The organism is Dethiosulfatibacter aminovorans DSM 17477 (assembly GCF_900142005.1).
GTDB classification, from domain to species: domain Bacteria; phylum Bacillota; class Clostridia; order Tissierellales; family Dethiosulfatibacteraceae; genus Dethiosulfatibacter; species Dethiosulfatibacter aminovorans.
Genome location: NZ_FQZL01000019.1, coordinates 1 through 57,671, shown reverse-complemented (window position 1 = coordinate 57,671; position 57,671 = coordinate 1). Strand labels below are relative to the sequence as shown.

Here is a 57,671-nt window from a genome sequence, read left to right as displayed (position 1 = left end):
TTGCTACAACCATTTTACCTACTGATCTGTCAGGAAAAGCAGTGTCGTTTCCGATCAATGTCAAGTCTTTTACTCCGCTTTCCACTAGAGCATCTATTATTCCGTCGGGGGATCCGCATCCCAGGAATCCTCCGACCATTACCGTCATGCCGTCTTGTATCTTGGCGACAGCTTCTTTCATTGTTATGAGCTTCTTCAAAACATCTCCTCCTTATCTTTCGACAAGAACAGTTGTACCCATTCCGCCGCCTATGCACAGAGTTGCAAGACCTTTCTTGTTGTCTCTTTTTTCCATTTCGTAAAGAAGAGTTACAAGTATTCTTGCTCCTGAAGCTCCGATTGGGTGTCCAATTGATATTGCTCCGCCGTTTACGTTTACGATATCTGGGTTGAATCCAAGATCTTTTACTACTGCAAGTGACTGTGCGGCAAATGCCTCGTTTGCTTCCACAAGATCAATGTCGTCAACTGTCCAGCCTGCTTTTGCAATTGCTTTTTTACATGCAGGGATTGGTCCAACTCCCATGATGCTTGGATCAACTCCGCCGCTTCCGAATCCTTTGATTGTCGCAATTGGTTCAACCCCTAGTTCGTCAGCCTTATCCTTGCTCATGATTATGAACATTGCAGCTCCATCGTTTATTCCTGAAGCGTTTCCTGCAGTTACTGTACCGTCTTTTTTGAATGCAGGCTTAAGTTTTGCAAGTTTTTCGGCAGTTGTACCGTGTCTTGGGAATTCATCCGTATCAACTATTATTGGATCTCCCTTTCTTTGAGGTACTTCAACTGGAACTATTTCTTCCTTGAATCTGTCTGATTTCTGTGCAGCCTCCGCTCTTTGCTGGCTTGTTGCAGCAAACTTGTCCTGGTCTTCTCTAGTGAATCCCCATTGTTCCGCAACATTTTCTGCAGTGATTCCCATATGGTACTTGTTGTAGATGTCGAACAGTCCGTCATGTACCATTGAGTCTATTACTTTTCCGTCTCCCATTCTTTGTCCCCATCTGTTGTTTGGAAGAAGGTATGGTGCATTGCTCATGCTTTCTGTTCCACCGCAAAGAACGATGTCGCAGTCTCCGTTTTGTATGAACTGGTAAGCCATGCTTGCAGCTCTAAGTCCTGATCCGCAAACCTTGTTGATTGTGAATCCTGTAACTTCAACAGGTACTCCTGCTGCTATTGCCACCTGTCTGGCAACGTTTTGTCCAAGTCCTGCACCTAGAACATTACCTATTACGTATTCGTCTATAGTTGCAGGGTCGATATTTGCTCTTTTGATTGCTTCCTTTGCTGCAATTGCACCCAAATCTACTGCCGACATTTTAGCCAAACTTCCGCCATAAACTCCTACAGGAGTTCTAACTGCTGATGCTATAACTACTTCTCTACTCATTTTTGAATCCTCCATTGTTTTTAAATATGTCAATTATTTGTTATGGGATTGTATGATGCAATTAGCGTGCCAAAAAAATAACGGAGAGAAAAAAGATGATTTTCGTTGGAAAACAGGGAAAGCTGGGAGAATCGTATTTATGGATCCATAAAATTCATATGCAAATTTGCATATGAATACGCAATGGCACTTGCAATGTTGCATATGCACATATATAATTATACTTGGAGGTGCATATGGATACTAGAATAACACTACCAAACCTTGAACTTGCATATTTCAGTTATGTAATTACAGACGATAAATACAATATCCAGGAATACGACAAAAATTTCCATCATTTTGTCAATGATGAAGGCTGTTCAAAAAACAAGAAGCTGTCTATCCTTTTCAACAATCTAAGATATGAATATTTTGGAGAATTTTATATGGTGGAAAATGAAGAGGGAAGTCAGTACTATATAATGCAGAGGAAAATAAAGATCAACAACAGTGAAATGTATCTGTTTTTCCTTTCGGACTATTCCCTTTACGAGGAACTGGAATATCAGATTGAATATCTCAACAGGCAGAGGTATATAAACAACGAAATGCTCAACAAGCTCGAGGACGGCATATATATAACCGATGAAAAGGGGAAGACTCTCTTTGTCAATGATGCCTTTGTGAACCTTTCCGGCCTGAGAAGGGAGGAACTCATAGGAGAGACTGTCTACGGGTTGAGAAAGGACGAAATTCTTCCAAATTCATGCTGTGCACGGGTTATTGAGACACAGGGACCCGTATCAACAATAAACAACTATTATCAGGGACAGAAATGTCTTGTTTCAGGTTCTCCCATATACGACGAGAAGGGAGACCTGAAGAGAACGATAGCAGTGATAAGGGATGTATCGGAACTTGACATGCTTATGAAGAGCCTCACCAAGGAGGAAACACTGTCACTCACATTCAAGAAGAAGCTTGATTCTGTAGGGGACAAGTTTGACAATGAAGATGCCGTTTTCTCAAACAACAGAGCGGTGGCTTCCCTGTACAAGAAGGCAAAAAGGCTGGCAAAGGTTGACAGCACCATACTTATTCTTGGTGAGACAGGAGTGGGAAAGGATTTTCTTGCAACGTACATACATGGAATAAGCAACAGGAATAAAAAGGGTAATATAATAAAGATAAACTGCGGCGCAATTCCAGAGCACCTCATTGAGTCGGAGCTTTTCGGCTATGAGGAAGGAGCCTTTACGGGAGCCCAGCGCGGCGGAAAGAAAGGTCTTTTTGAAGAGGCTGGAGGAGGCACCATCTTTCTTGACGAAATTGGAGACATGCCGTACACTCTTCAGGTTAAGCTTCTAAATGCCTTGAACGACAGGAAGTTCTACAGAATAGGAGGAAGTAAGGCTATTGGGTTCAATGCAAGGATAATTGCTGCAACCAATGCGGACTTGAAGACACTTGTTGACGAGAAGAAATTCAGGGCTGATCTTTATTACAGGCTCAATGTTGTAACACTGAGGATACCGGCACTTAGGGAAAGACAGGAGGATTTGCTGCCTCTTGCCCAGACTTTCCTTGAATACTACAACAACAAGCACAGGAGAAACTGTTTCTTCTCTCCTGAATGCATGGAGAATTTCCTGGTGTATACATGGCCCGGAAACATAAGGGAGCTCAAGAACATTGTAGAGAGGTTGGTGCTCATATCAGATGATTCCTGTATAGAAGCCAAGCTCTTCAGGGACCAGCTGAGCCAGGACGGACAGGAGATAGATATCAGCAGCAAGATAATGTCAAACAATGAAAACCTTTCCCTGAAACAGCAGCTTGAACTTCATGAAAAGGCTATCATAGAAAGTGCACTTGAAACAAAAAAAACCCTTAAAGAAGCGGCTAAAAAATTGGGCATTGATATTTCAACATTGGTGAGGAAAAAACAAAAATACAATATTTGAAATATTCTTTGAATTATAATTAGTTTTATGATATAATCTTTTCATAGCTAAAAGCACTTTTATAATCTCCTTTTTCAGCCTTCACTCAAAGTAGTGGAGGTATTTTTTTGCAACAATCAACCTTTTGCATGGGAAAATAGTATTCCACATCAGCTCCCTACTCCGTCGGAACCTCGCTGATATGCAATACTATTTTTGATGGCAGATGAATAAGTGCGCTTATTATGCGGACCTCATAAATCAGAATGCCCTCCTCTGTAGTAATCCAGGTTATAAGCTATTATAGAATTCTTTTAAGAATTCCTCTGGTGTAAGTGCCTTGACTGAAGACTGGGTGAAGTCTTTTTTGTTCCGTGTAATGATGTAATCGACTCTTGCACGTTTTGCACAAACACAGATGAGTTCATCTTCGAAGTCGGTGACACCTGGATATAAGGCTTGTCTAACATCCAATGCCGTGACATCAATAATATCAAGCAATTTCAATAGGATTTCCATAATGGAATATAGCTTCTGTTTGTCCTTTAGATACTTGTTTAAGATGTAGTGGATATCAGTTACGGAATTAGCGGTAACAAAACCTTTCAGATGATTTGTTTCGACCAGGCGCAAAATCTCTGAAGAGTGTTGTACAAATGGTTGGCGATTTTGGAAAACGTCCAGGATAACATTATTATCAATTATTACTTTCATCTTCTAGTAATCGCTCCTTTCGGCTGTCTTCAATTGTATAGCCATCATCAGGTATTACACCTATAAGTTGACTTACCAAATTCATTTCATTTTCTGTTGGTATGGTAAGTTTGGCAACAGGAATACCATTACGGGTGATGATGATCTCTTCTTTATTTACGATGGTAAGATACTTGCCTAGATTTTGTTTTAATTCTGTAGATGTTATTTTTAGCATAAAAACACCTCCTTGAAAACTGTGTACGATCTTTATTATATTATACCATGTATTGTACAATTCGTAAATAAAACACAACCGACTGTACGAATGACGGATGACGAGAGAGGATAGGTCTTTTGTGCCAAATTGCAACTTGAGGTTGTATATACTATAATGTATTTAGAGGTGATGATAGTGACTAATCAATCCGAGCAAATGATTTTACCAAAAGAAGAAGAGATGGATACAATACTCTCAAATTTAGCAGCAGAGAGAGCCTCGGAATTAGACGCCGAGTATGTTACCCATGAAGAATTCTGGAAAGACATGGGTCTAGTAAATAAACTGGACAGGGAATTTTACAACAGGCCTACTCTTGATGTTGCAAGGGATCTTGTTGGCAAGGTCCTGGTACACAAGGGTTTGTCCTTGAGGATTACGGAGACGGAGGCTTATATAGGGGACATAGACAAGGCCTGCCATTGCTACAAGGGAAGGATTACGGAAAGGACCCGGGTCATGTTCGGACCTCCGGGATTTTCATACATATATCTGATTTACGGCATGTACAACTGTTTTAACATTGTTACGGAAAGGAAGGGGTGCGGTTGTGCAGTGCTCATAAGAGGAGGTATTCCACTGGACGGGCGTGATGAAATGTCCATGTACAGGTTCAAGAAACCATATGTTGAACTTTCGGGATATCAGAAAAGGAATTTCGCAAACGGTCCGGGAAAGCTTTGTATGGCATTGAACCTTACCAGGGATCAAAATTCCATTGATCTGTTAGGTGATGAATTATATCTATATGATGACGGCTACACTGAATTTGACATTGAAATCGGAAAAAGAATCAACATAGATTATGCAGAGGAGGCCAAGGATTTTATGTGGAGGTTTCGCATGAATCCTGCATGATATGTAGTATACGATGCATGAACTTAAAAGTTTACATTATGTTCGGTTGTAGCGGAACGATATGGGGTATATAATGAAATTGTAAGGTCATTAATCTATACTATTAATTCAAAAGGTGGTTATGAGTATGAAGAAGATTTTGTTACCCAAATATGGTTCCATGAAGATGGATGATTTGATTTCAGCTGCCGAGAATCTAGCGAAAAAGTTTAACAGTACGGTCACTGTGTTTCATGTTTTTAACTGCAGACAAATGCCCCACTATGGTACATCGGCAGTTGATTTGGATGATGATGACATTGTCGAATTTCAGAAGGAATTGGATGATACTGTCAAGCTGTTGAAGGATAAAGGGATAAGAGTCGATTCAAAGCTTTTCAAGGGTGATCCTGCCACTGATATCATCAATGAGGCTGAAAGTGGCAATTACGACATTGTTATCATGAGCACTCAAGGAATACCGTCAGGACAGAGGCTTTTGCCAGGAAGCGTTACAGGCATGGTAATGAATCATATCGATATTCCTGTTCTTGTTATAAGATAAAATCATACTGCAATGAAAATCAGGCGATTGCATGATACCATGTCAAACATTGAAATATAAAAACAGCATTGAAACACAGTTTCCAATGCTGTTTTGTTATGCCTAGTTTTTCCTTATCAGGAGGTATTCGGCTATCTCTCTTAATCTATCTGCCCTGTCTCCGAAAATTCCGAGGCTTGCAACTGCCTTTTCAGTATAATCTTCAAGGATTCTCTGTGATTCTTCAAGCCCCACCAGTGTTATATAGGTCAGCTTGGCGTTTTTCTCGTCGCTTCCTACAGGTTTCCCCAGCTCTTCCTCGTCTGCCGTGAAATCAAGTATGTCGTCCTTTACCTGGAAGGCAAGACCAAGATAGCGGGCATAATCTGAAAGCTTTGATATCTCTTCCTCGGTCGCTCCTCCTGCAGTAGCCCCGATTTCACAGGCTGCCCGTATGAGAGCTCCTGTCTTAAGCTTGTGCATGTATTCAAGGTACTCCATTGTCCTTTCCTCTACGAACATGTCCGTTACCTGTCCACCTATCATTCCTTCCGTACCTGAAGCTGTTGACAGTATTTCAAGGGACTTGAGGATCCTTTCAGCAGGTATTTTCATGCTGGTCATGTTTTGTGATACCGTTTCAAAGGCCTTGTTTAGGAGTCCGTCTCCTGCAAGTATTGCCATTGCATCACCGTACACCTTATGGTTTGTGGGTTTCCCCCTTCTGTAATCATCATCGTCCATAGCAGGCAGGTCGTCGTGTATCAGGGAATAGGTGTGAATCATCTCAAGGGCGCAGGCGAAGGGCATAATGGAGTCTTCGTCCTCATTGAACATGCTGAAGGTTTCCATCATGAGCACCGGCCTTATCCTCTTGCCACCTGCAAAGAGGCTGTATCTCATGCTTTCGTAAATTTTTTTTTGCCTGTTGTCCTTTTCAGGCAGATATATTTCAAGATATTTTTCCGTTTTCTTAATCTTGGTGTTTAGCCATGTTTTGAATTCCATTTTGTTTTCCTCGCAGTTTATTCTTTGCTATCTCTTAAGTTTCCAGTATTGACAGATTTTCAGTATATTATATCATCAAAAGAGTTAGTGAACAATTCAAATAAATCAAGAATTTGACTCCGTATTGTGCTATAATTACACCATTGAACAGAAAACAACCATTTAGAAAAACAAATGATTCAAATGATAAATAGCGACTTTTGGAGGATATAATGCAGAACGGAGCCTATTTAGTAAGCACTTTCATAACCCTGGTGATAGTATCCCTTATGGGAATAAATGCAAGTAAAAATGTAAAGAGTTCAGCTGATTTCGCCCTTGGTGGACGGAACTTTTCAACTTCGAAGGTGTCGGCTTCCATAATAGGAACACTGGTTGGAGGAGCTTCAACCATAGGTACGGCACAGGCTGCCTTTGTAAGCGGTATGAACGGAATGTGGTTCACCCTTGGAGCCAGCCTTGGATGCATCTTTCTGGGACTCTTTCTTGCCAGACCTCTTCGTGAAGCTGAAATCTTCACTGTGCCGGAATTCATGATAAAATTCTACGGCAACAGGGCAAGGATGACTTCAAGCATCATCTCTTCAATGGCCATATTTGTTCACATTACGGGACAGGTTCTTGCTTCTGTCGCCATATTCACCTCTCTTTTCAACATAAGTGAAAACATTGCAGTATTCATAACAATGCTGCTTATTATCTCGTACATTTTCTTCGGAGGCTTCCTGGGTTCAAGCATTGTTGGTTCCATAAAGACAGTCCTTCTCTATGTGACGCTTTCAATCAGTGCCTATGTGGTTTTGAAAGAATTTGGAGGCCTTGGAAATTTTGTTGCTTCCTATCCCAGGGAGCCATGGTTCGATCTTTTCAGCAGTGGAACCTTCAACGGACTAGCCCAGGGCTTTGCGTTGGTAGTGGGAGTGTGCTCTACACAGACGTATCTGCAGGCAATATTCTCTGGAAGGTCCTACAGGGAATCACAGAAAGGATCATTTTTGGCGGCGTTTCTGATACCTCCCATAGGTCTTATCTGCACAATGATAGGAATGTTCATGAGGAATGTCCATCCTGAAATCGTATCCAAGCAGGCTCTTCCCCTATTTGTAATAGACTATCTGAACCCTGCTATTGGAGGGATAGTAATAGGTACCCTTATAATTTCCGTCGTTGCTACGGGAGCGGGACTGACCCTCGGCATAAGCACCATGATAAGCAGGGACATATACAAGACGGTAATAAACATAAGGGCAGACGAGAAGAGGGAACTTCTGTCTCTAAGGATATCGGTGCTGGCAATTCTTCTTGCAACATCAATGATGGTTGTATTCAACCTTGACTCCCTTATCCTTAAGTGGGCCTTTCTTTCAATGACCTTGAGGGGTACCGTGGTATTCATGCCCCTTGTAATAGCAGTCATCTTCAAGGAAAGGACTCCCTACAGGGCGGGGCTTCTGTCCATGGTTGCAGCCCCTTTGGTGACCATTGCATTGAGTGTATTTGAGATTGTGGATATTGACCCCTTGTATATAGGAATGGGGACGAGCCTTGTTGTATTTGTTTTGTTTATAATGTATGGAAGAGTCAAGAAAACAATTTAGTATATAATGAAGGCCCATGTTTTAGAATCTTTCTTGAAGCAGGGGCTTTTAAATTTAGTCTTGAAATGCAAAGATGATGTGTATTTGAATATTCATCAAAAATGTTGTAATATCATAAAAGATAGACTGTTGGTTTAGATTTGAACTGACATATATGAATATAGAATTATAGGAGTACTTATGGAAGAATACAGATTTCTCTTGATGAATCTTGCAAATAAATTCGGCACGCTTTTCATGTTTGCCTTCATAGTGTCAAACCTCAAGCCTGCCAGGGAGTTCATATACAAGAAGCCTTCCGGCATTAAGGACAAGGTGTTGCTTACTGTCGTATTCGGGATTTTTGGCATAATTGGAACCTACTTCAGCGTTGAATTCGACGGAGCACTTATCAATACAAGAATCATAGGAGTTGCAACGGGAGGTCTTCTTGGAGGGCCTGTAGTGGGACTTGCTTCAGGGACAATCGCTGCAATCCATAGATATTTCATGCCTACGGGCAAGTTCACCCAGCTTGCATGTGCAGTGTCGGTGCCACTTGAGGGGCTGGTGGCCGGCTTGTTCGGTGTCGCCTTCAGAAACAGGAAAAAACTTTGGATCCATGCAGCTTTTGTCGGAGCCATATGTGAAAGCATGAGGAAGATTTCGGTGCTCATATTCTCAAGGCCATTCCCTGAAGCGCTGGAGTTGGTGAAGAATATCTGGATGCCCATGGTTATTATAAATTCCATAGGCCTTGCTCTCCTTTTCATGGTGATAGAAAACATCTTCAGGGACAGGGAGAGGATAGGAGCCGAACAGGTAAACCTGTCAATAAATATCATAGACAGGCTTCTTCCATATATAAAGGGGGGATTGAGCAGGGAGCATTCTGCAGTAGTTACCGACACCATACAGAACATGACAAGCTTTGATGCAGTCACCATAACCGACAGGGAAAAAGTCATATCACACTCGGGAATATCTCTGGACAATCATGAGCCGGGTAAACCTGTAAATTCTGAAAGATTCAAGAAAATGATCAACGATGGAGAAATGATTCAAATCGATTCAACGATAATATCACCTATTAGAGATGGTGATGAGATCATAGGTTCCATCAAGTTTTATAAGAAGACTGAAAACACAATGAACAAGGTGGACAGGGAAATAGCGTGGGGCCTTGCAAGACTCCTTTCCAGCCAGATAAAGATAGGAAGGCTTGAAGAAAATTCAAAGCTTCTCGTCGAGGCCGAACTTAAGGCCCTTCAGGCACAGATCAATCCACATTTTCTATTCAACTCGCTGACTGTCATTGCATCCCTCTGCAGGACCAATGCAATGAAGGCAAGAGACCTGATACTCCATCTCAGCAATCATTTCAGGAACAATCTTACAATAGACAGGGACCTAGTAAACCTGGATGTGGAAATCGGCCATGTGAAGTCGTATGTTGAAATAGAAAAGGCAAGGTTTGAGGACAAGCTTATGGTAGAATATGACATTGAAGAGGGAATGGATTGTCTCCTTCCACCCCTTACCCTCCAGCCCCTCGTTGAGAATGCCATTAAGCACGGAATACTTCCAAAGAAGGAAGGCGGATATGTTAGAATCAGCGCAGCTAGGGACGGTGACCTGGTCAAAATATCCGTATTCGACAATGGAGTGGGCATACCTGAAAAAACCATTGAGAAATTGAATGATGAAAATGTTAAGCATATAGATTCAATAGGACTAAACAATGTGAACCAGAGGCTAATAGGGAAGTTCGGACCTGAGTTCTCCCTGACAATCAAATCGGAGCCTGGTTCATATACGGAAATGATAATAAAGGCTCCGTGTACAGCAGGTGTGAGGGAAAACAAAAATGAGAGTGAGGTGTGATATGAGAGTATTGCTGGTTGATGATGAAAAATACATTAGGGATGAATTCAAGTATTTCATGGATAAATTTGAAGGTGTTGAAGTTTGCGGAGAGACGGGAGATCCGGAGGATGTTATTCCAATGGTCAGAGACCTAAAGCCGGATCTTGTTTTCCTTGACATAAATCTTCAGACACAAAGCGGCCTGGTTATTGCCCGGGAAATACTGGATTTGGAGAATCCTCCCCAGATAGTTCTTGCCACAGCTTTTGACCAGTATGCGGTTAAGGGATTCGATATAGGTGTCGTTGACTATATAGTGAAGCCCATCATGGAGGAAAGGCTGAAGAGGTGCATAGACAGGGCAAGGCAGAATATGGACATAAGAACCGGAGTTGTAAAGAAGGAGGCAACGGCATCAAAGCCTTCTGCGGGAAAGAAGATGACAAGTATTGCAGTTGCTAAGAACGACAAGCTGTTTTTGTTGAAGCTCAAGGAAATAGTGTATCTTGAATATTTTGAAGGAAAAATAAGGGTATTCACGGAGAAGGATGAATATTCAATTAACCAGACAATGAAGGCTTTTATGGAAGAAAATGGAGATGGGTTCATAAGGACCCACAAGAGCTTCATAGTGAATATCGACTATATAGAGGAAATAATACCCTGGTTCAATTATACATTGAAGCTTAGGATAAAGGACTTCGACGAGTTGGAAATACCCGTAAGCAGAAACTATATGAAGGATTTCAAGGAAAAACTGAAAATTTGATGGTTTTCTTGAAACCCAAATAATGCATCTTAAGGATGTTATAATGCAACATAATCCAATAGTGTTTCAAGAAACGTTTTCTTGTATTATACTGCAACCAAGATAAGAAGTTAAAAAACTTGGAGGTAGTAGATATGAGAAAACTTTCTTTTTTATTGGCACTAATAATGATTTTTGCCGTTGTAGGAACGGCCTGTTCCGGATCCGAGGCTGATGTTGCATCGGAAGACGGTGCAAAGAAATCAAATCAATTCGTAACAGTATTGACAGGAGGAAGCTCGGGAGCGTATTTTGCACTTGGAGGAACACTTTCCAACCTGCTTAATGAAAACCTTGACTATGTAAACTCTTCAGTTGAGTCCACAGGAGCATCTGCCGTAAACGCAACAAAGATTGGAAACGGAGAAGCTGAAATCGCTTTCGCTATGAACAATGTTGTAAGCTTTGCATACAACGGAGTTGAAAGCTTTGCTGAAAAAGGCAAGTTTGAGAGCATCAGAGGAATCACGGCTCTTTATCCGAACTTCTGTCAGGTTATAACCCTTGCGGATACAGGAATAACACAGATTGAAGATCTTGTAGGCAAAAGAGTCGGTGTCGGAGCACCTGGCAGCGGTGTTGAGGTTGATGCAAGAAACATCCTCAAGGCACATGACATAACTTACGATGACATAGAGGAAGACTATCTTTCATATGCAGAGTCTGTTGAGCAGATGAAGAACGGAACAATTGATGCTGCATTCCTTACTTCAGGACTTCCAAATGCTTCAATAATGGACCTTGCAACTACTCATGATGTAGTTATAGTAACAATAAGACCTGAAATGGTTGAGAAGCTTCAGGAAACAATTCCTTACTACAGCTCTGAAATCATTCCTGCAGGAACATATGACAACGAAGAAGATGTATATACTGCTGCAGTAAAGACCATACTTATCACAAGGGAAGACCTTGACGAAGATACAGTATATGACATCACAAAGACACTTTACGAGAATCTTGATGCCATGATAGATACTCACAATGCAGCAAAGCATATAGACATTGAGAAATTCAACGAAGGAGTGCCTGTACCACTTCACCCGGGAGCTGAGAAGTATTTCAGGGAAGTAGGAGTAATGGAATAACAGAATTGACATCAAGGATTTGTCCTGAATTATCAGGGCAAATCTATTATAATAGGAGGTAAAAATGAAAGAAAAACTTGAATTCCAGGAAGCCGAAATAGATCAAAGCGAACTTCTTGAGAAATACGATACGGAAGCCAGATTCAGGAAACTCGACAGGAATACAATTCCCGGACTTATAGTATTCATAGTATGCGTAGGACTGTCCCTTTTCCATCTTTATACAGCCTGGCAGGGTGCACTTGTAACCCTCATGCAAAGGGCTGTTCATACATCAATAATACTTGCACTTGTATTCATACTTTATCCATTCAGCAGTAAATCCAGAAAGGACAGGCCTACAGTGCTGGACTGGGGATTTTCAATCCTTTCACTGGCACTGGGAGCATATATAGTATTCGGATATAATTCCATAGTCCTTAGGGCGGGAATGCCCAACCAGACAGATGTCATACTTGGCCTTCTGGCAATCATAACAGTTCTGGAAGGTGCAAGAAGGATAGTGGGAAAGGAAATTGTAATACTGGCACTGATCTTCCTTGCCTATGCATACCTGGGACCGAAGCTTCCCGGCATGATGGCCCACAGAGGATACAATATAAAGCAGATAGCGGAATACATGTACCTTTCAACTGAAGGTATTTTCGGTATAGCAATAGGTGTTTCTTCTTCATACATATTCCTGTTCATACTGTTTGGATCATTTCTCCAGTCGTCGGGAATGGGACAGTTCTTCAATGACCTGTCTATGGCAATTGCAGGGTCCACAAAGGGTGGACCGGCAAAGGTTGCAGTTGTATCAAGCGGATTCCTTGGATCAATAAACGGTTCTGCAGTGGCAAATGTTGTTACCACAGGGGCGTTTACAATTCCATTGATGAAGAAAATAGGCTACGAGGATGAATTTGCCGGAGCGGTTGAAGCGGCAGCTTCATGTGGAGGGCAGATACTTCCTCCCGTAATGGGTGCTGCAGCATTCATAATGGCTGAATATCTTGGGATACCGTATATCAAGATAGCAATAAGCGCAATAATTCCAGCACTTCTCTACTATCTTGGAGTAATAGTGATGATTCACCTCAGGGCATCAAAGAACGGTCTTGAAGGATTGCCGAAGAGCCAGCTTCCAAAGGTATCCGAGGTTTTGAAGGAAAGAGGATTCCTTCTTGTACCCCTTATCGTATTGGTATACATGCTGGTAAGCGGAAAGACTCCGATATATGCAGCGTTTTTCTCAATACTTATGACAATAGGTCTTCAGGTTGTAGTACGAATTGCAAAGAAGGAGACAAAAGGCCTTTTCATGGACATAGTAAACTCCCTTGAAAGCGGAGCGAGAACCGCTCTGGGAGTGGCAATGTCATGTGCAGTGGTAGGTATAATAATCGGAGTGGCGACACTTACAGGATTCGGCCTCAAGCTTGCAGGAGCTATATTGTTCCTTGGAAACGGAGTGCTGATACTTACACTTTTCTTCACCATGATAGCTTGTATAGTTCTCGGTATGGGTCTTCCCTCAATACCTGCATATATAATCACGGCAACAATGGCAGCACCTGCCCTTGCTAAAATGGGTGTACCGCCGCTTGTATCGCACATGTTCGTATTCTACTTCGGAATGCTTGCGAACCTAACTCCTCCGGTTGCACTGGCGGCATTTGCAGGAGCGGGAATAGCAGGAGGAAATCCGGCAAAGACAGGTTTCCAGGCAGTAAAGCTGGCTCTTGCAGGATTCGTGGTACCTTATATATTCGCTTTCTCGCCTGCACTTCTTATGGTTGATGCATCACCTTTGATAATAGCGATAGCAGCTGTTACAGCCGTAATAGGAGTTGTTTCTCTGGGAGCAGCAGTGGAAGGCTATATGCTTGAAAAACTCAATGCAGTTTACAGGATAGGACTCTTTGCATCGTCAGTACTCCTCATGATACCCGGAGTGCCTACCGATATAATCGGGCTTCTGATATTCCTTGGAATAGTAACGGCACAGAAAGTTACAAAGGGAAAACTGGTAGAAGCATAATTACGTTCTCCTCCCCATATTTACATATCACAAATCCCGGAGAGCATCCAATCTCCGGGATTTAACCCTGTTGGGCAAGAGAGCAGGCATCCACGAAGAAAATTTTGTGGATGCCTGCTTTCTTGTATAATCATTTTCAAGAGTGATACAATTTGTGGGTGCTATCTTATGATCATGATTGGAATATCAATATGATGGACAACCTTGTTTGTTACACTGCCAAGGAGGAATCTTTTGCTAGTTGACATGCCATGGGTGCACATGACTACCAGGTCATATCCTTCGTTTTTGGCTTCGTCCAGTATTTCTGCTGCAGGGTCACCGATTACCACCTTTCCTTCGGCTTTTACACCCTTGCCTTTAAGGTGCTCTACTGTCTTAGCGACCATTTCTTCGTTTTCCACAATATTCTGAGGCTTGTCGGTTTGTGGAATGAAGCTGTCTGCATTTGGAGAAATCTCTTGAGTCTTATTCTCATCAGGAATAAAGTTGTCCGTATTCCTTGAGTGGGGATGATCATAAACGTTGAATACAGTCACCACACTGTCGTAGTTAGTGGCCAGTTTTTCAGCCGTATCCAGAACTTTTTGACAACCGATTGATCCATCAACAGGTAATAATACTTTTTTCATAGTCTGGTCCTCCTTTTTTTCATATATTTAGCATATATGATGTCTTGAAATCGTTTACAACTTAATTATAATGCAAATCTGAATCGTTTGTAAATTAGGCACTTCCATGTCCTTAGGTTACCTTTTGGTAACCATGTATACACTCGCACACTACGTGACTATTTGGTTACTATGTGAGAAAAAAGTGCGATATTGTCAAACATAAGTCAATCATGTATTATTAGTATAAGCAATTCAGAAATGAATTGTTCTCGTTTCCTGTTTATGGCCAAAAAGAGAAAACATTGACATTGCAAGGATTATGACGAACTTGGATTCTTAATACCGGGACTTTATATACCCCGTTGTTTTATTGGAGAATGGGTCAGTTGGCCCATTGAATGTTAAAAAATTAACAAAGATTTTGACGAAATAAATTCGTTGAAGAAATTAGTGGTGGATTTCTGCAAGAGGGTTTGATAATCACTTATATTTCAGGACGGGAAAACGTTGTTGGCGGCAAGTGTTGCCCCGTACTTGGGAAAATGTCAGAGTGATTATCTGCTGACAACACCGTTTCATGGATGACTTGATGAAACCGCTTTGTATAAAAAAATCTAGAGGTGATTTTATGAACTTTGCTTTAAAGGCAAAGAGAATCAAAAATGTATATTATTTTGTCCTTGCTGCTGCCATTGCCCAGCAGCTCTACATACCTGCCGACTATAAATACTTCCATTTGGCCCTTTTATTTTTGACGCTTATTACGGCAGACATGTACAAATTCGATTACAGGGATTATGCAAACGAATACAGGATACTATTCCTTATTGGATGCAGTACCCTTGTGGTGGTTGCAGATGGACTTTCACCAGTGGATTTCAGGATACTGTACTATATACTTATGTCTACAGCCATGTACTTTGTCATCAGACTAATACACGATACCGTCAAGGTGTTTTCCATGGGAGGTGAAGGCAAGAAATTCATTAACGACAGGAATGTAAAGCTTTTCAAAAACAATGGACTTTTCATGAGAGCTTATGGAAAGGCCCTTATAGCAATAATCGTTCTGGCTTTTATTTATATGATTTACGACTTAATCATTCTTGTCTAAGCTTAAGAGAGTTAAAAATGCATAAAGCCGAATACCACAAGAAAGCAGTTTTGCTGCGTAACAGGTATTCACAAACTAAGTATATGATGCCCAGGCATTCATATAAATTCAGAGAAATCTGAAAAAACATAATTTTTTAGGAGGATTCATTAATGTTAGGAGTTATATCAATCGTTCTTACTTTATCAATGCTAATATACTTTGCGTACAGAGGGGTTTCTGTACTGGTATTGGCACCTTTGCTGGCAATGCTTGCAACTGTTCTCTCGGGAGAGTATCCTGCACTGTTTGCATGGTCAAGTCTCTTCATGCCGTCTGCAACGGGATATCTGCAAAAGTATTTCCCTGTATTCCTTACAGGAGCAATATTCGGAAAGCTTATGGGAGTGTCTGGAGCTGCCAAGGTTATCGCACTATTCATCGCTGAAAAGATTGGAAAGGAAAGGGCAATAGTTTCAATAGTAATAGCAACATCCCTATTGACCTATGGTGGAGTTTCACTGTTTGTCGTTGTATTCGCTATGTATCCAATAGGAGCTACATTGCTAAGAGAAGCCAACATGCCTAAAAGGTTCCTTCCTGCAGCAATAGCCCTTGGAGCAGTTACATTCACCATGTCGGCAATTCCGGGAACACCACAGTATATAAACACAATGCCTACTGTATATTTCGGAACAGATATATATGCAGGACCTGTTCTAGGTACAATTGGTGCCTTGGTAATGTTTTTCATGGGTACAATCTGGCTTAATACCAGAATGAAGAAAGCTGTAGCCGGAGGTGAAGGATACGGAGAACATCCTGACGAGCAATTCGAGGCTGCCATGACAGATACCCTTCCTGGAAATGCAGTGTCATTTGCACCAATAATTCTTGTATTCGTAATAAACTTCTTACTTACAAACGTTTACTTCAAGAGTGAAGCGGTTGTTGCAAAATATGCGGAGTATGGCGGAGTAAACGGTACGTGGTCAGTTGTAGTTGCCTTGTCCGCAGCTATATTATTCTGTCTCTTTGCATTCAGAAACTACATGAGCAACAAGAACAAGATTGTATTCGAAGGAGCTGTTGGATCACTTCTGCCTGTATTCAATACAGCATCAGAGGTTGGTTACGGTGGAGTTATCAAGTCTCTTGCTGCCTTCACGACCGTAAAGCTTGCTCTTCTTGGAATGCAAATGCCTGGCATAATCAAGGTTGCAATAGCATCTCAAGTTCTTGCCGGTGTTGCAGGTTCTGCATCGGGTGGACTTGGTATAGCCCTTGATGTTCTTGGAAAGGAATTCATGAACATGGGTATGAACCCTGAAGCGATACACAGAATCATGGTTATGGCAGCAGGTGGACTTGACTCATTGCCACACAACGGCTTCGTTATAACGCTGCTTTCAGTATGCCACCTTAGCCACAAGGAATCATACATGGACCTTGGATTCTGTACAGTGGTAGCACCTATTGCGGCAACAATAGTAGCTATTGTCTTCTACATGGTAACAGGAATAGCGTAAATAGCATAAAAATGGAATCAGATCTTCCTGCTGGAATGATTTGGTTCCATAGCTTATTTGCTTTATTGATAAATAAAAATAAATTAAATAAAGGAAGTGTATCAATATGAATTACGAAAACATTATTTTTGAAGTTGAAAACGGAGTGGCAACTGTTACAATGAACAGGCCAAAGGCCCTTAATTCATTGAACATAGAAATATTGCAGGAACTCTCCCATGCTGTTAAGGAAGTAGCAGCAAATGATGAAATCATGGGTCTCGTAATAACAGGAGCTGGAAAAGCATTTGTTGCTGGTGCGGATATCGTACAGATGAAGGAATACAATGGAGAGCAGGCAAGAAACTATGCTACTTTTGGACAAAATGTCTTCAATGAAATAGAAACTCTTGAAAAGCCTGTTATTGCTGCTGTGAACGGTTACGCACTAGGTGGAGGAAACGAGCTTTGCATGGCTTGTGATATCAGGATAGCATCTGAAAAAGCTGTATTCGGACAGCCTGAAGTAAATCTTGGAATCCTTCCATTCTTTGGAGGAACTCAAAGACTGGGCAGACTTGTAGGAGCGGGAAGAGCAAAAGAGCTTGTTTTCACCGCTGCATATATAAAAGCTGATGAAGCTTACAGAATAGGACTGGCAAACAAGGTGGTTGAGCCGGACGCACTTATGGATGCTACAAAGGAAATGATGGCTACCATACTTACAAAATCTCCAATAGGCGTGAAATATGGAAAAGTGGCAGTCAACAAGGGACTCGATATGGACCTTAAGAATGCCCTTGAGCTTGAGACAAGTTTTGCAGGACTGTGCTTTTCTACAGAGGATCAAAAAGAAGGAATGAATGCCTTTGTAGAAAAGAGAGCAGCTGAATTCAAAAACAAGTAAGGAGGAATTTCCATGAAAATTATTACCGCTGCAGAAGCTGCAGGTCTAGTGAAGGATAAACAGACTCTTGTTGCAACCGGTTTCGTAGGATGCGGATCTCCTGAGGCTCTTTACTGTGCCCTTGAGGATAGATTCAAGGAAACGTCATCACCTAAGGATTTGACACTTTTTTATGCTGCCGGCATAGGAGACGGAGATTCAAGATCAATCAATCACTTCGCCCACGAAGGTCTTTTGAAAAGGGTAATAGGCGGACACTACAACCTTGCGCCCAAAATCGGACAGATGATTGTGGATGAGAAGATAGAAGGATACAACTTTCCCCAGGGAACCCTTTCGCAGATGTTCAGGGACATAGCGGGAAAAAGGATAGGAACCATAACCCATGTCGGTTTAAATACATTTGTGGATCCAAGGATTGAAGGTGGAAAGCTTAATAAAAAAACAACAGAGGAACTTGTAAAGGTTATAAATATTGAAGGCCAGGAAAGACTTCTCTATCTGCCGCACGATATTGATGTTGCATTTTTAAGAGGCTCCAGCGCTGATACAAAAGGAAATGTGACATTGGACAAGGAAGCGTTGACTTTTGAATCTACTGCTGTTGCCCAGGCTGCAAAGAACACCGGAGGAATAGTAGTAGTACAGGTAGAGAACATCGTTGAGGCAGGAACACTTGATCCAAGACTCGTAAAGATACCTGGAATATATGTTGACTATATAGTTGTATCTGAAATGAACGAGCATCATGAACAGGTTTTCGATACCAAGTACGATCCTGCTTTCTCTGGAGAGGCAAGGGTTCCAGTAGGAAGCGTCAAACCTCTTGACATGAATCAGAGAAAGATCATAGGAAGAAGAGCTGCAATGGAACTTCAGCCTGATGCGATTGTAAACCTTGGCATAGGAATGCCTGAGGCGATATCAATGGTTGCGAACGAAGAAGGCATAGGAGACTACATGACCCTTACTGTTGAAGCGGGACCAATCGGTGGAATTCCTGCAGGAGGAAAAGCCTTTGGAGCATCAACAAATCCGGAGTGTATACTTGACCAACCATACCAGTTCGATTTCTACGATGGTGGAGGACTTGACCTTGCATTCCTGGGACTTGCCCAGGCGGATTTGGCAGGAAATATCAATGTAAGCAAGTTCGGAACAAGGATTGCAGGATGCGGCGGATTCATCAATATCACCCAGAATGCAAAGAAGGTATTCTTCTGTGGAACATTCACAGTCGGAGGCCTTAAGGTTGATGTTGAAGACGGAAAGCTTAAGATCTTGAGCGAAGGAAAAAGCAAGAAGTTCATAGAGGAAGTGCAGCAGATAACTTTCAGCGGCGACTATGCCAACAAGGTTAATCAGCCGGTTATGTACATAACCGAGAGAGCAGTCTTCGAGCTTACCAAGGATGGATTAATGCTTACTGAGATAGCACCTGGTATGGACCTTCAAAAGGACATACTCGACCAGATGGATATAAAGCCTGTCATTTCCAAAGATTTGAAAGTCATGGACGAAAGAATATTCAGGGACGAAGTGATGGGACTTGGAGAGGAAGCTATTTCAGCTTGATTTCAATATTTCAGGCAAGTATTCATCATTTGCTTTACGGACAGCAGATATGTTTTGAGGGGATATCGTATTATAGATTTTTATAAATGAAATAAAAGACTTGCAGGTTGATATTTGAAGATATCAATTTGCAGGTCTTTCTTTTAGTCTTTTTTTAGCTTTCTTATCTGCAGCAGACATATCTTGCTATGAGGCCGTAGCCGTTTATTCTTTCGGTATAGATGTTTATCCTGTCACCGTCGGGAACCATTTCATAAAGCTTGTATTCCATATCCTTGAATATGAAGGTGTGCTTTGCAAAATCTGAAATCCCATAGGGAAGAATGGGTACTATTTGGTCAATCCCCCCGTAGGTAAGATAACCGTCTTCTATATAAGTTTCCGTACCGACCGCATCGGGAACTCCTGCTCCGAAATTCTGGAATCTTGTCCTGTCAAGAATCATATTGTATTCATCGTCTATCCTGAATATCTCTTCCCAGGGAGTAAGCTCCACGGAATGTGTCCATCTCATGGTGAATTCGTCTCCAGGAGAGATATTGAAAAACAGTATGGTTCGACCTGCCTGATAGTGCTCCAGTGTCAATATATTCACCTCAACGAAGAGGGGTGCAATAAGTACTGCTGCAATCAATATTATTATCATTATTTTTTTCATATCATGCCTCCATGTTTATATAGTAGTATTATTTCATGAATAGGGCAATGGTTATTGATTATGTTGCAGTATATGTAGATGAGCCGCAAAATAAAGCGTATATTATCGATGCTGCACAAACTTCGGGAAAACGTTTGAACCGCTGATGAATCGCTGAGTCTCCAGCGGTTCAAAAATGATTGAATCCCCAAGTACGTTGTTTCAACAGTACTTGGGGGTTTTCTGCCTTGAAGTTGAGTAATCTCTGACTCAAAAGGGGTTGCTGCAATCGTCCTGGATTCGAAACGATTGAAAATACTGGATTTCAGCCATTGCTAAAAATTGGCACGGGAATTGCAATTATGTAGGTGAGCTCATGAAAGATTAAATTAATATAAAACCTATGTAATGTTTTGAAAGGAGTTAATGTATGAGACCATTAGAAGGAATTAAAGTACTGGACTTTACCCAGGCTCACGCAGGAAGTTTGGCAACGATGATTTTGGCAGACTTTGGGGCCGAGGTAATAAAGATTGAAAGGGCAGGTGTAGGCGACCTTGCAAGATACTGGGCACCATTTAAGGGCGAGGACAGCGCATACTATGCATACCTTAACAGAGGAAAGAAGAGTATAAGCATTAATGCATCATCAGAGGAAGGAAAGGAAATCATAAAGAAGCTCGTAGCTGAAGTGGATGTTGTATGCGAAAACTTCAAATATGGAAGCATGAAAAGAATGGGACTTGATTATGAAGAACTGAAAAAAATCAATCCATCCATAATATATGCAGCACTTAACGGATTTGGACAGACGGGACCTTTCAAGGAAGTTATAGGACTTGACCTTCAACTACAGTCAATGAGTGGATTAATGGACAGGACAGGTTTCCCCGACGGACCTCCAACAAAGGTAGGTGCTGCAATGGGAGACCAGTTCAGTGGAACTTACCTTGCAATGGCTATTAACCTTGCCCTTATACACAGAAAGAAAACAGGCGAAGGACAGATGGTAGACATTGCAATACTTGACTCTCTGTTCTCAATACTTGAAGCGGCTCCTATGACTAAATGTCTTAGAGGAAGCGTTCCTCCAAGGGTAGGAAATTCATATCCATCAATCTCTCCATACGATGCTCTTGAAACAAACGACGGATATGTTGCAGTAGGTATATCTACAGACAGACAGTGGCAGAAATTCTGCGATGCACTGGGATTGGATCACTTGAAGGAGGATCCTAGATACATCAACAATGAGAAAAGAGGAGACAACTACGAGTCTGGACTTAAGGATGCCCTTGAAGCAGTCACTAAAACTATGTCCAAGTTTGATATTGAGGACAAGTTGAGAGAGGCAAGACTTGCATGTGGAGCTGTATATACGGTGAAGGAAGCAATGGGAACTGATCATGTCAAGGAACGAGAAATGCTTGTAGAAGTTGAAGACAAAAAACTTGGAAAGATCAAGGTTCCGGGACTAGTTATAAAAATGGGAGAGACTCCGGGACAGATTACTAGCCCGGCACCTCTTTTAGGAGAGCATACGGAACAATACTTGAACAAGATTGGATATTCAGCAGACCAGATTAAGGGACTTCAGGAAAACAATATCGTAGAACTAGTATAAATTTAACGGAAGGAGATATACCATGAAAGTATTAGAAGGCGTTAAGGTAATAGATTTTACACAGGCATACAGCGGACCGTTCTGCACGATGAATCTGGCCGACTTCGGTGCAGAGGTAATAAAAATAGAGAGAAGAGGAATGGGAGACCAGTCACGTGAATGGACACCGCTGGAGAACGGACACAGCGGATACTATGCTGCCATCAACAGGAACAAGAAGGGAGTATCCCTTGATATAGCAAGCGAAGAGGGAAGAAAGGTAATCCTCGACATGGTTAAGGATGCAGATATAATCGTACAGAACTTCAAGGTTGGAACTCTTGACAAGTTTGGTCTTGGATACGAAGACATGAAGAAGGTCAACCCAGGAATAATCTATGCATGTATATCAGGATTTGGACAGTACGGACCATTGCACCACCTTGCAGCATATGACAACGTTGTTCAGGCAATGACTGGTATCATGGAGATGACCGGAGATCCTGAAGGAATACCTACAAAAGTTGGTCCAGCCATAGGCGACAACTTTACAGGTCTTTACATGGCAACTGCCATCACAATGGCATACCTTCACAAGCTTAACACAGGTGAAGGTCAGAAGCTTGACGTTGCAATGTATGATGCAATATTCTCCATTCTTGAAAGCCCCATACTTTTCGAGACTGTTCTTGGAGAAACCTGTACAAGGACCGGTAATGCAGATCCTGCAACACTTGTACCATATGACGTATACAAATGCAAGGATGGATATTTCTCAGCAGGTATAGCAAGCGACAGACAATGGCCAAGTTTCTGTGAGGCTATAAAGATGCCTGAGCTTATTGAAGATCCAAGATTTGTGGAAAATGGAATAAGATGTGAAAACTATGCACCTTTCACTGAAATAGTTTCTGACTTTTTCGCACAGAAGACTAGAAGCGAGCTGGCGGACATCTTTGTAGAGGCAGGAGTTCCAAATGCACCTGTATTCGACATACCTGAGGTAATGGAACATCCACAGATAAAGGCAAGAGACATGATGCTTGAAATGGATGATCCGGGAGTTGGAAAGCACCTTGCCATAGGAAATCCAATGAAGCTTAGCAAGACTCCTCCGGTTTTGGAGCATGGAGCACCTCTTCTCGGGCAGGACACTGAAGCCGTGCTGAAGAGCATAGGGTACGATGATAATAAAATCAAGGAACTGTTCTTGAACGAAGTAATTTAATAAAAAATTTACATTCCCTGCCTGGCATGGTATATTCATGTCAGGTGTGGAATCATTACAGGAGGAAGTATTAATGGATAAAAACAAGAGAAATTCTGGTCTAAATGATAGATTTGAAGTCTTACTGATGAGTGTCAGTGTATTGCTCATTGCCTTTATTGTGGGATATCTCACCTTGTATCCCGAACAGGGAAAGGTTGCAGCCAATTCAGTACTAAGTATGCTTACTAACACCTTTGGTTCAACAATGCAATTATTCACGGTTTTGGTTGTAGGTTTTCTGGTAGTTATTGCTCTGTCGAAATATGGAGACATCCGTCTTGGAAATTCCAAGCCTCAGTATTCAACACTTAGCTGGGTTGCAATGATGTTCTTTTGCGGCAACGGTGCGGGAACTGTCTACTGGGCATTTCTGGAGTGGGGATGGCATTTCAATGCAGCTCCGCAGCTTAACGGAGTTGCAGTAAGCGAAGCTGTAAATTACGAGCTTTCAATGGCCTATACATTCTTTGACTGGGGTCCTTCGGCGTGGGCGCTTCTATGCGTATTTGTTCTTCCATTTGCATATCACTATTATATCAAGGGAGACAGCGAGCTTAGATTCAGCGTACTTTGCAAATATTCACTTGGAGAAAAGGCAGTAAGAGGATGGTTCGGAAAGGTAGTTGACTTCATATTCATATTTGCAGCTGTCGGTTCTATAAGTATTACTGCAGGTACCTCGGCATCAACAATATCTGCAGCCCTTGCCGATCTTTTGGGAATAAATCAGACTTTCACACTTACTACAATGGTTCTTATTGGAGTGGCACTTCTTTACTCTGTAAGTTCGTTTGTTGGAATTGAAAAGGGAATGAGGAGGATAAGCGACTCAAATGTTTACCTTTGTATGACCCTTCTAGGCTTCATATTCATAGTTGGACCTACACAATTCATTATAGACTCAATGGTTAATTCGGTTGGGTTACTGTCACAGGAATATATGAGGATGAGTCTTTGGACGGATCCAATTGCAAGGACCGGATATCCCCAGGGATGGACAGCCTTCTATCTTGTATACTGGCTTACCTTCGGACCTTTTACCGGACTTTTCGTAGCAAAGATATCAGAGGGAAGAAAGATCAAGGAAGTCATTGCAAACATGCTCATAAGCGGACCTTTGGGACTCTTGCTCTTCTTTGGAATCATCGGCGGATACCAGCAGTCATTGAGAGTCAAGGGAATACTGGATATTCCAAACATGCTGGTTACAGGCCAGGCCGAGCAGATTGCAACTGCTACAATAAATTCTCTTCCTCTTTCGAAGATAGTCATGGTGGTCTACCTTTTCGTAATCGTATTGTTCCTTGCTACGACTCTTGATGCAGCATCATTCACACTGTCGTCAACAGTTTCCAAGAAGCTTAAGGCTACTGAGGAGCCGAATCCATTCTTGAAGCTGGTATGGTGTCTTGTTCTCGTAGCTCTACCTATAGCGATATCCTTCATAGGAACAGACATAGGCACAATCAAGTCAATAGTACTCTCTACGGGACTGCCCCTTGTGGTAATACTTGTCATAATCTACCACGGTTTCCTGAGAGAAATGTTCTCTGATTTCAGCAATATGTCAAGAGAAGATATTATCAAGCATACTGCTATAAAGGAATTGGATGATGGTGTAGCAATAACTGAAGCAAAATAAGTAAAATAGATATTAAAACGACTTGGAATGAAACTTGTATGATGAGGATTGATTTTATGAAAGATATCGAGAAAAACGAAATAGAAATCACGATAAAAATAGATACGGTAATGCCCCTTAGGGATGCCAAGGCGATTGTGGAAAGAGAGCTTATCACCAAGGTCATGGAAAAGGTCAAGAGCACATACAAGGCGGCGGAAATCCTTCAGGTAAGCCAGGCAACAATATCAAGAAAATCCAAGAGATACAATGACGAGATTTATTATTAAAAAGGAAATCTGTATTTTGTATTAGAAATTGTTGTACAACAATAATCCAGCCATAGTTCTAAAAAATCCAGCAACGTGATAAAGCTCGCGTTGCTGGATTTTAACATTTGTAGTACCATATTTGTTCAGTTAATGACACTTATTACTGTATATCTTTCCTAAACCATTTGCCGTTTTGATTGAATTGAAAACAGACTCTTCAGTTATGGTAAAAGGTTCTGACAATATTTCCTTCACAGAATGTTTGGCAATTATTCGTATAGTGTCATCGTTATCCTCAATACCCATTTCACCAAGAGTTACAGGCAAACCCACACTTGTGCAAAAGCCCATTACTTCATCAATGAGTTCTGGCGACTTGTTCTCAAGTACCAGCTGACATATTGTTCCAAAGGCAACCTTTTCTCCATGAAAATATGAATTTGCTTCTGGAAGTTCGGTTAACCCAGTGTGAATCCCATGTGCACCGGCACATCCTGTATTTTCAAATCCCAATCCACTAAGGAGGATATTTGCCTCAACAACATCCTCAAAAGCTTCAGTGCAACATCCATTTTCGGCTGCAATCTTTGCATGTAATCCCTTTTCAATAAGTGTTTCATAGCATAGTTTTGCTATCATCATTCCCAACATTGTTCTTCTATATCCTTCACCAACGTAATTTTCAGTATCCGAAGCCTCATTAGCCAATGCCTCAAAATATGTTGCAAGCGCATCACCCATACCTGACACCAATAGCCTTACAGGTGCCCTGCAAATAATAGCTGTATCTACAAGTACTATGTCAGGATTTTTCTTATGACAAATGAAGTCACTGTGTATTCCTTCATCAGTATATATAACGGTTAATGCACTGGTAGGCGCATCTGTCGACGCAGCTGTTGGAACTATGATTACAGGAATTGAAAGTTCCCCTGATACTGCCTTGGCAGTATCTAGAGTTTTACCTCCACCAATGCCCACTATCACATTAGATTTAAATTTTTCAGATTCTAACTTGAACCTGTTTATTTCCCTCACTGAACATTCTCCACTAAATTTCACGTAGTTTACATTTGAATCATCTTGATATATTTTTCCAAGCAATGCTTTTATATCATTAAACAAAAAACCATCTATTATCACCGACACGTTCTTGCCATAAAGATCCGTATATTTATATAGATTGTTCAATTCATTTTGTCCCTGTATGTACTTTCCAGGACTTCCAAAACCTCTAGATATATTACCTGTCATTTTTCTTCTCCCCAAAAAGTGATTTAAGTCTTAAGTGCATTGATTCTTTCAGATTGACGGTCAGTTGAAACATCACGACCGATAATAAAAAGATAGGCAAATTAGATATCCACCTATCATTTTTCAAATCAAATATTGTTAATTCTACTGGCTTATATCTTTTAATTCTTCAATGGTGTCTTCCTGGTATTCATACTTCTTAACATCCTTAACCATTACAAAAACACTTATAGCTGCTCCAAGCTCAAGTAGAATCGCTGGGAATCCACCAAGGTTTGACAAAGTTTTTATACCTGCAACACCACCAGTTGCACTAATCATTATATAAGCTATTCCACCTATCAATACTCCCCAGATCACTTTTGCAAAAGTTGGCGCTTCCTGGTTCTCAACAGAAATATTCTTTATTGATAGTCCGCTCATTGAATTTGTAGTCGAATCAAATGCTGTAATTGCAGTGATAAATACAATAACTAGAAAGAACGGTATTATCAAACCTGACAGTGGGAGTTCCCTCAGCAATGCATAACCAACACCCTCGGGTCCTACGGTTTCCAATACATTTACAAGATCACCCTGCCGGTCATTTGAAAATTAACTGCAGTTCCACTGAATATTGTCATCCAAAGTCCACTGAACAAAGATGGCATGATAAAGTTGATATTTAGAAGTTCTCTTATTGTACGTCCATAAGCTATCCTGCCAAGGAAGCAAGCTGTAACAGGAGCCCATGCCATCCAAACTGCCCAGTAGAACGTTGTCCACCACTGTGGCCACATATCCCCTGAAGATGCTCCTGTGAAAAGGTTCTTTTCGAAGAATCCTGAAAGATAACCTCCGAAGGCTTCCGTTCCAAGGTTCAGGAAGTATGCTGTAGGTCCTGCTATAAATACAAATCCTACAATAACATAATAAATCTGCATGTTTATGTTTGATAAGATTTTAATACCCTTCATTAAACCGGTACTTGAAGATATTACAAATGTTACAACAACAATTACCGAAAGTATAAACCATGTTGCTGGATTACTTTCTATTCCTACTATGGAATTCAAAGCCCCTGCCATGTTAAGTACTGCAGTTCCAAAAGCCGCTGCAGCTCCTGCACCAAGACAAAACATGCAAATAGCATCAACTATTTGATAAAACTTGTCTCCTTCAACCTTGCCAGATATAGGTGCAAGTTGTGAACCTATGCTGAAAGGCTTCTTCATGTTATAGAAAGCAATAGCAAAAAGCATTGTCGGCAGCGCATAAAACGCATAGGGTGTAAATGTCCAGTGAAGATACATGGTTTCCATGGCATACTTTGCAGCTTCAGGCGAAAATGGATCCATACCCAATGATGAGGGTGGATAAGCTAAATGATACATAGGCTCAGCTGTTCCCCAAAATACTATACCTGCCGCCAAAGTTGTACATAGAGTAATTGCAAACCAATTTGCTTTAGACATCAATGGTTCGGCTTTCTCTCCACCAATTTTAATCTTACCCAACGGTGATAGATAAGCTACTACAACCGCCAATAATGCTACCATACCTATCATGCTAAATGCCCATCCAAACTGACTTATCATCCAATTGCTGGCTGTTGTAACAGCACTCATGAATGAATCCGGGCTTAGAAAGTTAAAAATCAATGCTCCTGTCAACAATACAAATGCAGGCCAAAACGCTATCCCTCTAATTTGTTTAAACATAAATTCCTCCTATATTTTCCTGTATAATCTAAATGTTATTATTCTTATTTTTCTTATGCTACCTCCGGTAGGTTATTCAATATTACCAATATTGTTTTGCATGCATTTAAACAATAAAAAAAGATAAGCAGACTTCCTCCAAGGAAGTTACTTATCTCCGTCTCCAGTAACTATCTATAATTATATAAAACGTTTGCATCGATGTCAAGAGTTAAATCAAATGCCATGTCACAAACATCCATTTCAAATAATACTTTGTTTCCAACCCAAAGGTGTTACAGATACTATCCTGTCATGTTCTATCGCATATATGTCACTTTCTTTTTCTGCAAACTCAACCATTGGATCCGGTACCGTCTCAAGAATTAGTCTTTCATCGAATTTTTTGCGATCAGGAGCCTTGAATATGGAATGACTAAACCTGCTTTGGGTTGTCATTCTAATCTCCGTATCCATCTCCACACTATTGGGTATGTTTACATTATAAATACTGATTTCATCTGCAAATCCATTTTCCAATACATCCAATACGATTTTCTTAATGGTCTTTTCAACAATAGTCCAGTCAATTTCCATGAAGTTTTCAGTCCTCTGTTCATTCAGCGGTACTTCATATGAAAAGGCTATCGTTTTTATTCCATGGCTGAATGCTTCATATGCAGCTCCTATAGTCCCGCTGCATGTCAATGATATTCCCAGATTAACCCCATAGTTGATTCCGGATATGCACAGGTCAGGCTTTCTGGAAGCAAGTTCAAGTATTCCATGGGCTACGGCCTGAGCCGGTGAACCATGGACTCCATAACCATATATGCTTTGATTAGCATCAAGACATATTTTTTCTATAATACCCGTATCTTCATTCCTTGGAAAGGATCTTCCCATCCCAGTCTGTTGGAACCGAGGGGCAACAATTAAAATATCAGCAACAGACTTAACCGCTCTAACAGCAGCCTTAATACCGGGAGATAAAATCCCATCATCATTTGTTATCAATATATAAGGTCTCACTTCACGTCTCCTTTAATCACAATCCAATCTAGTATTTGTCTTGCCTTCAATCAAAAACATTACCCGGATTCCATAGACCATCAGGGTCATATAGGTTCTTTCTTTGCTTCAGCAAATCTTTTTTATTCTTAGAAATTAAATTGATGTAGATATCCTTTTTGATTTTTCCTATTCCATGTTCATTAAACACATCAGCATTATCACTGAAGGCATCTTCAGACCATCTAAGCAGCATCTGTTTTCCAGTTTCATACTCTGCATAATCCTTATACAGTATATTTACGTGGAGATGATTATCCATCACATGTCCAAAAATACTGATTTCCAATCCTCTTTCATAAGCCGACTTCCTGTAATATTCAACAGTTTCAGAAACGCCCCTGTCTTTCCACATAATATCCGTAGCAAGTTTTCCTGTTGTCTTTTTTTCCCTGACCGTTCTTATTGAGTTGTTTATGGATTCAGGTGCTGCGTGCCTCATCACTCTTATTTTTTCTACTTCTTTCTGTCCATTTACAGCCCATGCAGTAGACGGATCACTTCCATATTCTTCAGCCGTCTCCATTAATTCCTCTGCCATTTCCAGAACCGAATCTTCATCATTTCCGTGAATTTCTACATATACCATTCCCTTAGTTCCTTCAGGTACTTCCGGAATAGCCTTTAAACTTGATGATGTTTCCTTCATTTCATAAATATGCTCAAGTGAAATATCATCAATGTATTCAACTGCAACAACATAAGACTCTTTTCCTTTTAAATCCATCATTCTCACGTTATCCAACCACTTGAGGAGTGGTTTTTCATAATTGAAGAAAAATACTATACCCCAGGTTTCCTTCGGGATTTTTATTAATTTCAATTCACATTCAACTACTAAACCAAACATACCTTCAGATCCAAAATAATCGCTAAAAGAAGAATCACTTTCAGTTAAAACAGATACGTTACCAGAGATGTCGAGTACAGTTAATTCACTTACATAATTTGATACATCGCCATAATGATAATGACTTATACCCTTGGCAGATGTAGCCAGAACTCCACCAACCGTGGCTAAAGTCTCCGTTGGCTCCGGAGGCCAAAAAAGATCATTTCTTGAAAGTTCACTCTTCAATTCATCAAGAACCGTTCCACATTTAACCCTGACCCGATGAGTACCATCCACCTTTTCAACACCGCTAATACCTGAAAACCTACTCATATTCATAGCATGACCTTTTACAGGTACGGACCCGCCGCATATTCCAGTCATACTTCCCTGTATGGTTACAGGAACCTTGTTTTTTTTCATTTCCATCAGTATGTACTTCATCTCATCAATATCTTTCGGAAACGATATGCTTTCAAATGAACCAGAAAATTTTGATTCATCGGTTAAGTAATCATCATAAGTGCTGCTATATTTTTCAATAGAATTCTCATACATAAAAAAACATCCTTAAATTCAATCTTTATCCGAGTCTATAAGTTTGAAAATTTCCTCGAGTACTTTTTCATAATCCATTACTATACCTATATCTGATTTCTTGAAGATAGCTGCATTCTCATCCTTGTTGATTGCTACAATAAATCCACTCTTATCAATTCCTGTAGAAAATGCAGCTGCACCAGATACTCCTGACGCAATGCAGACATCAGGTTTGCAGACTGTGCCGGATACACCAACAAGCTTTTCCATTCCAACCCATGCATTCATTGCAACCGGTCTGCTGACACCTATGTCAAAGCCCAGATTTTCTGCAGTTTCAGTAAACTTCTCAATACTTTCCCTGCTTCCTACACCCTTGCCGAATACAAGTATCTTATTGGAATTCGACAAGTCATATTTCTGTACTTTTTCTGATATCTCAACCTCTTCAATCCATTCGTACTTTGCTATATCAGGTTCTTTTTTTATTTCTTGTTCTTGAGCAGTCAAGCAACAGCCTGGTAAATCCTCTCCGGTTGATGTCGATTTACTTATTGAAATGCAAAAAGGCGCTTTCCTCATTAGAAATTCACCGGTAAGATTACTCGAATAGACCGGCTTCTCTGCAGAGATGCCTTCCTTCAGCACCTTTACACTTTCTACACCCAATATACTGGTTCCATTAATCCTGACGCCCAGTCTTGCAGCCAGCTCCTTACCCCCATCAGTTCCCGGAAACAAAACCACATCGGGGATATTATTGCCAAACTCCTCTACAACAGCATCAAGAAACTCTTCAGGCAAGTAACCTGTGGTGTTTTCCAAACCTTTCCATGAAATACCAGCTTTTGAAGGAATCTCAATCTGTCCTTTCGGGTTATTGCAAAAAACATAATATTCAATTTCAAATCCATCGAAGTTATTTTCTACAAAACACCTGATCTGACGGATATGCGTCAAATAATCCTTCAAGTAACCATTGATAATCCCAACTATCTTCATGCCTTCACCCTGTCCTTCAAATACTCAATATATATCTTTTCGGCAATTTCCAAAGGAGAATCTCCGCTGATCATCTTGCAACATCTGGTCCTGTCTCTTGTTTTCAACTCAATCAATTCATAGGAATTCTGACACATCACTGCGTCGGTTCCATTTACATTTCTGGTATATTCTAGAGCCTTCATATTCTTGACTGCAAGTCTGTCCTTTAGTGTGGGAATTCTCAAATAGGTACTGGCGACATTTCCGACAGCAAAAATAACAGGCCCTGCAACTTTTTGATTTATAATAATAGAGTCTGTCTGGCTTTCAATATTAAATTGTCCATTGTCCTCCTGAATGGATATCCCTCCCTGAATACAGGGTATTTGTAGTTTTTCAGAAAGTATGAATGGAGTCATGCCATTGTCTCCGGGTGTGCTTTGCATTCCTAAAAGCATGACATCGAAAGGACCTTCTTGTAGCGAATAATCCTTAATAATCCCGGCAACCATCCAGGGGTTAAAAACCAAATCTTTTCCTTCTCTTGATGATACAACTTTGTTGAAGCCAAGAGCATACAGGTTTTTTGTTGTCCTTGACGAAAGGTTGCTATCTACTGTAAATGCCGTCAATTCAACAACTTCATTTTTCTCATTTATTTCATCGCGAAGCTTCAGTCCTAATTCCAATGCACTCTCATCATAGGGGTTTATCATCTTTTTTACATATGTTGTTTCGACAGTGCCGGTCTCTGCTGGAGACCAATCACTGTCAGACAACATATCCAAATCCGGTACTGTTTTAAAACATACAAGGATTTTTTTCATTTCACTACTCTATAGGAAATATAGTTCCGGCATTCATTATGCCATTTGGATCAAATGCCTTTTTCAGATTTTCCAGTATGTAATAAGATGATGTATATTCTTCCTTGATGAAATGAGTTCTGTGTTTTCCTACCCCGTGATGATGACACATTGATCCTCCGTGTTTCAATGTTTCCTCAACTATGATATTCTGAATTGGATAATGATATTTGCTGATTTCCTCTTCAGGCTTTATATCAACTAAATTATAGTAGTAAACGAAATATACGTTGGTACCGGTCATATAGCTGTGTGAAGAATGTCCTCCAAGAAGTGTTATGTCGGGAACTTCATTTCTAACTCTTTCTATGGCAGACTGATATATATCATGGATTACATCCCAGTTTCCAGACACTTCTGTAGTGAATCCAAGGTTTTGTGTTTCTACGATTTCAACTCTTTCTTCAGCTACAGCTGCTGGGTCCCAGTTTAGATGTTCAAACCATGTCTTTATATAATGTTCTTCCACCGGCTTGCATTCGTCATATTTTGTAACTATTTCTGCTATGGCTTCGGCTGTAGCATCAGCTATCGCTTTTGGTCCTTCCGCCATGAAAATCAAAACACATTTATCATCTGCAAAATGACTGAAGTGATACGCTCCATCTTCCTCATCGTAGAGCCTGGCCACGCTTGGTTTATAACCAGCCACCATTACTTCCCTTAATATTTCAAACCCAGTCTTCATATTTTCGAGGGTATAACCGAGGAATTTATTGTTTTCCGGCTGGTATTTGAATATCTTAACGGTTACTTCAGTAATATAGCATAAAGCACCCTCATTACCCATGATGACATGACGGATGTCAGGTCCGGCAGCTCTTCTTGGGACATTTTTTATTCGCGTAATCTCTCCGTTAGGGAATACAGCTTCAAGACCAACAACCATGTCTTCTATTCCACCGTATAGAGTTGAGAATTGTCCTATGCTTCTTGTAGCAACAAGTCCACCCATTTGAGCCAATGGTTTTGACTGTGGAGAATGACCTGTTGTATATCCTTGTTCTCTAAGTTTATCTTCCAATACTTCGAGTGGAACTCCACATTGGGCGGTAGCAAGCATATTGTATGTATCAATTTTGATTATTTCATTCATTTCCGAACCGTCTACCACCAAAGAGTTCTCAAGTGCAGTTTCAAGGCCTCCCTCAGTTGCAGAACCTCCTGTTCTAGGAACTACGTTTATTCCATTTTCATTGGCATACTTCAGGACGCTTGAAACATCCTTGGTATCCTTAACCTTTACCAGTGCTGCAGGCATCGGTCTTGTGTATATGCCGTTTATGTCTTCGTATTTCCTAAACCTGTCATGGCTGTTCTCCTTGAGAACCTGCTCATCAGTTACTACACTTTCATTTCCAACAATCATTTTCAAATCATTTGAAATCTTATCTCTTGTTAATGTAATCATAATACCTCATCCTTTTTATTTCCTGCATTCATACAGGTCACTTTATCTATAATCTCTTTTTTAGCCACCACTTTTAAATACCAGTACTATTTAAATACCGGAAATGATTTTTTCAGAATTTCATCCGTGCATGAAGTTATATGCTTATACACTCCATCATTCATACTCTTATAAGTACCAACATTGTCAGATAATGGCTCGAATACATCCCTAATCTTTACCATCTTCTCTATTGCATTTTCATAACTGTCATACTCGTCCAATGCTACGGCAACACTTATTGCAGCTCCTAAACTTGCTGATCCGTTGACTACATTCCTTCTTGCAGGAAGTCCAAACACATCTGCAAATATTTGCATGAATAATTCGCTGTTTGAACCGCCACCTGAAACAACTATGTCTTTCAGCTCAATACCAAGTTCTTCGCACATATCATCTGCACAATTCTTAATAGTCATTGCTATGCCCTCGAGTATTGACCTGTACATGTGTGCTCTCGTATGTCTGCCGTCAAACCCTATCATGATACCTTTCTTGTATGGTTCATGTGAAGGGGCAAGCCAATCCAGCACAGTCATAAGTCCATGGCTTCCTGCCGGTACATCTTCAGCTTCTCTGTTGAGATATTCCTCGGGAGATATGCCTAAATCATTGGCCTTGTTTACTATATCGTCTCCAAGTAGATTCTTGAACCAGCTTACAGTCCACATTCCCCTTCTTATTCCAAAGCTCTCATAAAGATAATTGTTTGGAGTGTTGGCAAAGTTTGTCCAGAATTTTTCAGTTCCTTTTGGGTTGTCATGTCCATGAACCATTGAGCAAATATAAGTACCTAAGGAAACCAATGCAGTTTTTTCAGAAAGGGTGCCTGAACCGAGTGCTTCAACAGCCTTGTCATTGCCGGTTGCTATTACAGGTATTCCTGCAGGAAAACCCGTAGCATTCGCTGCCTCTTCGGTAATGTATCCAAGAATTGTTCCGGGCATCTGTAAATTGAAAAGCATTTCTCTTGGGATATTTATACTTTTGAAATACTCTTCATCATCAGTCCATTCCCATGTATCAGTATCTATAGGCCACATTCCTTGATAGTTGGCTGCTGTATCATTGAAATTACCTGTGAACCTATGGGTTATATAGCCAGAAGATGTAGTAACATATTTTACATCATCATTTACATGCTCATAAGCTTTTGAAACCCTTTCATCCATCCAGCTAAGTGCCGGTTGTGCAAGTGAACCATCCTCCTTGAGAAAGCACCTGCAAAACCTTATTGTACAAAGCCCCATACCAATTATTTCTTCTTTCTTCCCTGGGAATTTATCCATAGCCTTGTTTCCTGCCGAAATTATTGCATCCCAGAAATCATCATCCGGGTGCTCAACAATACCTGGTTCAGGCAAATCCATAGGCCTTAGAGGCTGTCTTCCTTCACAGACTACATTACCTTCCAAATCAAAGATTATTACCTTTGCGCTTTGGGAGCCTTCATCAACACCAATAATATATTTATTTTCCATTGCTCCACTTCCTTTATTATTTCATGTTCCTTTATCTAACCAGATATCCACCATCAACAGCCAGTATATGCCCATTAACATAGTCTGAAGCCCTGCTGGCCAAGAACACTGTAGCTCCCATAAGGTCCATAGTCTCTCCCCATCTGTTAGCTGGTATATGGTCAAGGACCTTCTTGTTCCTTTCAGGTATGCTTCTTGTCTCTTCGGTGATTGCTGTTGCATAGTATCCCGGTGCAATACCGTTAATCTGGATATTGTGCTGCGCCAATTCATCACAGTATGCCTTGGTAAATCCTGCTATGCCGTGCTTGGTTGCAGCATATGCCGGCGACAATTGACAGCCAAGGAAAGAGAACATTGAGCAAATGTTGATTATTTTTCCACTCTTTTGAGGTACCATAAATTTTGCTGCTTCATAACTCAGTTCAAAGGCTGCTGTAAGATTTATTGCTATCATAGGATCCCAGTCTTCCCTTCCAAACTCCAGAACATCGTCACAAATGCATATCCCTGCACAGTTAACAAGAATATCTATAGAGCCAAGTTCTTCAACGCATTTTTCAACTATTTCTTTTGCGGAACCTTTTTTTGTTATGTCTTTATTCATGAAGACATATTTACAACCTTCATTCTCAATAAGCTCTTTTGTTTTACCATCATCATCCATTATGCTTGGTACAAAAATATTCGCTCCAGCTTTTGCAAGCGCAAGTGAAAATGCTTGTCCCAGACCAGTGTTTCCACCAGTTACTAAAGCATTTTTGCCTTTAAGTGAAAAAAAGTCCATTTGAAAATCAGTGATATTCATAGTGTAACCTCCATTAATTGAATTATTGTTTGATTACTATTATTGTTAAGCTGCATGCATTAAACAACAAAAAAAAGATAAGCAGACTTCCTCAAGGAAGTTACTTATCTCCATCTCCAGTAACATGCTTAGATTATATATAACGTTTTCATCTTTGTCAAGTCAATTTAAGCCAATTATTACGCCACGACTTTGTTAATATATTAACAAAATTATCTTCTTTTAATTTTAAAATTTATTTAGTATACTAAAAATAGATTATTTGTTGGTTATTTGATTATTAATTTCAAAATAGTTATTTGGAAAGGTTGAGTATATGAATAGATTTATAGAAACACTGGAAGACAATCCAATAATTGCGGGTATAAAGGATGATGATGCCCTTGCCAAAGTTATTAAATCAGAATGTAGAGTTGTCTTCATACTATATGGAAATATTATGAACATTGCACAGATAGTTAAAACATTGAAAGACAACAATAAAATGGCTTTTGTCCACATAGATCTCCTGGAAGGGGTATCCCACAAGGAAGTAGTCCTTGATTTCGTTAAGGCCAATACCCATGCCGATGGGATAATAAGCACTAGAACTCCATTAATAAGAGCAGCAAAGTCCCATGGACTCATTGCGATACACAGATTCTTTTTAATTGACTCAATGTCTTTTTACAATATTCCAAAGCAAGTCAAACAATCCAAACCGGATTTCATAGAAATCATGCCTGGTGGGATGCCTAAATACATCAGATGGGTTTTGGATGAAGTAAACATCCCAATAATAGCCGGCGGTCTTGTATGCGAAAAGGAAGATGTTGTAAGTGCTCTCGGAGCAGGGGCAACAGCAATATCAACTACAAACCAGGGAGTATGGGAGATGTAATATTTATGAATTTTTGGAGGCTGTCAAATCATTCGATGAGACAGCCTCTTTTACATTTAGGGGATTATTGTATTTTTTTTAATCATTGTCTACATACTGACGAATCAGCCTGCATGCCTGGGATTGGCTGATGTCCAGTGCATCGGCAATCTTTCTTGTGGTTTTGTGTTCCTTGTATGCATTTATTATCATATTTTTTTTCACATCTTCAATGGCATCTGACAGACTTCCATCCATCTTGCAGCCTGTAACTTTGTCAAGGGTAAAGAACCTCGGTGGAAGGTTTGTTGCCTTTATATACTCCTCTTCCATCATCAGTATGCTTCTTTCTACGATGTTTGACAGTTCCCTTATGTTTCCTTTCCAACTGTATTTCATGAGAAGATCCATTGCTTCGTCTGAGAATCTGCAGTTCCTTGAATATTTCCTGTTGAAGACATTCAGGAAATGTGCTGTCAGGATTTGTATGTCCTGGATCCTCTCCCGTAAGGGAGGGATGTTCAGTTCGAAAACATTGAGTCTGTGGTACAAATCCTCCCTGAACTTGTGTACCTCTATCATCTGTTTGAGGTCGCAGTTCGTGGCGCATATTATCCTTATGTCAAGCTTTATTGGAGTCACGCTGCCTATGGGGGTATATTCCTTTTCCTGCAATACGTGAAGGAACTTTGCCTGGAGATCCATGGGAAGTTCTCCTATTTCGTCAAGGAAGAGCGTCCCGCCGTTGGCCATCTCGAAAAGTCCCTTCTTCCCATCGGAACTGGCACCTGTGAACGACCCCTTCTTGTATCCGAATAGTTCCGATTCTATGAGGGTGGGGTTTATGCTTGCCATGTTTATGCTGATGAAGGGTTTGTCCTTTCGGTTGCTTATGCCGTGGATGTACTTGGCAAGAAGACTCTTGCCGGTACCCGTTTCCCCAAGTATCATGCAGGGCACATCATAGGAGGAAATCTTGTTTGCCAGTTTGACGACCTTTTTCATATTTGGGCTTTTGTATATCAGGTCTGTGATTTCCTCGAACTTTTCATCGTAGTTTGACTCAATGGGAGCAAGCTTCTGTGACAGGAAGCTGAATTCGTCACGACAGCTTTGGACGACATACTTTACGTTGTTTTCTTCATCGAGGATTGGAACTGAAATTGTTTCAAGGTCTATTCCCAGAAGTGTTTTCTGGTTTTGAATGACGGATCTTTTTTCCTTGTAGACATAGGGAACGCTGGAAGGGGTCCAATACTTTTCGGTTCCTATGAAATAATCAAGGGTTTTTCCTATGAGCTCGTCTTGTGCCAGTCCATAGTGCCTGCCGCAAGCCTTGTTTGCATATAGGATGGTATAATTGTCGTCCCATATGACAATCTCGTCATAAATATTGTCTATTATGTTGACCAAGTCTTTAATGTCCGTGTTTTTGATGAAATTTTCCATTATTCTACCTGCTTTCAAAAATAATTAACCAATAGATAAATATAAAATATCGATTTTGTTAAAATATTAACATGGCGATTCAAGTATAACCAAAATCTTGGATGAGTTCAATACAAATATTCATTTTTTTGCACTTAGTGTTGGGGTTTGTCGGGGAGGGTGTTAACGTTTGCTTGGCGTTTTCGTAAGTAGTTCATTTTCAATGACATTATATAATAAAACAATCAGTTCTGGAAGTAAGCACTTCATAGTGTTATAGTATAAAAAATATACTGTTGACAACAGGTGGTTACAATTATGAAAAAGCTGCTAACAAAAAGTGATACCGGTTTGAACTTTTCAAGCTGAAGATTTATATTGACATTGCACACAAAAAATATTAAAATGTACTAAAATCGAATACATCTTATCAAGAGAGATTGAGGGACAGGCCCGGTGATATCTCAGCAACCTGCCAATGCAAGGTGCTAAATCCTGCAGATTATATCTGGAAGATAAGCAATATGACAATAAACTTCTCTTTCGGGGAAGTTTTTTTATTACATGATGTTCAAGATAATTCCGGTTTCCAGGAATTATCAATCTATTTAACATCAAATAATTATAAGGGCGCGATGTCCTGAGAATTATATTTGTATATTTAAAGGAGTCATATTCTGATAGTGATGTATTAGACATTTATTATTGGAGGAAGCAAATGAGTACAGCAGTATTGAAATTCGGAGGAACATCCGTGGCGACAAGCGACAGGAGAGAGCAGGTCTATGACAAGATTGAGGAGAATAGAAAGATTCACGACAATATCGTAGTTGTGGTTTCGGCGCAAGGAAGGGAAGGTTCCCCCTATGCTACGGACACCTTGCTAAATCTTGTGAAATCTGAATGCATGAGTTACAGCGAAAGGGAGCTTGACATGATATATTCATGTGGAGAGGTAATCTCATCATCCATAATAGCATCAAATCTAATCGACAGGGGCATTGATGCAGTCAGTCTGACCGGCGGCCAGGCTGGAATAATCACCGACAGGAATTTTGGCGACGCCAATGTTTATGATGTGGATACAAGAAACATAATGAGGCATTTCAACAAAGGAAGAGTAGTTGTAGTTGCAGGCTCCCAGGGAAGGACCATAGACGATGAAATCACAACTCTCGGTAGGGGAGGAAGTGACACTACGGCGGTGCTCTTGGGAATCCACCTCAATGCAGATGAAACCATAATTTATACTGATGTGGAAGGCATAATGACTGCGGATCCAAGGTTGGTTGAGGAATCAAAGGTAATGAAAAGCGTAGGCTTTGATTTTTGCCTGAATTATGCCGAAAACGGGGCCAAGGTCATCCACGACAAGGCTGTACGGCTGGCAATGAAGAATGATTATGAGAATGTATGTATCAGGTCCACATTTTCGGAATCAAAAGGTACAAGGATACAAAGAAACAGTGCTGAAAACCTCGGATTTGGATATGATTCTGCCAGGGAAAGGGGGAGGATAGTAATTGGAGATTCGGAACTGAAGTATAAGAAGCTTCTGAGGGATATCATAGCCAAGAATGATGGAATACAGGTGGGAAGGCACGACAATATCATAGAGTTCGAGTTCTATGGAGGAGAAAGGACGAAGAATATAGAGGCAATACACGATGGTCTTGTGAAATGCATTTTCACTGAAGAAAGGAAAAATGGCAGGTCGGTAAAAAGTGATTAGCGATTAAGTAAATATGCATCAATTATTGACACTTTTTTGAGATGATTATATAATTAATAGTAGAGAAAAACAGGCATACGTCAAGGACTACGGGATGGAGTGAGATTTCATCCTTGTTTGGAACCAGGGGTATGCCTTTCTTTTTAACATATTTAGGTTATGCAGTCAAGTAGGGTTGCATACTGACAACACTAGAAAGGATGAGGTGAGATTATGAATCGTATATCCGTTATAGGCAGCATCAATGTGGACCTGGTAGTAGAGGCTCAGAAAAGACCGATTAAGGGCGAAACAATATTCGGGGAAGCTTTTTCCATCGTTCCTGGTGGAAAGGGTGCGAATCAGGCAGTTGCAATAGCAAGACTTGGCGGAGAAGTCAAGATGTTTGGATGCGTAGGTGACGATGTATATGCAGATGCAATGATCAGGAATCTCAAGGACAATGGTGTGAATATTGACAACGTGAAAAAAATTGACGATGTTTCCACCGGAGTAGCAGTAATAACGGTGGCTGAAAATGACAACAGCATAATTGTTGTCAAGGGAGCCAACGACTGTGTGGATATCGAGTATGTTGAAAGTGTAAAAGATGAGATACTGAAGTCGGATTTTGTACTTATGCAGTATGAGATACCTTTGAAGACTGTTGAATACATCGTTGACCTGTGCCATGAAAATGGCATCAGGGTAATAATAAATCCTGCCCCAATTGCCGAAATTAGTGCAGAATCAATAGAAAAGGCCGACTATGTTACTCCAAACGAGCATGAAGCAGTGCTCATGTTTGAAGGAATGGAAGATATTGAAGATATTCTGAAGAAATATCCCGAGAAATTAATAGTGACCCTTGGAGAAAAGGGAGCATCATATTTCAACGGTTCAGAAGTGATAAATGTTCCAATAATTGAGGGTGTGAATGTTGTCGATACGACAGGAGCGGGAGATACTTTCTCGGGTGCACTGGTGAAATTTCTTGCCGATGGAATGGACATAGAAAAGGCAATGGAATTTGCCCAGTGTGCAAGCGGAATGTCAGTGGAGAGGTTCGGTGCACAAGGTGGGATGCCAACACTTGAGGAAGTTGAAGGCAGGATGAAAAATAAATGATGGATTTAATGACAATATGAAGTATTTCTTTGAATATGAATGAAGAGAGTTTAATGGCGACAGCCATTTGGCTTATAAAATCAAGGACGTTTTATTCTACAACAAGTTTCGTAATTATTTATCCAACACCCAGTATCTCATTGAAGCGTTTCGATACCGGTTGTTGAAGAAATAAACTCAACTAAGTTGTAGCTTAAAACCGGGAGGAGAGTTTTTATGAAAAGATTTATTGCTTTATTTATTGTAGTAGTAATGCTGGGAGCAATGTTCATTGGATGTTCACCGAAAGAGGAACCTGCAGAGCCTGCAGAAACTGAGGAACCTACAGGCACTGAAGAACCCTCGGAGGAGATGAAGACTCTTACGGTTCTTAACTGGAAGGGATACGGTTCGGATGCGGATTATTCCGTTAAGGTCTTCGAGGAGATGTACAACTGCAAGGTTGAGCACGTTTACTTCACTTCCCTTGAGGAGATGCTTACAATGCTGAGAACTGGCGGACTTGGAACAATTGACGTTTGTCTTCCGAACTCAAATGTACTTCTTCAAGCTTGGAATGAAGGGCTTATACAACCTATAGACACTTCGAAGATGGAGAACTACATGCTTCTCAAGGAAGACCTTAGAAAATTTGATGACGCTTATGATGCTGATGGTAATGTTTACGGTGTGCCTTGGGCTTGGGGAACAACTTCCCTTGGATACAACACTGATGTAATCGATGAAGAGATAACTTCATGGGCTGCTCTTTGGGATGACAAGTATGCAGGAAAGGTGGCTTACTTCGACGATTACAACACTGCAATACTGACAGCAGCACTTTACCTTCAGGAGGAAGATCCTCAAAATCCGGACCTTGAAAAGGTGGAGGAAGCTCTTCTGGACCTTAAGGAAAACACTAGAACCTACTGGTCAAGCTACGACGACTATTTGAAACCTTTTGCGGCCGGTGAGATAGTAATAGGAAATATGTGGACAGGGCTTGCAAGTATAATGTACAGGAATGGAGATCCTATCAACTATATTTATCCTGAAGAAGGTACAGTAGGCTGGTCAGACTACTGGGCAATAGCTACAGATGCTCCCAATCCGGACCTTGCATTAAAATGGCTTGATTTCATGAGTGGTGAGCAGTTCCAGACTGATTTTGCAAACGACCCATACGGAGCAGTGCCTTCAAACATGAATGCACTTAACGGACTGACAGATGAATTGAAAAAAGCCTTCTTCATCTATCCGGAACCTCCAACCAATCTTGTAATGCAGGCATCCCAGGACGAGGAGACCAAGCAGGCATGGCTTGAAGTTTGGAACAACGTAAAATCACATTAATCTGAGAAAACAACTAAAGGTGTTGTTCCCACAGGGGACAACACCCTATTTCCATTTACAAAACACCGCTTTTACATATGAAAACCGATAAAAATCTATCCGAAGAGGTGATTGATATGGCAAACAATAAAAAGCCAATCAGCAAGGGTGGAACCATGATACTTCCATCGTCCCTGCTTTTTCTCTGTTTGTCTCTGATTCCCCTGGGAATGCTTATATTCTTCAGTATGATAAAGGGTAATATAGGTATTCACGGTGAAATTCGAGGCTATACTATCGACAATTTCGTAAAGATGTTTTCAAGCCTTACCTTTACCAGGCTCATGTTCAAGTCTGTGGGAATAGGAATACTGGTTACTCTGATCTGCATAGTGATCTCATATCCTGCTGCATGGGGGATAGCAAAGGTGATTAATCCAAAAAACAAGAACCTTATGATGATGCTCATAATAGTGCCTTTTTTTACCAGTCAGCTTTTACTGATATATGCAATAATGGTAATATTCCAGGCCAAGGGGGTTGTGATGACTTTCCTTGGTGCTATGAATCTTGCGGATCCATCGACGTCAATTCTTTATTCAAATACTGCAGTGGTAATAGTCCTGGTCTATGAATATCTTCCCTACATGATTCTCAGCCTTTATACCTCCATTGAAGGAATAGACGACAATCTAATAAGTGCGTCCCAGTCGCTGGGGGCCGGTAAATGGGAGACTTTCAAGAACATAGTGTTCCCCATGAGCATTCCGGGGCTTCTGTCTGGAATACTGCTGGTATTGGTTCCTGTGACAGGGAGCTTTGTTGAGCCAACACTGGTTGGGGGGCCAAACGGCATGATGGTAGGGTCCCTTATCAATTCACAGTTTTCAATAGTTCTCAATATGGGTTACGGAGCGGCCTTGTCCTTCGTATTCCTGATTGTCCTCAGTATCATAATGGCTGTTGTAAGAAAGTCCATTAAAGTAGCCAATAGGTCGATAGGAGGTATGGAAGAATGAGAAACAGAAAGTTCAATCTTGCCATCAAGGTATGGCTCACAGCCACCTACATGCTAATCTTCATACCCATATTTGTAATAATAATGATGTCTTTCAACGAGACCCGCTTCGGAATGCTTCCCTTTATTTTCACCACCCGGTGGTATGTAATGCTTTTTGAAGAGAGCAATCTGTTTCCAGCTACCCTGTTGTCTCTGGAGCTGTCGGGAACGGTGGCATTGACGTCCATGTTTATTGGTACTTTAACAGCCCTTGGAGCACAGTATGTTCCAAAGAAGGTAAGCGATGCTCTCATGGGGGTTGCACAGCTTCCCATAATCATTCCATGGCTTGTGCAGGCAATTGCCCTGTTGCTGCTCTTCAACCTTACGGGCCTTGGAAGGTCGTATATGGGAATGTATCTAGGCAACCTGATAGTTGTGCTTCCATACTGCATAATGATGGTTTTGGCAAGGTTCAACGAAGCGGACAGGACTCCCGAAGATGCGGCGAGGACTCTTGGTGCCAGCTATCCAAGGGTTTTCAAGGATGTTATATTTCCAATGCTTGTACCTGGAATAATATCGGGGGGACTGATGTCCTTCGTGGTGTGCTTTAACGCCTTTGCAATGCAGTTTTTCCTTGCGCCTTTCGGCGTCAGGACGCTGCCCATGGAAATATTCACCCTTATAAGAGTCGGTTACGAGCCCGACATGAATGCACTTGCTAGCATAATAATGACCGTTACCATAGTGCTTGTCGTCATGCTTAACAAGCTGGGATACTCGGCCAACAGATTGATGAAGTCCAAATAAGGCAATTTCATAATGGAAATGTCCAATAAGGAGAAAATGATTTGAAAGGATTAGTAATAAAGAACATAAACAAGTCATTTGGATCCAATCAGGTCCTATATGATATAAATTTCGAAGTGAAGGACGGAGATTTCGTTTCCCTTCTTGGTCCTTCGGGATGCGGCAAGACAACGATACTAAGGATAATTAACGGTCTTGAAACGGCGGATACCGGGGCAGTCATAGTAAACGGAGAAGACATTACCAAGGTTCCGGTGGAGAAGAGGAATATAGGAATGGTTTTCCAGAACTATGCCCTGTTTCCAACAATGTCCGTTGCAAAAAATATCGGATATGGCCTCAACATCAGGAAGAAAAGCAAGGAGGAAATAGCGGAAAAGGTTGACTGGGCGCTTAAACTTGTGAAACTTGAAGGAATGGGGGACAGAAAGATCACCAAACTTTCGGGAGGACAGCAGCAAAGGGTGGCCCTTGCAAGAGCCCTTGTCATTGAACCGTCAATACTGCTTCTTGACGAGCCTCTTTCGGCCCTTGACAGGAAGATAAGGGCCGAGATGCAGTACGAGCTGAGAAACATCCAGCAGAACATAGGAATAACGACAATATTCGTAACCCACGACCAGGAAGAGGCGCTTACCATGTCAGACAAGATCATTCTCATGAACAAGGGTGTTATAGAACAGGAAGCTGACCCCATAAATCTCTACAATTATCCAAAGTCAATATTTGCATCTGATTTCCTTGGAAAGGCCAACATACTAAAGGGTAAGCTGGTTGAAAAGGATGGGAAATGGGCTGTAGAAGGCAGGGGATGGACAATAGGAGTGAACCACAAGGATGGCAGGGATGGAGATTCGGTAAGTGTTGCAGTAAGGGGGGAGCACTTCAATATAGACAAGAATGAATTCGAGGGATCCCAGGAATTCAAGATCACAAACAAGGTGTTTACGGGGTCCGTCTGCAAGCTTTTGGGGAACATGGGAGAGGATGAAATAGAAATATCCATAATAAGCCTGGATGCTGAAAAGTATCAGGTTGGAGACACAGCCCATGTCATGCCTACTCTTGAAACCACCCTGTACTTCAAATAAGGTATGTGAAAGAAGTGTGGAATTCGAAGAGTTCAATGCGACTGGAATTAATGATATAAAATATTAGATATATGAGGTGAAGTATGTATCAGATACCATGCAATAAATACTGGAACACCTGGAGTTCTAAAAGTCCAGCAATTATGGAATTCCTTCCTGCCGAGTTTTATATTTCGATAGGAGCAAACTCCTATGCTGAAAACGGCAAATATACCAATTTTCCCTTCACGAAGAAGATAAAGCTGTTCGAGCACCATCCTGACGGCAACTACTGCAGGCTGCAGGTGGAACATGGAGGGACGGTGCTTGAGATAGAGTATGTCAAGTCCGATGACTATACCGTGACTGGCAGGATAAGGGCATTGAAATTCGGAGAGTGGGGTCTTAGGTTCCAGACACTCATATCCTTTGGATTTGAAAATGAAGGAAAGACAGGCAATGAGGTTGGAAAAGTCGAGGAGAAGAATGGAAGCTTCTCGGCTTCCAAGAGAAGCTATGAGATTGCAGTGGCCCTAAAGGACAGTCCCATAAGGGACTGCTATGTTGATACAAGGGATGCCCTCGGCCAGGCTATAGAGGACCTTGGATACTATACTCCCATGCCGGAGACGGATGAGGTCAACTGGTACAGCACCATGTACAACCTTGAGGAAACTCCAGAAATAGTGTTTTCCGTATGCGTTTCAAACGACTATGAAACAAGTGTGGAAAAGGCCGAGAATGCACTTGACGTATCCTTTGAAGAGCTTAAGGAAAGATACATGTCGCCGCTTACAAAGCTGTCCAAGGGAGAGAATATTTCTGCAATGGAATCCATGCAGGAGGTAATGGCATGGAATACAATTGCCGACCACAAGAACCAGAGGGTGTTCACCTCCCTTACAAGGTTCTGGATAGACAGGAAGTTCGGAGGCTGGTTCATCTGGCTTGACGACATACTTATGCACGGTCTCATAAACGCCTATGCGGGAGACTGGACTATGGCAAGAAACTGCATGAAGTCGGCAATGGACAATACCACACCTGAAGGCAACCTTGCCTGCCTCATGGCGGAATTCACGGAGTGGGTTGACAGATCACAGCCTCCAATCACAAGCTTCATAATCTACAAGTACTACCAGCTTACTGGAGACAGGCAGCTTCTTGAAGAAATATATCCCGTACTTCTAAAGGCAAACCTTTGGTGGTACGAGAACAGGGATGGAAACGGAAACGGAGTACTCGAATACGGAAGTTCCCAAGTCGGAAAGGGACACTTCAACGGTACAAAGCTTGCCGCCAAGGACGAGGCCGCAATGGACAACAGCCCCATGTACGACAGCGCCAAATTCATCAAGGAAACAAACACCATAAACATGGAAGACATAGCCATGAACAGTCTTCTTGTACTGGACGGGGAATGCTTGTCCCATATAGCAAATATTGTAGGAGACAAGGAAAATGCCCAGTTTGTTCTTGAGAAATCAAACGACCTCAGGAAGAAAATAGATGAAAACCTCTGGGACTACGACAACGAGATTTATGCGAACAAGCACTGGGACAAGGGCTTCGTATGCCCAAGCCCCACAAGCTTCTATCCTCTTGCGGCAGGAGTGCCTGAGGGGGAAAGGATAGACAGGCTTATCGACCATATTTTTGACGAGGAGGAATTCTGGACCGAGCTTCCGCTGCCTTCCATATGGCTTAAGGAGGAATCAGTAAACGACAACGTCTACTGGAGGGGAAGATCCTGGCCTCCTCTTAACTTCATAACCTATGTTGGCTTGAAGAGATACGGCAAATACGAGGAAGCGACTAGACTTCTCAACAAGATAATGAAGCACTATACAAGGCTTTGGGACGAGGAGAAGGCCTGCTACGAGAACCACAACACCTTCACCGGAGAAGGAAGCGACTCCGTGGATACGGATCCATATTACGGATGGGGAGCCCTTTATCCCCTCATGTGGACCCTCGAGCACATAGACATAGACCCATGGAACGGCTTCCACTTCGGAAATCCTGAAGGGAAGGATTTTGAAATAAACGGATTCAAGATGGCTGATGGAATATATGATTTGAAGTGCAGCAGTGAAGGGACCATCTTGAAGAAAGATGGCTTGGAGATAGTGAAGACCGATGCTGTAGGAAGGTTCACGCACTTCGAATACGGTGACCACTATATCACAGTGACTGTTCCTGTCCAGGACAGGGGATGCAGCATAACTCTTGGAAATGAAGAGCCTATAAAGGTGTCCATAAACGGTGAAGTTGTGGAAAACAGCAATAAAATATATATCAAGAAAGGCAAGTCAATCAAGATAGAGCTACATAAATAAATTTCATGATCGGGTGTTGGTAACAGAGTTTTACTAATGCATGGTTATATGATTTTGGAAGGTGCAGCATGAAGATATTCAACAGCCACTCCCATTTAGGCGTGGACATAGAAAGAGGAAAGATGGGTCTCAAGTACATATTCGACAAGTCCTACATAGGATGGCTTTACGAACTGCCCTCCGAGTCCAGAGAGGACATCAAGGCGTATTTCGAAAAGGTAATGACAATGAAGGCGTTTGTTCAGTTAAAGGCTGCTCTTGAGAAGCTATACGGCAATGGACTCAAGCTTGACCTTAACACCTGGGATGTTTTTGATGAGAGAATCAAAAAAGCCTATGAAGATCCAAATCATGAGAACCATGTGCTGAGAGACGTATGCGGATATGATGAAATCCTCCTTGATGACTGGATAGACATAAGAAGCAGTGGAAGCAACGGTGTTGAATGCAGCGTTGCATTGAGATGCGATTTCATGTTCTACGGGTATTCAAGGGAAGGCCTTGAGTCCTGCGAGGCGAACAATTTTGACTTCTTTGATCATGTTCCCGACAATATATATGATTATGAAATCAAGATGAGGGATTATATCAAGGAGTCCCTAGAAATGGGAAAATGCACAGCGCTCAAGGTGTGCATGGCATATTTCAGGGATCTTGATTTCGAGCCTGTAGACTGTCATATGGCAGGGGTCGTATATGAAGATGACGAAAGTTCCGAATATATAAGAATGTTTCAGGATTATGTAATGGCAAAGATTTGCGAGATAGCAGGTGAGTTCAACATACCGATTCAGATCCATACCGGCCTGGGTCAGGTGACTGATACCAGCCCGATTAATCTTATGCCCCTGATCAGAAAATATTCAAATGTCAGGTTTTCTCTTCTTCACGGAGGATTCCCATGGGCTGACGACCTTTTGGCGGTTCTTTACGAATGTCCGAACGCATGGCTTGACATATGCTGGATGCCTTCACTTTCGAGCATCATCGCCAGGGACACCCTCATTAATGTCCTTGAGCTGATAGGCACGGACCGGATAATGTGGGGCTGTGATGCGGCAACTGTGGAGGAGAGTTATGGAGCATTGCTGGCAGGAATTGATATTCTTGATGAGGTTAATGGATATTTCATCAACAAGGGAGTATTTGACGAAGCATTTGGAGACAGATTGAAGGAAAAGATATTATACAGCAATGCTAAGGATTTTTTTAATGAACTATAAAGACAAGCTATGTTGAAAGAGTAAAACATCTCTGACAGCATAGCTTTCTTTCTGTGGTGATGATTGAACACTAATCAGAGATGAAGAATGTTGTTGACATTGTACTTTATTGGATGATAGTATTTAAATATATCGGAAAATGGAGATTTTTATGAATTTAAATGAAAAAAAGCTAAGGTATGAAATACTGAGTGAAATGTCCCAAAATAGAGTTCCTATGGGAGCAAGCATGCTTGCTCTTATTATAGATACCTCACAGGCAACTATTGGAAGACAACTTCAGCAGCTTGAATTTGAAGGGTATTTGATGAAGCACAGCAACAAGGGAAGGACAATAACGGAAGAGGGACTTGAATATTTGAAGGGATTGAAGAATGATATTGAAAGTGACAAAAAAGCACAGGCTTTGATTGCTGTTTCAAGGGACGAGTCGGAGGAAAGGCTCTTGGATGTTTTAAGAACAAGAAAGGTCATAGAAAAGGAAACCATTAAATGTGCAGTTGAAAAGATTACAGATGATGAAATTGAATTTTTGAAAAGTCTTATTAATGAACAGGAACTTAAAGTATTGCAGGGAATGCTTGGCGAGGAGGAAGACTACAAGTTTCATTGTGAGATAGCAAGGATTTGTGGGAACAAGGTTCTTGAAGAGATATTGGTCCTGATATTGTCACAGCGAAATTCCTATTCAAAGTTTTCTATCATAAGGAACAGAGTGAAGCATACGGTGATTAATCACAAACTCATACTGGAAGCCATAGAAGACAGGGATACAGAAAAGGCGGAGAAGCTCATGGTTGAACATTTGGAGCAAACGATTAAAGATGTGGAGGATTACTTTAAAGAGAATTCGAGTAAAAAGGTTAAATAAAATTTACAGAAAGGTATTGCATGATAATACATGGTGTGTTATTATCTAGTTAGTTAATCATCAGTGATGAATGAACAAAAATTAAAGATGAGTAGTGAAATTCAGGAGGTATTTATGAAACCAATAGAAACTGCAGCTGAGTTTAAAGCAAAAAAGGTTGCAAAGAGTGGAAAGATGAGAGGTGCCGATGCACTGGTGGAACTTCTTAAGAGTCATAACGTAGAGTACATTTTTGGAGTACCTGGAGATACAAGCATGGCTTTTCACGATGCGATGAGGATTAACAAGGAAGAGATTACTCATATACTATGCAGAGATGAGAGGAATGCAGCCTACTCTGCCGATGCATATGCGAGGATGTCCGGCAAAACGGGAGTGGTGGAGGTCCCTAGTGGTGGAGGAGCCCTTTATGTAGTGCCTGGTGTAAGTGAAGCCAATGTATCAAATATACCTCTTATGTGCATAGCTTCGGAAATATCCATGAGCAGCGATGAGACATGTGCATTGACAGACTGTAACCAGGAAGCGCTTTTCAATGCAGTTACAAAATGGAATACCAAAGTAAAGCTGGGATCAAAAATTCCTCATATCATGAAGAAGGCATTCAGAATGTCAACTGGTGGAGTTTCAGGAGCTGTAGGACTTACATTCCCTGAGAATATTTTGAGAGAAGAGGTTGATTTCAGTGAGGATGAATTGAATGGACCAGACTACATAGGGGGATTTGCACCATTCAAGAATTCGGTTTTCAAATCGGATATAGCGAAACTCATGGAAATGTTGGGGAAATCAAACAGACCGATAGTTCTTGCAGGTGGTGGTGTTCACCTGTCTGGAGCTCATGATGAGTTGGAGAAGTTTGTAGAAAACTTCAGGCTTCCTGTAGTGACTTCCATTGACGGAAAGGGAGCTGTATCGGAAATGAAGCCAATGGCTCTTGGTGTTGTAGGAGCCAACGGTGGATCGGAAGAAGCAAATGATGTATTGAAGAATGCAGATCTTGTCATAGTATTGGGATCCAAGCTCAACAATGTTACTACCATGGGCAAGAGACTGATAAATCAAGATGCGAAGGTTGTCCAGGTGGATCTTGGAGAAGAAGTAATTGGAAATAACATTAAAATTGACCTTCCGATCATGTGTGACATAAGATCTCTTTTAAGTGAAGTCAACTCAATGTTCATAGATGGAAACGGAAAGGGACTTGAGGAATGGAATGGATATGCAGAGGCAAAGCTTAAAGAAAAGAGGGATAGGATTGATGAGGAATACAAGCTTGAGAGTGAGCGCATACTTCCTGCACAGATATTCAAGGTTCTAGAAGAAAACACTGATGAAAATGCAGTATTCGTAGCTGATGCAGGTACACCTACACCATACCTTTCATCATATCTAAGACTCAAGAGCGCAGGTAAGAATACTGTTATACCAAGAGGTCACGGGGCCCTGGGATATGCACTCGCGGCATCAATCGGAGCCCAGGTTGCAAGACCAGACTCTAAAGTGATATCAATGTTTGGAGATGCCAGTTTCGGCATGGCAATGGGAGATCTTGAAACAGCCAAGAGATATAATCTTCCGATCGTATTTGTGAATTTCCAGAACAACACATACGGATGGATCAAGACAATACAGACATTATATTATGAAGAAAAATATTTCGGAGTCGACTTCGGCGCAATAGATGCGGTCAAGATAGCAGAAGGATTTGGAATGAAGGGAAAAAGCATAAGCAGGAACGATGAGATTGAAGAAACCTTCAAATGGGCGTTGGAGCTTAATGAGCCTGTCATGATAAATGTTGTAATAGAGCCTCCAACTGACAACATACCGCCTGTATACCAGTGGGAACACGACTATAAACTGGAACCTAAGGACAGAAAGAAACTGGTTTATTAGGAATTTCTTCAAAGGGAGGAACTGAATTGAAAAATTATGATGTAGCAGTAATAGGCGGAGGGATAATAGGTTGTTCGACGGCTTATTATCTCTCGAAAGCGGGAAAAAAGGTACTGATTTTAGAGAAGAACGGTATTGGGTCAGGCACCTCAAGTGCATGTGACGGCTTTATATATCTTCAGACTAAAAAAGCGGGAATACATCTGAAGCTTGCGATGGAAAGCGCTAAAATCTATGAATGTCTCAGTGACGAATTGGGTTACGAAGTCCATTACAAAAGAACCGGCGGATTGATCCTCATAGAGAATGAAGAGCTTTTGGAAATCATGGAGCATGTAGTTGAAGAACAAAAGAAAATAGGGATAGACATAGATATCATTAGCGGCAATCTTGCAAGGGAAATAGAGCCAGCGTTGTCAGAAAACATCATGGCGGCGTCTTACAGCAGTTGGGACGGACATGTTAATCCTATTGATGCAACCCTTGCCTATGCCAGGGCAGCTGAGGACAATGGGACTGAAATCTGGTGCAATACTCCAGTTGAGGATTTGATAATAAATGAAGGCAGAGTAGAAGGAGTAATCACGTCTAAAGGTGCAGTGAAAGCCGAATATATAGTAAATGCCTGTGGAGTCTGGGCGCCTGAAGTAGGCAAAATGGCTGGGATGGACATACCCATAAAGCCCAGGAGGGGACACACCTTAGTCACTGAGGCCCTTGCTCCAATGTTGAACAAGGTCTTACTCGATGCAAGGTATATAGCCATCAAGCATCATCCTGAAATGGCTAAAAATACAGAAGACAGAAGTCTTCAGCTAGGAATCGGACTTAGCATAGAACAGACGGAGAGCGGAAATCTTCTGATTGGAAACAACCGTGAGTTTGCAGGATTTGACACTGATACAACCTTTGAGGTTACAAAAGAAATTGCAAAATATTGCAGTAGGTTTGTTCCCTTCCTAAAGGATGTGAATATCATAAGGACCTTTACAGGCCTGAGACCCTATACGCCTGACGGCATGCCCATTCTTGGTAAGGTGGATGGTCTTGAAGGCATGATAATGGCTGCAGGACATGAAGGTGATGGAATCGCCTTGGCACCCATGACAGGAGTCTTGATGGCTGAACTTATTGCTGAAGGTAAAACATCAATGGATATAGACATGTTCAATTACAGTAGGTTCGCTGATCGGCTTGTGTTTGAAGGAGGCGTGAAATGAGTAGAATAAACCAGCATCCCATTATTGATTTTAACAAGGGAAGGGAAGTTAAATTCACATATGAGGGAAAAGAAGTTATTGGATGTGAAGGAGAAACAATCGCTTCGGCGCTTCATTCAGCCGGTGTGAGAGTTCTTCATGAAACGGATACAAAACACAGGACTAGAGGTCTTTTCTGTGCGATAGGTAACTGTTCTTCTTGTCTCATGAAGGTTAATGGAGTGCCTAATGTAAGAATATGCGTAGAACCTCTACGTGAAGGCATGACCGTTGAAAAACAAAGCGACAAGGAAAAGGTTGAACTGGACAGCAACATAAGAACGCCTATAGATTCAGGTGAGAAGATGGTCCAAGCAGAGGTTGTAATAATAGGTGGAGGTCCTGCCGGAATGTGTGCTGCGCTAGAGGCATCAAGATATGGTGCAAAAGTGATTCTTGTGGAAAGGAATTACGACCTCGGTGGACAGCTGACCAAGCAAACTCACAAGTTTTTTGGTTCTGAAAAACAGCAGGCGGGTACAAGGGGAATAGACATAGGAGTTGAGATTCAGGAAAGGATAATGTCTGATCCAAATGTTGAAATTTGGTTTAACAGTACGGCTGTAGGATTCTACAAGGACAATACCATTATGGTTGAAAGGGAGAATGCGGTCTATGGACTTAGCGGAGAGTCCATAATAATTGCAACAGGTGCCTTTGAAAAGAATCTTGTATTCCCAAACAACGATCTTCCTGGGATATACGGAGCAGGTGCAGTACAGACCTTAATGAACATAGATGGAATCAAGCCTGGAGATGATGTGATAATGATAGGGGCTGGAAACATAGGGCTTATAGTGAGCTATCAGCTCATACAGGCAGGAGTAAATGTAGTTGGAGTAGTGGAAGCGGGTCCGGATGTTGGAGGATACAAGGTTCACGCATCAAAGATAATGAGAGCGGGTGTTCCGATATATACAAGACATACCATAAAGGGAGCCCATGGCAGCGACAAGCTGGAAGGTGTAACAATTGCCGAAGTAGATGACAAGTGGCAGATGATCCAGGGGACTGAAAAGAATATCAAGGCAGATGTAATGTGCATGGCTGTTGGTCTTTCTCCCATAGTTGAACTCTTCTTCCAGGCTGGATGCGAGCTAAAGTTCATACCTGCACTGGGTGGATATGTTCCCGTTAATGATGAGCACAGAAACACTACTGTAGATGGATTGTTAGTTGCAGGTGATTCTGGTGGTGTAGAAGAGGCTTCAAGTGCCATGCTTACAGGACATCTAGCAGGATTGACTGCTGCAAGAAGGCTTGATTATGTTGAAGATTATGACGATAGACATTGTGATCTCATGGACCAGCTTAATTCACTGAGATCAGGTCCTCATGGTGTGAAGATAGTAGAAGGGATACAAAGACTCAGAGAAGGGATGGTGACCGCAGGTGGAAAATAACCAGGTTATGAAGGAAAAGGTAATTGCAAAACTGCCCTCTCCTGAAAGAAGACGAAAGGGACCTTATGCATTGATAGAATGTTTCCAGAAGATTCCCTGTAATCCATGCTATACTTCTTGTAAGTTTGGAGCTGTAAAGGAATTCAATGACATAAACGATCTTCCGGAGATAGATTATGACAAGTGTACGGGATGCGGTCTCTGTCAGGCAGTGTGTCCTGGGCTTGCGATTTTCGTCATAGATGAGACATATTCTAATGAGAAGTCGCTAATAAAAATTCCATACGAATATTTGCCTGTACCTTCAGTCGGAGATATTGTAAAGGGATATGACAGAGACGGTAATCATGTTTCGGATGTTGAAGTGAAACAAGTGAGGAAATTCAAGAACAACACCCATCTCGTTAACGTTGCAGTCGAAAAGAAACTGGAGCATGACTTGAGAGGTATAGCAGTAAGAACAGAGAGTAGAGATGGAGAGTGGAAACCGGAAAGCAATAAGCTTGGAGAATGCATAGTTTGCAGGTGCGAAGATATTTCAATGGAAGAGATTAAAAATCAGATCGCTCTAGGCAAAACAACGGTCAAGGAAATCAAGCTGGCAACCAGAGGGTCAATGGGGCCATGTCAGGGGAAGACATGCTTGCCTATAATCCTTAAAGAACTGTCAAAAGCTACTGGTAAAAGCATTGAGGAGCTGGAATCACCAAATTACAGACAGCCTATAAAACCTGTTAAAATAGGAAAGTTGGTTGACTGATTACTTATAGAAATTAATATTGTTAGTATTAACTATTTGTATAACAAAATCCAGGCCTGGTTTGATAAAATATAAGTGTAGTGCTGATAATATTGATAATAATATAATTAATATATTGGAGGGCAAGAATGAAAGGAATTAATAAAGGAATTGCTAAAGGTGGTAAGAATTATTATGGGTTTCCAATCGGTATACTCATGCTACACTCTCAGTTTCCCAGAATACCTGGAGAAATGGGGAATGCATATACATGGGATTTTCCAGTTCTTTATAAGGCTGTTAAGGGGGCTTCGCCTGAAAAGGTTGTCACAGATCTTACTCCCAGTCTTATTGAGCCGTTTGTCAATGCAGCTAAGGAACTTGAAGCAGAAGGTGTCAGAGCAATTACCACAAATTGCGGCTTTCTCGCTATGTTTCACAATGAGATTAGTTCTGCAGTTAATGTGCCAGTGTTTTCATCTACACTAATGATGATACCTATGGTGTATAGAATGTTGAAGCCAGGGAAAAAAGTTGGCGTGCTAACTGTTAATAGCGCAACATTGACTGATAGACATTTCGATGCTGTTGGTGCCCTTGAGATTCCCAAAGCCATTCAGGGATTGCAGGATGAGGAAGAATTTACGAACATGATACTCGAAGATAGGCTGGAGTTTGATATTGACAAGGCAAGGGAAGAGCACGTAAGATGCGCACGAAAACTTGTTGAAGAAAATCCTGATGTGGGTGCAATAGTACTTGAGTGTACGAACATGCCGCCTTATGCTAAGGATATTCAGGAAGCGACAGGATTACCCGTATTTGATATTACGACACTTGTAAATATGGTACATAATGCACTTGTGAAGCATCCATGGAAGGGGATAATGTAACAAGGATAAGATTAATTAAGAGGATAATAAACCATTTGAAAACTGAATAGATTAGGAGGGAATTTAATGCTCAAGGTTATAGTGCCAATAGTACTTTTGTTAATAGTAATTTTAGTAAAGAAGATTCCGGTAATTGGTGGAAGCATTACGGTAGGTCTTATAGTATGTGCCTCCGCAGCTCTTTTGATGGGTGGGATATATAGCCCTACGGAGTGGTTGGATGCATTCTTATTTGGTCTTGATAGGCTTGCCTGGGTTATGGCGCTGGCTGTATTTGGAAGTATCTATGCTGAAACACAGGTTAGAATAGGTACAATGGAAACTGTCTTAAGTGGATTGAGAGCAAGGTTTGGTCGTTCGCCAAAAGGACTGGTAAGTGTTGTAATATTCACACTTGCTCTATCTGGATCTCTTCTTGGAGAGTCGATAGCATCGGCTGCTGTCATAGGTGTGCTCGTTATTCAATCGTTAAGAGAAATTGATCTTTCTGGAGAACAAATAACATCAACAATTGTTATGGGATGTGTTCTTGGATCGATTATGCCTCCTATTACCCAAGCTATATTTCTTTCGGCTTCCCTGCTGGGAATGGAATCTCCAGATGCTGCTGTCAACGTAGGTTACTTTACGATAGGATTTGCGATAATATTGGTGTGTATATATGTAGGAAATGTTTTTGTAAAGGTTAAGAGTATTCCTGAGAATCTCATACCAGAAAAGTCTGCTAGTCAGATAATCAGGGAAAGATGGAAGACACTTATACCTATTACTGTTTTAGCAATGATAATAATCCTTAGATCAGGATTCAAGCTTGATCTCCTTGTTTATCTAGATCCAGTATTTAAGCATATCAAGGATATAAAGGTAATCAGGGGAATTAACTACAATGTTGTCAAGGCGATAATGATTGCGACAGTCGTGAGTTTCTTCTTCAAGGAAGTAAGAAGTGATTTTGCAGGATGTGTCAAGAAAGGATGCATAAACGTAAAAAATAGCATCACTGTACAGGTATGCGCAGCATTTATGGTAGGAGCGTTCTTTGCGGCGGGTCAGATTGATACTGTTCAGGCTTTTACTGCAGAACTGACTGCAAACGTGTTGAAGCTTGGAGGAGCATTTTCAATGATGCTTGTTGGTATGATTTCAGGTTCTCAGACGACAACTCAGGTTAGCATATTCACATTCCTGGGACCTGCACTAAGGAATGTTGGAGTAGCAGAAGTTAAAACGGCTCTAGCTGGAGCCCATTTGGCTATGGCGGGTCAGGGGATGCCTCCGGCAGATGTTGTAACATTTGTTGTAGCTGGTATGGTTGGAAGCATGCTTAATATTAAGGTGGATCCTGTGAAGGCCATGCTTTACTCGATGTTTTTAAGCGGATATTTCATATTGATTGCCCTAATATGCCTGTTTTTTTAATATAATATCTTGCAGAGCATTCGCTAAAACAGCGGATGCTCTTTATTAATAATTCAATAAAGATTATATATGTAAGTTTACATTGCACTAGCTGAAAAGGAGGAAAAATGAGAAGACTCATAAAAGACGAATCAAAATGCATAGGATGCGGAGCATGCGTAGAAAAATGCTCGTCGGCATACTTCAAGGAAAACAACGA

Annotated in this window: 49 protein-coding genes, 1 pseudogene and 1 riboswitch (1 of these 51 running past the window's edge); of the genes and pseudogenes, 33 read left to right on the top strand and 17 right to left on the bottom strand. The window is 41.2% G+C overall.

All coding sequences use genetic code 11. The features are described 5' to 3' along the window. Both atoD and BUB05_RS12205 read right to left on the bottom strand, forming a co-directional pair. Positions 1-199, bottom strand: the 5' end (the start) of a protein-coding gene (atoD, locus tag BUB05_RS12210; RefSeq protein ID WP_073049897.1) for an acetate CoA-transferase subunit alpha. 455 nt of this gene lie to the left of the window's left edge; the window shows 199 of its 654 coding nt (coding positions 1-199); it begins with the start codon at positions 197-199; the stop codon falls past the left edge of the window. A gap of 12 nt (positions 200-211) precedes the next feature. Further along, positions 212-1,393, bottom strand: coding sequence for an acetyl-CoA C-acetyltransferase (locus BUB05_RS12205; RefSeq protein ID WP_073049896.1), 1,182 nt, complete (start codon positions 1,391-1,393; stop codon positions 212-214). A gap of 236 nt (positions 1,394-1,629) precedes the next feature. On the opposite strand from BUB05_RS12205, the gene BUB05_RS12200 reads away from it, so the two are divergent. Next, entirely contained in the window at positions 1,630-3,339 is a 1,710-nt protein-coding gene (locus BUB05_RS12200) for a sigma-54 interaction domain-containing protein (protein WP_094762904.1), read from the top strand. 270 nt (positions 3,340-3,609) lie between these two features. On the opposite strand, the gene BUB05_RS12195 is transcribed toward BUB05_RS12200, so the two are convergent. Together BUB05_RS12195 and BUB05_RS12190 are read right to left on the bottom strand one after the other, a co-directional pair. Next, entirely contained in the window at positions 3,610-4,032 is a 423-nt protein-coding gene (locus BUB05_RS12195; protein WP_073049895.1) for a PIN domain-containing protein, read from the bottom strand. After that, on the bottom strand, positions 4,016-4,249 hold the full coding sequence (locus BUB05_RS12190) for a type II toxin-antitoxin system Phd/YefM family antitoxin (RefSeq protein WP_073049894.1): 234 nt from the start codon (positions 4,247-4,249) through the stop codon (positions 4,016-4,018). The genes BUB05_RS12195 and BUB05_RS12190 overlap by 17 nt, the downstream gene beginning before the upstream one ends. Positions 4,250-4,558: 309 nt before the next feature. Between BUB05_RS12190 and BUB05_RS12185 the strand changes: the two genes are divergently transcribed. Together BUB05_RS12185 and BUB05_RS12180 are read left to right on the top strand one after the other, a co-directional pair. Then, on the top strand, positions 4,559-5,149 hold the full coding sequence (locus tag BUB05_RS12185; RefSeq protein ID WP_073049914.1) for a DNA-3-methyladenine glycosylase: 591 nt from the start codon (positions 4,559-4,561) through the stop codon (positions 5,147-5,149). A 127-nt stretch (positions 5,150-5,276) separates the two neighbouring features. Then, complete coding sequence (locus tag BUB05_RS12180; protein ID WP_073049893.1) at positions 5,277-5,693, top strand: universal stress protein; 417 nt, start codon at positions 5,277-5,279, stop codon at positions 5,691-5,693. Positions 5,694-5,795: 102 nt separating this feature from the next. Here the strand turns inward: BUB05_RS12180 and BUB05_RS12175 are convergent, their stop codons facing one another. Then, positions 5,796-6,680: a polyprenyl synthetase family protein gene (locus BUB05_RS12175; RefSeq protein ID WP_073049892.1), complete on the bottom strand. Its 885-nt coding sequence runs from the start codon at positions 6,678-6,680 to the stop codon at positions 5,796-5,798. Positions 6,681-6,892: 212 nt separating this feature from the next. Between BUB05_RS12175 and BUB05_RS12170 the strand changes: the two genes are divergently transcribed. The 5 genes from BUB05_RS12170 (at position 6,893) to BUB05_RS12150 (ending at position 14,042) form a co-directional block, all read left to right on the top strand. Beyond that, the gene (locus tag BUB05_RS12170) at positions 6,893-8,278 is read left to right on the top strand and encodes a sodium:solute symporter family protein (protein WP_073049891.1); all 1,386 of its coding nucleotides are present in this window, start codon (positions 6,893-6,895) and stop codon (positions 8,276-8,278) included. A gap of 180 nt (positions 8,279-8,458) precedes the next feature. Next, positions 8,459-10,141, top strand: coding sequence for a LytS/YhcK type 5TM receptor domain-containing protein (locus BUB05_RS12165; RefSeq protein ID WP_073049890.1), 1,683 nt, complete (start codon positions 8,459-8,461; stop codon positions 10,139-10,141). Position 10,142: 1 nt separating this feature from the next. Beyond that, a complete protein-coding gene (locus BUB05_RS12160) occupies positions 10,143-10,892 on the top strand; it encodes a LytR/AlgR family response regulator transcription factor (RefSeq protein ID WP_073049889.1) in 750 nt (249 codons plus the stop codon). 134 nt (positions 10,893-11,026) lie between these two features. After that, positions 11,027-12,019, top strand: a complete 993-nt coding sequence (locus BUB05_RS12155) for a TAXI family TRAP transporter solute-binding subunit (protein ID WP_073049888.1) — start codon at positions 11,027-11,029, stop codon at positions 12,017-12,019. Between the two features lie 64 nt (positions 12,020-12,083). Beyond that, entirely contained in the window at positions 12,084-14,042 is a 1,959-nt protein-coding gene (locus BUB05_RS12150) for a TRAP transporter permease (RefSeq protein WP_073049887.1), read from the top strand. A 161-nt stretch (positions 14,043-14,203) separates the two neighbouring features. Here the strand turns inward: BUB05_RS12150 and BUB05_RS12145 are convergent, their stop codons facing one another. Next, entirely contained in the window at positions 14,204-14,674 is a 471-nt protein-coding gene (locus BUB05_RS12145; RefSeq protein WP_073049886.1) for a universal stress protein, read from the bottom strand. Positions 14,675-15,284: 610 nt separating this feature from the next. On the opposite strand from BUB05_RS12145, the gene BUB05_RS12140 reads away from it, so the two are divergent. From BUB05_RS12140 to BUB05_RS12125, 4 genes are all read left to right on the top strand, one after another. Then, positions 15,285-15,770, top strand: a complete 486-nt coding sequence (locus BUB05_RS12140; RefSeq protein WP_073049885.1) for a hypothetical protein — start codon at positions 15,285-15,287, stop codon at positions 15,768-15,770. Positions 15,771-15,922: 152 nt separating this feature from the next. Beyond that, a complete protein-coding gene (locus tag BUB05_RS12135) occupies positions 15,923-17,278 on the top strand; it encodes a GntP family permease (protein ID WP_073049884.1) in 1,356 nt (451 codons plus the stop codon). Between the two features lie 106 nt (positions 17,279-17,384). Continuing rightward, positions 17,385-18,164 (top strand): enoyl-CoA hydratase-related protein, encoded by a 780-nt coding sequence (locus BUB05_RS12130; RefSeq protein ID WP_073049883.1) that lies wholly within the window; start codon positions 17,385-17,387, stop codon positions 18,162-18,164. Positions 18,165-18,176: 12 nt separating this feature from the next. Next, positions 18,177-19,739 (top strand): acyl CoA:acetate/3-ketoacid CoA transferase, encoded by a 1,563-nt coding sequence (locus tag BUB05_RS12125; protein ID WP_073049882.1) that lies wholly within the window; start codon positions 18,177-18,179, stop codon positions 19,737-19,739. Positions 19,740-19,902: 163 nt separating this feature from the next. On the opposite strand, the gene BUB05_RS12120 is transcribed toward BUB05_RS12125, so the two are convergent. After that, positions 19,903-20,397 carry a DUF1850 domain-containing protein gene (locus BUB05_RS12120; protein WP_073049881.1) on the bottom strand — a complete coding sequence of 165 codons (495 nt, stop codon included), beginning with the start codon at positions 20,395-20,397 and terminating at the stop codon, positions 19,903-19,905. Between the two features lie 409 nt (positions 20,398-20,806). Here BUB05_RS12120 and BUB05_RS12115 point away from each other — a divergent pair, with 409 nt between their 5' ends. The 4 genes from BUB05_RS12115 (at position 20,807) to BUB05_RS12100 (ending at position 25,160) form a co-directional block, all read left to right on the top strand. Beyond that, the gene (locus tag BUB05_RS12115) at positions 20,807-22,000 is read left to right on the top strand and encodes a CaiB/BaiF CoA transferase family protein (protein WP_073049880.1); all 1,194 of its coding nucleotides are present in this window, start codon (positions 20,807-20,809) and stop codon (positions 21,998-22,000) included. 22 nt (positions 22,001-22,022) lie between these two features. Beyond that, positions 22,023-23,207: a CaiB/BaiF CoA transferase family protein gene (locus BUB05_RS12110; RefSeq protein WP_073049879.1), complete on the top strand. Its 1,185-nt coding sequence runs from the start codon at positions 22,023-22,025 to the stop codon at positions 23,205-23,207. A gap of 73 nt (positions 23,208-23,280) precedes the next feature. Further along, positions 23,281-24,891: a BCCT family transporter gene (locus BUB05_RS12105; RefSeq protein WP_175548560.1), complete on the top strand. Its 1,611-nt coding sequence runs from the start codon at positions 23,281-23,283 to the stop codon at positions 24,889-24,891. A gap of 56 nt (positions 24,892-24,947) precedes the next feature. Continuing rightward, positions 24,948-25,160, top strand: coding sequence for a helix-turn-helix domain-containing protein (locus tag BUB05_RS12100; protein WP_073049878.1), 213 nt, complete (start codon positions 24,948-24,950; stop codon positions 25,158-25,160). Positions 25,161-25,289: 129 nt separating this feature from the next. On the opposite strand, the gene BUB05_RS12095 is transcribed toward BUB05_RS12100, so the two are convergent. The 9 genes and pseudogenes from BUB05_RS12095 to BUB05_RS12055 all read right to left on the bottom strand — a co-directional run bounded on the left by BUB05_RS12095 (position 25,290) and on the right by BUB05_RS12055 (position 36,086). Beyond that, entirely contained in the window at positions 25,290-26,396 is a 1,107-nt protein-coding gene (locus tag BUB05_RS12095; RefSeq protein WP_073049877.1) for a glycerol dehydrogenase, read from the bottom strand. A 144-nt stretch (positions 26,397-26,540) separates the two neighbouring features. Next, positions 26,541-28,096 (bottom strand): annotated as a pseudogene (locus BUB05_RS12090) (BCCT family transporter). A gap of 243 nt (positions 28,097-28,339) precedes the next feature. Continuing rightward, positions 28,340-29,107 carry a 5'/3'-nucleotidase SurE gene (gene surE / locus BUB05_RS12085; protein WP_073049876.1) on the bottom strand — a complete coding sequence of 256 codons (768 nt, stop codon included), beginning with the start codon at positions 29,105-29,107 and terminating at the stop codon, positions 28,340-28,342. Positions 29,108-29,153: 46 nt separating this feature from the next. Beyond that, entirely contained in the window at positions 29,154-30,536 is a 1,383-nt protein-coding gene (locus BUB05_RS12080; protein WP_073049875.1) for an FAD-binding oxidoreductase, read from the bottom strand. Between the two features lie 18 nt (positions 30,537-30,554). After that, positions 30,555-31,520, bottom strand: coding sequence for an electron transfer flavoprotein subunit alpha/FixB family protein (locus tag BUB05_RS12075; RefSeq protein WP_073049874.1), 966 nt, complete (start codon positions 31,518-31,520; stop codon positions 30,555-30,557). After that, positions 31,517-32,329 carry an electron transfer flavoprotein subunit beta/FixA family protein gene (locus tag BUB05_RS12070; RefSeq protein WP_073049873.1) on the bottom strand — a complete coding sequence of 271 codons (813 nt, stop codon included), beginning with the start codon at positions 32,327-32,329 and terminating at the stop codon, positions 31,517-31,519. Before BUB05_RS12070 ends, BUB05_RS12075 begins: the two co-directional genes overlap by 4 nt. A 4-nt stretch (positions 32,330-32,333) precedes the next feature. Next, positions 32,334-33,776: an FAD-binding oxidoreductase gene (locus tag BUB05_RS12065; protein WP_073049912.1), complete on the bottom strand. Its 1,443-nt coding sequence runs from the start codon at positions 33,774-33,776 to the stop codon at positions 32,334-32,336. An 89-nt stretch (positions 33,777-33,865) separates the two neighbouring features. Continuing rightward, positions 33,866-35,299 carry an FGGY-family carbohydrate kinase gene (locus BUB05_RS12060; protein WP_073049872.1) on the bottom strand — a complete coding sequence of 478 codons (1,434 nt, stop codon included), beginning with the start codon at positions 35,297-35,299 and terminating at the stop codon, positions 33,866-33,868. 31 nt (positions 35,300-35,330) lie between these two features. Next, positions 35,331-36,086 (bottom strand): SDR family NAD(P)-dependent oxidoreductase, encoded by a 756-nt coding sequence (locus BUB05_RS12055; protein WP_175548562.1) that lies wholly within the window; start codon positions 36,084-36,086, stop codon positions 35,331-35,333. A gap of 337 nt (positions 36,087-36,423) precedes the next feature. Between BUB05_RS12055 and BUB05_RS12050 the strand changes: the two genes are divergently transcribed. Next, complete coding sequence (locus BUB05_RS12050) at positions 36,424-36,987, top strand: glycerol-3-phosphate responsive antiterminator (protein WP_073049870.1); 564 nt, start codon at positions 36,424-36,426, stop codon at positions 36,985-36,987. A 78-nt stretch (positions 36,988-37,065) separates the two neighbouring features. Here BUB05_RS12050 and BUB05_RS12045 read toward each other — a convergent pair whose 3' ends face one another. Then, positions 37,066-38,415, bottom strand: coding sequence for a sigma-54 interaction domain-containing protein (locus tag BUB05_RS12045; RefSeq protein ID WP_073049869.1), 1,350 nt, complete (start codon positions 38,413-38,415; stop codon positions 37,066-37,068). A 403-nt stretch (positions 38,416-38,818) separates the two neighbouring features. Next, positions 38,819-38,916: riboswitch (SAM riboswitch) on the top strand. A gap of 196 nt (positions 38,917-39,112) precedes the next feature. Between BUB05_RS12045 and BUB05_RS12040 the strand changes: the two genes are divergently transcribed. From BUB05_RS12040 to BUB05_RS19010, 16 genes are all read left to right on the top strand, one after another. Continuing rightward, a complete protein-coding gene (locus BUB05_RS12040; RefSeq protein WP_073049868.1) occupies positions 39,113-40,126 on the top strand; it encodes an amino acid kinase family protein in 1,014 nt (337 codons plus the stop codon). A 213-nt stretch (positions 40,127-40,339) separates the two neighbouring features. Further along, on the top strand, positions 40,340-41,233 hold the full coding sequence (rbsK, locus tag BUB05_RS12035; RefSeq protein ID WP_073049867.1) for a ribokinase: 894 nt from the start codon (positions 40,340-40,342) through the stop codon (positions 41,231-41,233). Between the two features lie 216 nt (positions 41,234-41,449). Continuing rightward, complete coding sequence (locus BUB05_RS12030) at positions 41,450-42,565, top strand: ABC transporter substrate-binding protein (RefSeq protein WP_073049866.1); 1,116 nt, start codon at positions 41,450-41,452, stop codon at positions 42,563-42,565. Positions 42,566-42,681: 116 nt separating this feature from the next. After that, positions 42,682-43,563 carry an ABC transporter permease gene (locus BUB05_RS12025; RefSeq protein ID WP_073049865.1) on the top strand — a complete coding sequence of 294 codons (882 nt, stop codon included), beginning with the start codon at positions 42,682-42,684 and terminating at the stop codon, positions 43,561-43,563. Next, entirely contained in the window at positions 43,560-44,357 is a 798-nt protein-coding gene (locus tag BUB05_RS12020) for an ABC transporter permease (RefSeq protein ID WP_073049864.1), read from the top strand. Before BUB05_RS12025 ends, BUB05_RS12020 begins: the two co-directional genes overlap by 4 nt. 41 nt (positions 44,358-44,398) lie before the next feature. Continuing rightward, a complete protein-coding gene (locus BUB05_RS12015) occupies positions 44,399-45,448 on the top strand; it encodes an ABC transporter ATP-binding protein (RefSeq protein WP_073049863.1) in 1,050 nt (349 codons plus the stop codon). Positions 45,449-45,531: 83 nt separating this feature from the next. After that, positions 45,532-47,766 carry an MGH1-like glycoside hydrolase domain-containing protein gene (locus BUB05_RS12010; protein ID WP_073049862.1) on the top strand — a complete coding sequence of 745 codons (2,235 nt, stop codon included), beginning with the start codon at positions 45,532-45,534 and terminating at the stop codon, positions 47,764-47,766. Between the two features lie 68 nt (positions 47,767-47,834). Further along, positions 47,835-48,989 carry an amidohydrolase family protein gene (locus BUB05_RS12005; protein ID WP_073049861.1) on the top strand — a complete coding sequence of 385 codons (1,155 nt, stop codon included), beginning with the start codon at positions 47,835-47,837 and terminating at the stop codon, positions 48,987-48,989. A gap of 151 nt (positions 48,990-49,140) precedes the next feature. After that, positions 49,141-49,860: an FCD domain-containing protein gene (locus tag BUB05_RS12000; RefSeq protein WP_073049860.1), complete on the top strand. Its 720-nt coding sequence runs from the start codon at positions 49,141-49,143 to the stop codon at positions 49,858-49,860. 114 nt (positions 49,861-49,974) lie between these two features. Further along, positions 49,975-51,759, top strand: coding sequence for a thiamine pyrophosphate-binding protein (locus BUB05_RS11995; protein WP_073049859.1), 1,785 nt, complete (start codon positions 49,975-49,977; stop codon positions 51,757-51,759). A gap of 26 nt (positions 51,760-51,785) precedes the next feature. Beyond that, entirely contained in the window at positions 51,786-52,979 is a 1,194-nt protein-coding gene (locus BUB05_RS11990; protein WP_073049858.1) for an NAD(P)/FAD-dependent oxidoreductase, read from the top strand. Continuing rightward, a complete protein-coding gene (locus BUB05_RS11985; RefSeq protein ID WP_073049857.1) occupies positions 52,976-54,421 on the top strand; it encodes an FAD-dependent oxidoreductase in 1,446 nt (481 codons plus the stop codon). The genes BUB05_RS11990 and BUB05_RS11985 overlap by 4 nt, the downstream gene beginning before the upstream one ends. Continuing rightward, the gene (locus BUB05_RS11980) at positions 54,411-55,181 is read left to right on the top strand and encodes a (2Fe-2S)-binding protein (RefSeq protein WP_094762896.1); all 771 of its coding nucleotides are present in this window, start codon (positions 54,411-54,413) and stop codon (positions 55,179-55,181) included. Before BUB05_RS11985 ends, BUB05_RS11980 begins: the two co-directional genes overlap by 11 nt. Before the next feature lie 128 nt (positions 55,182-55,309). Beyond that, positions 55,310-56,053: an aspartate/glutamate racemase family protein gene (locus BUB05_RS11975; RefSeq protein ID WP_073049856.1), complete on the top strand. Its 744-nt coding sequence runs from the start codon at positions 55,310-55,312 to the stop codon at positions 56,051-56,053. 66 nt (positions 56,054-56,119) lie between these two features. Continuing rightward, the gene (locus BUB05_RS11970) at positions 56,120-57,472 is read left to right on the top strand and encodes a TRAP transporter large permease subunit (protein WP_073049855.1); all 1,353 of its coding nucleotides are present in this window, start codon (positions 56,120-56,122) and stop codon (positions 57,470-57,472) included. 107 nt (positions 57,473-57,579) lie between these two features. Then, on the top strand, positions 57,580-57,671 hold a 92-nt coding region (locus BUB05_RS19010; RefSeq protein ID WP_175548536.1), incomplete at its 3' end, for a 4Fe-4S binding protein.

Coding starts and splice junctions, on each gene's coding strand:
- BUB05_RS12205 (WP_073049896.1), bottom strand. CDS start 1,393: ATGAGTAGAGAAGTAGTTATAGCATCAGCAGTTAGAACTCCTGTAGGA.
- BUB05_RS12200 (WP_094762904.1), top strand. CDS start 1,630: ATGGATACTAGAATAACACTACCAAACCTTGAACTTGCATATTTCAGT.
- BUB05_RS12195 (WP_073049895.1), bottom strand. CDS start 4,032: ATGAAAGTAATAATTGATAATAATGTTATCCTGGACGTTTTCCAAAAT.
- BUB05_RS12190 (WP_073049894.1), bottom strand. CDS start 4,249: ATGCTAAAAATAACATCTACAGAATTAAAACAAAATCTAGGCAAGTAT.
- BUB05_RS12185 (WP_073049914.1), top strand. CDS start 4,559: ATGGGTCTAGTAAATAAACTGGACAGGGAATTTTACAACAGGCCTACT.
- BUB05_RS12180 (WP_073049893.1), top strand. CDS start 5,277: ATGAAGAAGATTTTGTTACCCAAATATGGTTCCATGAAGATGGATGAT.
- BUB05_RS12175 (WP_073049892.1), bottom strand. CDS start 6,680: ATGGAATTCAAAACATGGCTAAACACCAAGATTAAGAAAACGGAAAAA.
- BUB05_RS12170 (WP_073049891.1), top strand. CDS start 6,893: ATGCAGAACGGAGCCTATTTAGTAAGCACTTTCATAACCCTGGTGATA.
- BUB05_RS12165 (WP_073049890.1), top strand. CDS start 8,459: ATGGAAGAATACAGATTTCTCTTGATGAATCTTGCAAATAAATTCGGC.
- BUB05_RS12160 (WP_073049889.1), top strand. CDS start 10,143: ATGAGAGTATTGCTGGTTGATGATGAAAAATACATTAGGGATGAATTC.
- BUB05_RS12155 (WP_073049888.1), top strand. CDS start 11,027: ATGAGAAAACTTTCTTTTTTATTGGCACTAATAATGATTTTTGCCGTT.
- BUB05_RS12150 (WP_073049887.1), top strand. CDS start 12,084: ATGAAAGAAAAACTTGAATTCCAGGAAGCCGAAATAGATCAAAGCGAA.
- BUB05_RS12145 (WP_073049886.1), bottom strand. CDS start 14,674: ATGAAAAAAGTATTATTACCTGTTGATGGATCAATCGGTTGTCAAAAA.
- BUB05_RS12140 (WP_073049885.1), top strand. CDS start 15,285: ATGAACTTTGCTTTAAAGGCAAAGAGAATCAAAAATGTATATTATTTT.
- BUB05_RS12135 (WP_073049884.1), top strand. CDS start 15,923: ATGTTAGGAGTTATATCAATCGTTCTTACTTTATCAATGCTAATATAC.
- BUB05_RS12130 (WP_073049883.1), top strand. CDS start 17,385: ATGAATTACGAAAACATTATTTTTGAAGTTGAAAACGGAGTGGCAACT.
- BUB05_RS12125 (WP_073049882.1), top strand. CDS start 18,177: ATGAAAATTATTACCGCTGCAGAAGCTGCAGGTCTAGTGAAGGATAAA.
- BUB05_RS12120 (WP_073049881.1), bottom strand. CDS start 20,397: ATGAAAAAAATAATGATAATAATATTGATTGCAGCAGTACTTATTGCA.
- BUB05_RS12115 (WP_073049880.1), top strand. CDS start 20,807: ATGAGACCATTAGAAGGAATTAAAGTACTGGACTTTACCCAGGCTCAC.
- BUB05_RS12110 (WP_073049879.1), top strand. CDS start 22,023: ATGAAAGTATTAGAAGGCGTTAAGGTAATAGATTTTACACAGGCATAC.
- BUB05_RS12105 (WP_175548560.1), top strand. CDS start 23,281: ATGGATAAAAACAAGAGAAATTCTGGTCTAAATGATAGATTTGAAGTC.
- BUB05_RS12100 (WP_073049878.1), top strand. CDS start 24,948: ATGAAAGATATCGAGAAAAACGAAATAGAAATCACGATAAAAATAGAT.
- BUB05_RS12095 (WP_073049877.1), bottom strand. CDS start 26,396: ATGACAGGTAATATATCTAGAGGTTTTGGAAGTCCTGGAAAGTACATA.
- BUB05_RS12080 (WP_073049875.1), bottom strand. CDS start 30,536: ATGTATGAGAATTCTATTGAAAAATATAGCAGCACTTATGATGATTAC.
- BUB05_RS12075 (WP_073049874.1), bottom strand. CDS start 31,520: ATGAAGATAGTTGGGATTATCAATGGTTACTTGAAGGATTATTTGACG.
- BUB05_RS12070 (WP_073049873.1), bottom strand. CDS start 32,329: ATGAAAAAAATCCTTGTATGTTTTAAAACAGTACCGGATTTGGATATG.
- BUB05_RS12060 (WP_073049872.1), bottom strand. CDS start 35,299: ATGGAAAATAAATATATTATTGGTGTTGATGAAGGCTCCCAAAGCGCA.
- BUB05_RS12055 (WP_175548562.1), bottom strand. CDS start 36,086: ATGGACTTTTTTTCACTTAAAGGCAAAAATGCTTTAGTAACTGGTGGA.
- BUB05_RS12050 (WP_073049870.1), top strand. CDS start 36,424: ATGAATAGATTTATAGAAACACTGGAAGACAATCCAATAATTGCGGGT.
- BUB05_RS12045 (WP_073049869.1), bottom strand. CDS start 38,415: ATGGAAAATTTCATCAAAAACACGGACATTAAAGACTTGGTCAACATA.
- BUB05_RS12040 (WP_073049868.1), top strand. CDS start 39,113: ATGAGTACAGCAGTATTGAAATTCGGAGGAACATCCGTGGCGACAAGC.
- rbsK (WP_073049867.1), top strand. CDS start 40,340: ATGAATCGTATATCCGTTATAGGCAGCATCAATGTGGACCTGGTAGTA.
- BUB05_RS12030 (WP_073049866.1), top strand. CDS start 41,450: ATGAAAAGATTTATTGCTTTATTTATTGTAGTAGTAATGCTGGGAGCA.
- BUB05_RS12025 (WP_073049865.1), top strand. CDS start 42,682: ATGGCAAACAATAAAAAGCCAATCAGCAAGGGTGGAACCATGATACTT.
- BUB05_RS12020 (WP_073049864.1), top strand. CDS start 43,560: ATGAGAAACAGAAAGTTCAATCTTGCCATCAAGGTATGGCTCACAGCC.
- BUB05_RS12010 (WP_073049862.1), top strand. CDS start 45,532: ATGTATCAGATACCATGCAATAAATACTGGAACACCTGGAGTTCTAAA.
- BUB05_RS12005 (WP_073049861.1), top strand. CDS start 47,835: ATGAAGATATTCAACAGCCACTCCCATTTAGGCGTGGACATAGAAAGA.
- BUB05_RS12000 (WP_073049860.1), top strand. CDS start 49,141: ATGAATTTAAATGAAAAAAAGCTAAGGTATGAAATACTGAGTGAAATG.
- BUB05_RS11995 (WP_073049859.1), top strand. CDS start 49,975: ATGAAACCAATAGAAACTGCAGCTGAGTTTAAAGCAAAAAAGGTTGCA.
- BUB05_RS11985 (WP_073049857.1), top strand. CDS start 52,976: ATGAGTAGAATAAACCAGCATCCCATTATTGATTTTAACAAGGGAAGG.
- BUB05_RS11975 (WP_073049856.1), top strand. CDS start 55,310: ATGAAAGGAATTAATAAAGGAATTGCTAAAGGTGGTAAGAATTATTAT.
- BUB05_RS11970 (WP_073049855.1), top strand. CDS start 56,120: ATGCTCAAGGTTATAGTGCCAATAGTACTTTTGTTAATAGTAATTTTA.